Raw genomic sequence first — 57,671 nt, 5'->3', positions numbered from 1 at the left:
CTGGTGAAAAGTTCTCCATTACAGCAGCAGATACTTTGGTCATGCCCAAACTTCCGATTTGTAACAATTCCAAGCATTGCTTTTCCGAACCCAACTGACTACTGGGGTAAATTTCAACTTTAAGTTTGCCTTCTGATTTTTTTTCTACCAAATCGGCCATATGCACCATTGCCTCGTGTACAGGATGGTTTACACTTAGACTGTGCGCCAGTTTAATGGAATTGACATCCTTGTTCTCCGATCGGCACGAAAGAAAAAAGACAAAAATTATGGGCAACCACCACGATTTCATACTTTTTTAATTTCTTGTATGATGGCAAGTACTTCTTTCACCTTTTGGGTGATGAGGCTGAAATTCCCTGTTATCAATGCTTGCTTGTCTATGAGCTTGGAGCCCATACCCACACAGGTAGCACCCGCATCGAACCAACCGGTCAAATTTTCTTTGGTGGTGTCCACCCCACCCGTGGGCATAATATTGGTCCAAGGTTGTGGCCCTTTAACCGCTTTGATGAACTGTGGGCCATAGACTTCCGCAGGGAATAGCTTTACCACTTCGCATCCCAGTTCCTCCGCTCTTGTAATTTCGGTAAGGGTACCGCACCCGGGAGACCAGAAAATCTTTTTTCGATTACAGATAATGGCAATGTCCTCGCGCAATACAGGGGTAACCACAAATGAAGCTCCCATATTGATGAAATTGGACGCCGTAGCGGCATCGGTAACGGAACCTACTCCCAAGATCATGTCCGGGCATTCCTTATTACAGAAGTCCACCAATTGGGAAAATACCCGCTCTGCATTCTCACCACGATGGGTGAATTCAAATAATCTTGCACCGCCATCATAACAAGCTTTTACCACCTGTTGCACCATTTTGGAGTCGGAATTATAGTATAGTGGGACGAATCCGGTATCGCCCATAGTTTTAAAAACCTCGTTTCGGGTATATTTTTTCATGTATCTACTAATGTTTGTTAAGTCAAAATTTTTTTATGTAACACTATGATTTTTAGCTATTTTTTATCGTGCTGGGAAATTGAAAAAATGTTTTGGCATTGTTGTAGGTTATGTCCTCCACGATTTTTCCGATCCATTCAATGTCATTGGGTAGAAGACCCTCCTTAAGATCATTGCCCAGCATGTTGCAGAGCACCCTTCTAAAATATTCGTGCCTAGGAAAGGACAGTAAGCTTCGGCTATCGGTGAGCATACCTACCGAGCAGCTTAGCAATCCTATATTGGACAATGTGTTCAACTGGTTTTCAATACCTTGCTTTTGGTCCAAAAACCACCAAGCGGCACCAAATTGAACCTTCGATTTGATTCCCTCTCTCGTAAAATTCCCTGCCATAGTCGCAAAAACTTCATTGTCCGATGGGTTGGAATTGTATAGAATGGTCTTGGGTAGACTATCTTTCATGTTCAATTGGTTCAGAAAACTGGCCAGTTGTTCGGCATGTTGATAGTCCCCGATGCTGTCTACTCCGGCATCGATACCGACTTTGTTCAGGATTGCTTCGTTGGTATTCCTTATTGGGCCCAAATGCAATTGCATAACCCAATTTTTCTCATGGTATAATTGCCCAAGGGTATTCAGTATTGCCGTTTTGTAAATGGCAACTTCCTTCTTGGAAATTGATTTTTCCTCAAAGCGAAGGGATAAAATGGTATTCACTTGATCTTCGGTATATTCAAATCCATACGCATGGGATAAACCATGATCGGAGAGTCTACATCCATTTTTATGAAAGTAATCGACTCTTTTTCGAATCGCTTCTTTCAAGGAATCAAAATCGGTGATCTTGATACTTGTGATTCTGGACAGGGCATTTAGGTAGTCAATAAAACCAACATTGTCAATATCGATCAATCCATCGGGTCTAAACGTGGGCAGTACGTTAACGGGATAGTCAGATTCAGCTAGTTGGGAATGATAACGTAAATCGTCCAATGGGTCGTCCGTTGTGCAGACCACCTCGACATTCATACGCTGAATTAGATTTTGTGGTGAAAAATCCGGATTTTCAAGTTGTTTGTTGCAGTCACGATAAATATCGGAGGCGCTTTTGGCATCCAATAGCTCATCAATGCCGAAATACCTGCTCAATTCCAAGTGTGTCCAGTGGTACAATGGGTTTCTAAGTGAATAGGGTACCGTCTCGGCCCACTTTTGGAATTTTTCTGCGTCGGAGGCATTGCCCGTAATATATTTTTCTTCGATACCCAAGGCCCGCATGGCCCTCCATTTATAGTGATCCCCCTGGATCCAAATTTTGGTCAGGTTGGCAAAATTTCTGTTCTCCGCAATTTCATTGACGGGAAGATGACTGTGGAAATCTATGATGGGTTGATTTTTTGCGAAGTTGTGATATAACTCCTTTGCGTAATCTGTTTGGAGCAAAAAATCTTCCTGTATAAATTTTTTCATGCTTTGATTTAAAATAGATTTAATTAAGGGTGATGGTTCCAGTGCTCATTTGTGGAGCTCCCAGTTCAAAGCTCCGTTGCATGGGACTGCTACCACCTACATACACCTTAAAATTTCCCGGCTCAAAAACTCTTTCACCCTCGTTGTTGACCATTTGGAAAGCTGAAGGGTCTAAAGTGAAAGTAATAGCTTTAGAGCTTTTAGGCTCCAGCCTTACCCTTTGTACCCCGAACAATTGAAAATTTGGAACCGCCACAGAAGCCTCGGTATCCGATATATAGAGTTGTACTACGTCATCAGCCATAACCTCGCTTTCATTCGAAACATCAAGGGATACAGATACTTGGTCATTCTTGGTTATGGATGTTTTTGAAATACTGAGGTCGCCATACGAGAATTCCCCATAGCTAAGGCCATAACCGAAAGGGTAAAGTGGCTCTTGGTCCATATATTTATAGGTTCTTCCTTGCATGGTATAATCTTCATAATCGGGGAGTTGATCCAAGGATTTTGGAAAGGTAATGGGCAATCTTCCGGAAGGGGAAACATTGCCAAAAATAATATCGGCTATGGCATTACCACCTTCTTCCCCGGGATACCAAACCAAAAGTACGGCATCGACCAGTTCGTGTACCTCTGCCAAGTTCATAGGACTACCACCTGTAACAACAGCAATAATAGGACGCTCTCCCGCGGCCTCGCGCAACTTTCTTAAATAGGCAATTTGATTTTGTGGAAGGTTATAGTCGAGTCGATCACCTGCAGTGGCAGATGCCAGAGCGGCTCCTTCTTCACCTTCCAAAAGATTGGAAATGCCCAATACGGCAATGGTGGCATCGCTTGTGCCCGCATTCGGAGAAGCCCAATCCTGTGGATTAAGGGATTCCCTGTCCAATAAGGCTCCCTTTCTATACTGTAGTTGGCTTCCTGGATGAATGGCACCGGCCACTCCTTCCAAAACGGTCACCATTTTTGGGTTTACACCATAGTAGTTGCCTAAAAGAACTTCGGTATTGGAAGCGTTGGGACCTGTCACAAAATATCTTGAAAGGTCGTTCTTTAAGGGAAGTACACCATTGTTCTTTAGCATAACGATACTTTTCTGCGCTACTTCCCGTGCTAGGTTTCGATGCTCGTCGCTGTCAATCACATCGGTCGGAATATCGTCATAGGGATTGCTTCCTTTTGGGTCAAAAAGTCCCAATTTAAAACGGGTGCGAAGCAAAATTGCGAGTTGCTCATCAATCTCATCCTCGGTAATGAGTCCTTGTTTTACGGCTTCCGGTAATCCTTTTAAATAGGTACTGCCACAATTAAGGCTCACACCGCTTTTAACCGCAAGGGCTGCTGCTTCGGCCGGAGTATCCACGACCCCATGTCCGCCATTTTCCGGAGAATTATAGAAGTCTTCCAGTGCCCAGCAATCGCTTAGCACATGGCCTTCAAAGTTCCAAGTATCCCGGAGTACGTCCGTGATCAAATAATTGTTGGAACAGCAAGGCTCTCCGTTGGTGCTGTTATAGGCACACATTACTGCTTCGACATCGGCGTCCACTAAAGATTTGAAAGCTGGCAAATAGGTTTCCCAAAGATCTTTTGGGCTAGCTGTGGCATTGAACTCGTGGCGCAGTTTCTCAGGTCCACTATGTACGGCATAATGTTTGGCACATGCGGCGGTCTTTAAATATTTTGGATTGTCCCCTTGGAGCCCTTTAACGAACGATGTACCCAAAATAGAAGTAAGAAAAGGATCCTCGCCATAGGTTTCCTGGCCGCGGCCCCAACGTGGATCCCTAAAAATATTAATGTTCGGTGTCCAAAATGTAAGTCCGCTATACCTAAGATGGTAGCCTTTGTCCTTTGCTGCATTGTGCATCGCCCGTGCCTCATCGGAAATGGCAGAACTCACCCTGAATGCAAGGTCGCTGTCAAAAGTGGCACCAAGTCCAATGGCCTGTGGAAAAACAGTGGCGGTACCAGACCGTCCTACTCCGTGCAATGCTTCGTTCCACCAGCCATATGGAGGTATTCCCAAACGTTCTATTGCAGAGGTGTTGTGCATCATCTGATCCGCTTTTTCTTCCAATGATAATCTCGAAATCAAGTCCGCTACACGATCATCTATGGATAATGAGGTGTCGTAAAAGGGGAATTCATACTGTGTATTCCCCTCGCCGGTTTCTATATTGTTGTTGGTTGAATTATCCGCTTTTTGGTTGCAGGATGGAAATAATAGGGGAACCGCAGCACACAAGAAGAGTATCTTAAAATGTTTCATTGGTTGGCATTTTTAAATCTTTTTCTTCAAATAAATTTCAAATTTCGTAAAAATATCGATTTTTGCAATCGATTGCACTGTACATTTTGTTAATCTATGAATTTTTTAGTTATTTTACTCAACGCAATTGATTGATTTAATAATAAATCAATTTTTTTTTGTGCATTTCCAAAATCATGAGACATATTCTTAAAGAAATAAAGCTTTTCCTTTTTTGTGCTACCATTCTATTGAGCACCAGCGTGTTTTCCTTTTCCAGTGGATACGATCTATGGCTCAAATACGATAAAATTTCTGATGTTGAACTACTTGAAAACTACCGAAAAAACCTTGAAAGTGTTTATTTGGAAGATGGAGGGGAGACCTTGGACATTATTCGAAAAGAACTGTCCATGGGACTTGGAGGTCTATTGGATGAAACGGTTGGTTTCAAAGCTTTTGATACGGCTGAAAACCAACTGATTGTTTCCAAGTTTGGAAGCCTCCCGGAAGTTTTTAAGAGTACGGTCAAAATGGATGCTTTAAAAAAGGAAGGATACATCATCAAATCGATAAAACAGGGAGGTCAATCTTATGTTTTGGTTACCGCAAATAGCGATATAGGGCTTCTTTATGGCACCTTTCATTTACTTCGTGCCCTGCAAATGCATGAATCTTTGGATGGGATTGATATAAAAGAGTCTCCAAAGGTCGATGTACGGATGTTGAACCATTGGGACAATTTGGATAGGACTATCGAAAGGGGTTATGCTGGATTTTCCATATGGAATTGGCAAACTTTACCCGATTATATCGATCAACGATATATTGATTACGCCCGTGCAAATGCATCTATCGGAATCAATGGTACGGCCTTGACCAATGTCAATGCCAATGCGCTTATCTTAACCCCGCAATACCTAGAAAAGGTTAAAGCTTTGGCCGATGTTTTCAGGCCTTATGGTATTAAGGTATACCTCACGGCCAGATTTTCCGCTCCCATGGAAATAGGTGGATTGAGTACTGCGGACCCCCTGGATCCCAAAGTGATTCAATGGTGGAAGGATAAGGCAAAGGAAATCTATAAAAGTATACCGGATTTTGGAGGATTTTTGGTGAAGGCCAACTCTGAAGGCCAGCCAGGTCCTCAAAATTATGGGCGAACACATTTGGATGGAGCCAACTTGTTGGCTGATGCCGTGGCACCTTATGATGGAGTGGTCATGTGGCGGGCTTTTGTTTATTCAGAGCACGATGCCGAAGATAGGGCCAAACAAGCTTACACTGAATTTGTTCCGGACGATGGAAAATATAAGGAAAATGTATTGATCCAGGTAAAAAATGGGCCCATAGATTTTCAGCCAAGAGAACCGTTTCATCCATTATTCGGGGCTATGCCCAATACCCCACTGATGATGGAGTTTCAGATAACAAAGGAGTACTTGGGTTTTGCCACACATTTGGTGTATCTCCCCAAACTATTTGAGGAAGTGCTGCAGAGCGACACCTATCAAAAAGGGAAAGGATCCCTTGTCGCCAAGGTGGTGGACGGTTCCCTGAACAATAAAAAACTAACAGGAATGGCTGGTGTAGCCAATATTGGAACCGATTTCAATTGGACAGGCCATCCGTTCGGACAGGCAGATTGGTACGGATTCGGAAGGTTGGCATGGGACCCTTACATGGACTCCAAAGAGATAGCCGATGAATGGCTGCGCTGTACTTTTGGCAATGAAGAAGAATTTTTGGAACCCATCAAAAAAATGATGATGGAATCTAGGGAAGCGGTAGTCAATTATATGAATCCGCTTGGCCTGCACCATATTTTTGATACCGGCCACCATTATGGACCGGGTCCTTGGGTGGGCAATCTATCACGTCCGGAATGGAATCCGGTATATTACCACAAAGCAGATGAGGAAGGTATTGGTTTTGATAGAACAAAAACAGGTAGCGATGCATTGTCGCAATACGCTCCAGAGTTGGAAAAAATGTACTCCGACCTGGATACCTGCCCAGAAGAATACCTGTTGTGGTTCCACCATTTGCCTTGGGATTATAAGCTCAAAAGTGGAAGAACTTTATGGGATGGTCTTGGAATAAAATATCAAGAGGGAGTGGACCAAGTACGCGAGATGATCACAACTTGGGACAATATGAAGCCTTATGTTGATAATGACACCCACCACCAGGTAAGCATGTTGTTGGATATACAGCTCAAGGAAGCCAAATGGTGGCGAGATGCTTGCATGCTATATTTTCAGACATTTTCAAAAATGGATTTTCCGAAGGAAATGGAAACCCCGGAAAACAACTTGGAATATTATAAATCTTTGAAATTCCCCTATGCGCCAGGTATACGTCCGCGCTGGGATTAAATTAACAATACATAATGGATAAAAAAACAGCCATAGTAACCGGAGGCAACTCTGGACTTGGATATGCAACTGCCAAAAAATTTTGTGACCTAGGCATCAAAACCTATGTGATAGGGCGCACCAAGGAACGTACCGAAGAGGCTTGCGCAGAAATGGGACCAAATGCAGTCGCATTGATCTTTGATTTGACAAAATTGGATGAGATTCCGCAAATTATTCAAAAAATATACGATGATGAGGGACATATTGATATACTCGTAAACAATGCGGGAATCAATATGAAAAAACCATTCACAGAGGTAACCGATGAAGAATTCGAACAAATAGTGCATACCAATCTCTTCAGCGTTTTTGCCATCAGTAGGGAAGTGGTCAAAAAAATGAAAGAAACCGGTGGCGGAAGCATAGTCAATATCAGCTCTATGGCCGCACAATACGGTCTACCTCAAGTAATCGCGTACTCGTCCAGTAAAACGGCCATTGAGGGTATGACGCGTGCCATGGCAGTGGAACTTGCCCAGTTTGGCATAAGGGTTAATTGTATAGCCCCAGGTTTCATCAAAACAAAAATGACCGCGAAGGCATTGGACTCCGATACAGATCGTAAAAATAAAGTGTTTTCAAGGACACCAATGGGTAAAATGGGGCTGCCGGAAGATATTGCGGATGCCGTTTACTTTATGTGTTCAGAGGAATCCAAGTTCGTGACAGGGACCGTTTTGCCCATAGATGGTGGGAACAGTATTGGTTTTTAAAATATGGGAGAGAGACAGATGATCACCATGCAGCAAAATATGCGTTGGTATGGCCCCAATGATGGTATACATCTTCGTGATATCAGACAATGTGGGGTGACGGGAATAGTTACCGCATTGCACCAAATTCCCGTAGGTGAAGTTTGGAGTGTGCACGATATTCAGGAAAGACAACGCATGATTGCTGAGGAGGGCATGGAGTGGACCGTAGTGGAAAGTCTACCGGTCCATGAGGATATCAAAAGAAAGGGAGGTGATTTCCAGCAATATATTTCCAATTACAAAAAAAGCCTTGAGCATTTGGCCGAATGTGGCCTAAAAGTGGTGGCATATAATTTTATGCCCATTTTGGATTGGGTTCGCACCGATCACGCATTTGTTAACCCCGACGGAACCAAAGCCCTCCTTTTTGATGAGATAGCCTTTATATTTTTTGATGTCTTTTTGTTGAAAAGACCCGGAGCGGAAAGCGATTATTCCACAGATAAGGTGGAAGAGGCTTCGGAATATGGAAAAACTTTGAGTCAGGATCAAAAGCACCAACTGTTTAACAATGTTTTATTGGGATTGCCCGGAAGCGATGAAAGTTTTACACCAGAGAAGATTTTGACCCTACTGGATGCCTACAAAGGGATTGATGACCGAACACTGCGGAGCAATTTGGTTCACTTTCTTTCCGAAGTTGCTCCCGTCGCTGAAAAAGTGGGCATAAAGTTGGCGATACACCCGGACGACCCTCCTTTTTCGGTTTTGGGCTTGCCAAGGGTGGTATCCACAGAAGAGGATTTGGCGCAAATTTTGTCGGGAGTTCCTGTAAATGCCAATGGACTGTGTTACTGCACAGGTTCTTTGGGTGCACATCCCAAAAACAATCTTTCAAGAATTATAGATACACATGGTGACCGCATTTATTTTTTGCATTTAAGGAACGTCAAAAGAGAAGATGGAAAACGCTTTAGGGAGTCCGAACACCTTTATGGTGACAATCCCATGGAAGAAATTATTGAGAAGCTACTGTTGTTGATGAACAAGAACGGAGCAGCACTTCCCATGAGGCCCGATCATGGGTTCCTGCATTCAATGGAGGGTAAGGAAAAGTACCCTGGATATTCTTTAATTGGAAGGCTTAAAGGATTGGCGGAAATAAGGGGAGTGGAGCTGGGCTTGGCCCATAAACTAAAAACATAACACAGGTTTCATGGTGCATATCTAGGTAATGATGGTTGCCAGCGAAGTCTTCATGGGACACTTAACAATATTGTGTTCCCAATAATAAAGCATTTACAACTATTTCTTGTTATTTTAAAGTTCATATTGCCCAAAAATAGAAGCAAAGGGTATGAAAATTCTTGGTATTTCGGCTTACTATCACGATTCCGCAGCGGCTATTATTGTTGACGGTAAAGTGCTGTTCGCCGCCCAAGAAGAAAGATTTACGAGGATAAAGAACGATGCATCCTTTCCTGAAAATGCCATACAATTTTGCCTTTCCGAATCAGGATTGGCCTATGAAGATATTGATGTAATTGCTTTTTATGATAAACCGTTCCTGAAATTTGAACGGTTGCTGGAAACCTATTACGCTTTTGCGCCCAAAGGTTTTAAATCCTTCGCCAAGGCAATGCCATTGTGGTTAAAGGAAAAGCTCTTCATCAAACAGTTTATTAGAAAAAAGCTCAAAAAATTGGGGGCTAAAAATTCGGGAAAGATCGCTATCAATTTTCCAGAACATCACTTGTCACATATTGCCAGTGCATTTTATACCTCCCCATACGCCCAATGTGCATTTTTAACGGTGGACGGGGTAGGGGAATGGACGACCACTTCGTATGGGGTTGCCAGCGGGGAAAATGGAATTCAAGTATTGGGGGAACTCTATTTTCCGGATTCATTGGGTCTCTTTTACTCGTCATTCACTTATTTTTTGGGGTTTGAGGTGAACTCGGGAGAATATAAAATGATGGGGTTGGCTTCGTATGGCAATGAAGCATCCGAGCAGGTGGCAAATTTCAAGGAGATCATCAAAAGGCATCTTGTGGATATCAAGCCCGATGGCTCGATAAAACTCGATATGGATTTTTTTGAATATCCATATGGGTTACAAATGGTCAATCCAAAGCGGTGGGAGCAGCTGTTCGGAATCAAAAAACGTCAGCCTGGAGAAAAGTTGGAACAAAAACATGCCAATTTGGCCTTTGCAGCTCAAAAAGTTCTAGAGGAAGTTTTGTTGAGTTTAATAAGATTCATAAAAAAGGAAACAGGAGAAAAATTCTTGTGCTTTGCAGGTGGGGTGGCCTTGAACTGTGTGGCAAATTCGGTACTCTTCAACCAAAAGATTTTTGAGGATATTTATGTGCAGCCCGCAGCTGGAGATGCGGGTGGCAGTTTGGGAGCTGCTCTGGCCGTGGCCCATATTCAGGAAAAACACAATTTTGAAGGTGCCCAAAATCCCTTTAATGTGTATATGGGACCCAGATTTTCAAATCTGGATGTTGAACGGGTGTTGCGCAAGCACAAGTCCAGTTATCGGTATTTTGAAAATAAGGATGAGCTGATAAGAGCCATCGCCGGATATTTGGCAGAGAAAAAAGTGGTGGGCTGGTTTCAGGGCAGAACTGAGTTTGGTCCAAGGGCTCTGGGTAACCGCAGTATATTGGCCAACGCTTCGGACCCGGAAATGCAGCATACCCTGAACATGAAAATAAAGTTTAGGGAAGGTTTTAGACCTTTTGCACCAGCTGTCTGCAAAGAAGATTATAACGACTATTTTGAGGAAGGAAAGCAATCTCCGTACATGTTGTTTACAAGCAAGGTGAAGAAAAAACTTAGAAAGGAGCTTCCTTTTGACTTTGAAAATATGAATCTGGATGAAAAGCGCAAGGTTCCAAAGTCGGATTTACCGGCCATTACCCATATTGACCATTCGGCAAGGGTTCAGGTGGTCGACAAACAAATGAATCCGCTTTTTTGGAATTTGATTCAGGAATATAAAAAGATATCGGACGTAGGCGTGATTATCAATACGAGTTTTAACCTTAAGGATGAGCCAATCGTCAATAGCCCGGAGGATGCCTATATTTGTTTTATGAAATCCGAAATGGACATATTGGCCCTTGAAAATTATTTAATCGTAAAGTAAATGGAATTTATCAGTGAATTCTTCCTGTTTTTAAAAGAACGAAAAAAATGGTGGTTGATACCCCTGATCATCATATTCATAATTTTCGGTGTGCTGATATTTTTGACCAGTAGTTCGGCTCTTGCCCCTTTTATTTACACAATATTTTAAGGATGACAAGGGAAAAAGGACTGGAAACTATTCTGGTATTGGTGTTGGCATCATTGATTTTGTATTTAAAGTTTGATACTAAATGGCTATTGTATTTGAGCTTGTTTTTTTTGGTGGTATCAGTGATTTCTGCAAAGTTAACGATTATCATCGGTAAAATATGGTTCACGTTTTCCCATTATTTTGGAATGGTGATGAATGTGCTGATCATGTTTCTGATTTTTTATATCATCCTGACCCCATTATCCTTTTTACAGAAATTGGCTAAAAAGAATAAAATACTTCAAAAGCCGAATGGAGAAACGTATTTCCACCAGCGTAATCATATTTATACTGTAAGGGACGTCGAAAAACCTTGGTAAATATTACGATATTGAATCCCTTACCTTTAGGAGCTCTTGATGGATTTCTTCAAACCTGCTAACCTTAAGCCCGCCTTCTTGAGCACTGGAGAGTAAATCCTTGGCGAGCTTAGTTTTGCCGAGCATCATATAAGCTTTGGCGAGTCCTTCAATGGAAGCCCTATTTTTATCCAAATAATTGGATTTTGAAAAGTAGTATTCCGCCTTCTCAAAATCTTCCAGTTGCAGGCACATGTTTCCGGCCATTTGGTAGACCCTGCCTTGTTCGGGATATTCAAAAATCAGCGTTTCGGCAACGGTCAGTGCTTTTTTATATTTTTTGTCCGTTTTATATGAATTAAAAGCCAAAGCCATGGCATTGTCCCATTTTGCCTTCTTTTTATGAAGGTCTTGGGCCAAAAGCTCTTCAAAAGATCCTCCTTCGCTATAACTTGTAGCCGGTCGCTTGCCGGACATATCCATATCGTATGGCCATGATTTCTTGAGTTCGTCTACAACCAATTTTCCTTGAATGGAGTCAATTTGGGTTGTAGGTATGTCAACGAAAGCTTCAGCGTAACCGATGTAATTTTCCCAATTGTCCAAAACATTCAACGCTCTCATTTTGTTGTAAAAGGCATCCGCCATTAAAAACTGTCCTTTGATGTTCGGGTGTACATGTTCTGTCATCAATTCATTCCCAACTATGTTGTGGGGCGAGTGGGAGTTGAACACCTGTCTCATATCTACCAGTGCCGTATTGTACTTTTTGGATAGGTTCACAACGATATCGTTAATTTTCTCTGGTGCCCGAAACCTTAGCAAGTCCAGTTCCTTTGCCAATTTGAGATATTTTTGGGCCGAATCTTGGTTTTTTTCGAGATAATGGCGCCCCAACATAAATGCGGCCATGGCATTTTTACTTGCCATGGTGTGGGCTTCCGGGCTGTTTTTTTCCATTGCCGATTCAAAACCCTCCCTATTTTCGATGGTATCGCTGATAAAAGGTTCAATATCCTTTTCATTGCTGACAACGGTCGACAATATTACTGGAATATCGTTTTTTTTGTAGCTAGACAAAATTTTGTCCAGATTGCCCTCAAATTGCTTCAAGCCGTCATTGTAGACATCTGAATTATAGGGTATCCGTTGTTCTTTTACCATTACTTCCATTAAGGTGGTGCTTCTCTCCGAAGGCTTTTGCGAGTATGCTTCTGCTGTGTTTGACCCCAAAAGCGTGTAATAGCTGTTTTCAAAAAGTTGGAACGACCGCAGTTTTTTTAGGGTTAGATAGGTTCTGATCAAAAAAGGGTGGGAACCGTAAGAAATGGAGGAGCCCGTCCCGAGTGCCCCATAGTATTCATTATGACCCGCATAAATGATTACCAAATCAGGTTTTTCCACAATAATATCATCCGTTAAGTCCCAGAGGGTATAGGAATTCACAGCGGTAATCCCTGTATTTATCACTTCAATGTTTTTGTCGGGGAACGTTAGTGAAAGTCTGTGCTTCAACATTCTGGGGAATGACCCTCCCCTGTAAAACGGAAAGCCGACAACGGTAGATGCACCCTGTACAACAACACGAAAAGTGCTATCCGTCTTGGTTTCTAAAAATAAATCGGCTTGATTATCGGATCGCAGGCCATTATCCTTAAAATACTTGCCTGCGATTCGTTTGTTCATGACAAGATAATCTGGCTTGTTCTCAATAGGCACTTTATGAAAAAGTTGGTAGTCTTCACCATATCCAGAAACCCGAAGAATAACCTCCAACAGCAATAACAATATTAATGGAAGACAAACAGCAACTATCTTGAATATAATTTTTTTCATACTGTGAAAATAAGTTTATAGCCACCTTGATTGCATCAATTTTGTAGCGTTTAAGTGTTAAAACGGTATTTTGATTGCACAGAAAACAGTTTACGCAACCGATTTAGCATTTAAAATTAATAAATTCGAATTTTAAATATGCAGTTGGGGGAAAAGGATCTGATTTTCGATGAGGATATGGTCTAATTACAAGTCCTTAAAACCATTGTACAATCTTTGCCAACACGTACGGAATCAAACCAAAACATCTTTAAATCTTTAAAATGTTCCACTCTTTCAGAAAATCCTTTCATGTTGTTATAGGAGCCATTTGTGTGTTACAATTTTTTGCCTGTAAAGATGCAAAGAAGAGTGCGCCAAAACCAACTGTTGACTTTAATATTCCCACCAGGGCCGATGGTGAAGCAGATGCCCAAACAGTTGAGATGATCGGTAGGGTTCGGAATGCCGTGGGCAAGATCGATATTACCAATGTACCGTACATGCTCAACAGTAAAAAAGCAGCTTTTTATGAGGATCAATTAAAGCGTCTAACGGGTAAGAGCCGGATCAATGTGCTATTCAAATATGCTTTGGAATTACTCAACACAGGCAGAACCAATGAGTCGATTGATGCGATTCAAGAAGTCCTCACAGCTGCAACCGCCAGTACGGCCAATGTTCGGCCCGAAATCATCTTTGCCATTAAAAAGCAATTGGCCATTGCTTACATGCGAAAAGCGGAGCAGGATAACTGCATCATAAACCATAATGCAGAATCGTGTATTATTCCGTTGAGCCCAAGGGCACAACACATTTTGACCGAAGGTTCCGAGAAAGCCATTGCCCTCCTCAACGAGCTACTTGAAATGAACCCTAATGATCTGGAATGTCAATATTTGCTCAATATCGCGCATATGACCTTGGGTAGCTATCCTCAAGATGTTCCTGATCGGTTCAAGTTGCCCGAATCACACTTCGCCAATTCTTCAGCGTTTCCGCATTTTACCGATATCGCTATGAATTTAGGGGTAGATGAAAAGGAAATGGCGGGCGGTACCTGTATCGACGATTTCAACGGGGATGGGTATCTTGATATTTTAGCATCTTCATGGGGGTTTGAAGACCAAATCAAATATTTCGAAAATGATAGGGTTGGTGGATTTGTGGATAAAACCTTGGAAGCTGGATTAAAAGGTGTTACGGGAGGTCTTAACCTCAGACACGCCGATTATAATAATGACGGGCATTTGGATTTTGTGATTTTGAGAGGTGCTTGGTTGTCCATTAACGGTGGAATCCCCAATTCCCTAATGCGAAATAATGGCGACGGCACTTTTACCGATGTCACTTTGGAAGCTGGGGTGTATTCTTTGAATCCTACACAAACAGCGGTTTGGATGGACGTTGACCTTGATGGATGGTTGGATTTGTTCATTGCCAACGAGTGGAATGATAGGAACAAGAGCTACTGTGAGCTATACTTGAACCAGCAGGATGGGACTTTTAAAAATGTCGCCAAGGATGCAGGCATTACCGTGAAAGGATTTTTTAAAGGTGTGGCAACTGGCGATTTGAACAATGATTTATATCCAGATCTTTACCTTTCCAATTACATGGGATTGAACACTTTGTATATGAACACGACCAAGGAAAAAGGAGTCCCCTCTTTTGAAAAAACAGAGGAATCTGCTGGAGTTTCCAATCCGGTAGCGAGTTTTCCTACATGGATTTTTGATTATGACAACGACGGATTTGAGGATATTTTTGTCTCTGGATATTCGTCCGCGGACATTCTTCCTACGGAAATGATGCTTCGCAACTTAAGAAGCAATGCCACAGATTACAGACCTTTGCTGTATAAAAACAATGGTGATGATACTTTTACCGAAGTGTCCTTGGATGTAAATTTAAGTGAGCCTATTGCAACCATGGGATGTAATTTTGGTGACCTGGACAACGATGGCTTCCTTGATTTTTATCTGGCAACGGGAGACCCGAGTTACTTTTCCATTGTTCCCAACAGAATGTTCCACAATGTGCGAGGGGAAAAATTTGAGGACGTGACCTACAGTGCGGGGTTTGGCCATATTCAAAAAGGACATGCCATTGGATTTGGTGATTTGGATATGGATGGTGACCAAGATATTTATGCAGTAATGGGCGGTGCATTGGAAGGGGATACTTTTGGAAACCTGTTGTTTGAAAATCCTATGGGCAACAAAAACAATTGGATCAATATTGTACTGGAAGGCATCCAAAGTAATCGCTCCGCGATTGGGGCCAAAATCGTCGTTACCATTGTGGAAAATGGGAAAGAGCGAAAAATCTATCATTCGGTAGGAACTGACTCCAGTTTTGGGGGCAACAGTTTAATGGAAGAGATAGGGCTGGGCAATGCCAAGAAGATCAAGAAACTTGAGATCAAATGGCCTTATCGTTCCCAAAATACTTCCGTTTTTACCGATGTTCAAGTAAATCAGGTCATAAAGATCAAGGAAGACGGAAGCGTTCAACAACTGCGACTACCGAAGATCACTTTCAATAAAAAGGAGGCAATGCACCATCATGATATGGAATAGTCCGTTATTCCATTTTAAAAATGGTCAAAGGTCTATTGTTGTTCGCAATAAAGAGGTAAGGCTTTTGGTTCAAGGTCACCATTTTCATTTGTTTTGCATTCAACCCGTTGTAAAAGCTAACGTCTTTGTAAGTTTTCATATTTCCTTCCGAATCACCCAATAGAATGTAACCTATGTTGGAATCATATTTTACCGTTTCCACTTCGGATTCGTGGATGGCGCCGGAACCGATGACGTCCATATGTCCATCTTTGTTTACATCAGCAAAGACAAAGGACATGGTGGGCCCCAGTTGTGCACTGGTGGGCAAATGCTTTACGGTAAACGATCCGTTGCCCATGTTTTCCAAATAGACGGATTCAAACTCGGTAGCTTTTTTGTGAAATGAGTTTTCAATTTCTTCTTCGCCATAGATATCGATAAGACTGGAGTTGGCGAATTCCTCGTAGCTCTTTATTTTTTGGCTTACAAAAGCGTTTTGGCTTGTTGAGCATTCTTTTCCGCGAACGGGAACCAGCTTTCCCTTGTAGATTTTGCTCAATATCATATCATAGTGGCCATCACTATCAAAATTGTTCCCATATACGTGCAAGGGTTTTTCTTTGGAAGGATGAAATTTGTTGTTGGCGCCCAGATTACCAACAAAATAATCCATATCGCCATCATTGTCAAAGTCTATTTCGGAAACGGTGTTCCACCAACCTTCAGTTTCGCTCAATACATCTATGTCATGCTTCTGGAAAATTCCTTCCTGAATATCAAAAATGGTAATGGGCATCCATTCGCCCACGACAATCAGGTCTTTTTGGTTGTCACCATCATAATCCGACAATAAAATATCGTTCACGAGGCCTATTTCCTGAAAATCAGGGGCTACATTTTGCGTGACATCAACAAAGCTTCCGTTGGTGTTTCTTAAAACATAAGATCTTGGCGATAAGGGATATTTACCGGGTATGACACGCCCTCCAACGATCAAATCCAAATCACCATCATTATCATAGTCGTGCGAGGCGATGGCTTTGGTGCTGGTCAGCATTTTTGGTAAATTCTTGGATCGGGTAAAATTTGCCTTTCCATCATTTATATACAATCTATCTTGCAACAGCGGGCTGTCCTCATCCAGTTCGTAACCGCCACTTGCCACGTAGAGATCCATATCCCCATCTTTATCGGCATCAAAGAAATGCGCTCCATTATCCTCAAAACCCTTATCCCTATTGAATATTTCTTGTACTGCTTCCGTATATTTTCCATCTTTGGTCTGAAGGTAGATGTGCGCTGATTGACCCGGTCCGCCTCCGAGGAACATATCGGTAAGACCATCATTATTGACATCAGCAACAGCAAAAGCGGGGCCTTGCTGTGATTGTTTCTGAGGCAGCAATACTTGTTTAGAGAAATCATTAAAAGAATTTTCGTCATGCGCATAGGTAATGCCCAGTGCCTCTGGATTCATAGGCACAAAATTCTGGGGCCTTTTGTACCGGGTTTCCGAACCTGGGCCTGCTTCGCTCTTGTCAAAGGTCAAGGTCTGGTTTGCTTGGATGTTTTCCTTTATAGAAATATTACCATCTGCCCAGACTACTTCGACCTTTTTTATGGTTGCTTCGTCGCCTACGCCAAAATTCAATAAAGGAGAAACGGAAGATTGATACCCCCTTGACAAAAAGAGCTCCTGAAACTGTTGGATACTATCAGTGTACACCTTGACCTTGGAACCGATTGCATTTTTATTTTTGCTGTCGCCCACAAGTCTTATGTTCAAAAAATTCGCTGTGGAGTTATTTTCATAAACAAAGGCTTCATCATCAAGGTTGTTCACGACCAGGTCCAAATCGCCATCATTGTCCAGATCGCCATATGCAGCGCCGTTGGAATTGACAGCTTTTTCAAGTCCCCAATCTTCAATAACTTTTTGAAAGGATAAATCTTTTTTGTTCTTGAAGGCGTAATTCTGAAGTTTATCCGAGGGCATTTGGCTCAATATGTCCTCAATGGGCATGGCTTGCAGTGAATCTTCATGGGCATCCAGATAATTGCCGAAATCCTGATTGGCTATTTCGCGTTTAATGCCATTCGTAATAAAAATATCCTTGAAGCCATCCCCGTCAAAATCTGCGATGAGAGGCGCCCAGCTCCAATCGGTCTTGGAAACGCCCGAAACTTGGGCAATGTCGGTAAAATATCCATTGCCGTTGTTCAGATTCAAAACGTTGGACATATAGGGGTAGTGGAATCCTGCCTCTACGATCCACCAAAACCCTTCTGTGTTCATGCTGGCCATGTTTTGCTTGCCCCGGCTGTGATCTTCTGCGGACATGTCCAGTACCAAGAGGTCGGGCAAAAAATCGTTATTGATATCCGCAAAATCAGAACCCATGCTGCTGTAGGATATGTGTTTCATTTGAGTGTTAACCTGATTGGTAAACGTTCCATTTTTATTGTTGATGTATAATTTGTCAGGAGTTATAAAGTCGTTGGCCACAAAGACATCGAGCCATCCATCATTGTTATAATCACCAATGGATGCACTCAAACTGAATTCTTTGTTCACCAAACCACTTTCACGGGTAACATCGGTAAATTTTGCCCCATCATTTCGATAGAGATGGTCGGAGGTTTGCGGGTAGAACATTTTGTCCTCGACAATAGCCTTGAGGTTCACTGAATTTAAGAAATCGTCCCGGTGGTTGATCAAATACATATCCAGATCTCCGTCTTTGTCGTAGTCGAAAAAGTAAGCTTGTATGGAAAAGCCATCATCATCGATTCCCCATTTACGTGCCTCCTCCTTAAAAGTGCCATCTTTCTGGTTTACAAACAGTTTGTTCCTTCTCTGGGCATTATTTTTCAGGGAGGCTGATTTACAAACGTAAATATCCATCCATCCGTCGTTGTTGATGTCTATCATGGTTGCTCCCGTGGTCCAACCTTGGGAATCGTTCACTTTGGCTTTGTCCGTAATATCTTCGAAGGTAAGATTGCCTTTGTTCAGGTAAAGTTTGTTGGATTCCTGGTTGGAGGTAAAATAGATATCATCCAGACCGTCATTGTTGATATCAGCGAGTGCGACCCCCCCACCATTGTACATATCGTAGTAGTTGAGAATATTGAATTCCGCCGTTTCCTTGACCGAGTTTTTAAAGTGGATATTGGTCTTTTCGTTGGGAACCAAGGTGAAGAGTGTATCAGCGGTAGTCTCCTTTTTTTCAACTTTTTTGGGCCCACAAGATATTGCCAGCATCAAAAGCAAAGTAATACTGGTTAATTTTGATAAATGCATAGTTATATGTTTCAAAATATGGAATTCTATAATTAACGCAACCGTTTGCTTCAAATTTATAAAAAGATAAAGTGTTTATTGCAAAAAACTGAATTATTAAAATAAATCTGTGCTTTCCAGTAGATTATATTTCAATTGCTAAAACAAAGTCTAGTGGTCTGAACGGCAAAAAACTTATCTTTGATTTCCCAAAGAAGCTATAATGAAGGGCAAAAAGGAAGTTACCATATACGATATTGCGAAAAAGCTCAGTCTAGCAACATCGACCATTTCAAGAGGCCTCAAGGAACATCCAACCATAAGTAAAAAAACGGTTGAAAAAATAAAGAAAACTGCTGCCGAAATGGGTTACCGACCCAATAATTTAGCTGCCAGTCTCCGGGGCAATAAGATGAAGACCATTGGAGTGCTGCTACCCACAATAACGCAGCCTTTCCTTTCTTCATTGATCAGCGGTATAGAGGAAGTTGCCCAAAAGGCCGGCTATACGGTATTGATCATGCAGTCGCATGATTCCTACAAGGAAGAGGTTGAACTGACACAGTCCCTATACGATAACAGGGTTAGCGGGGTTATCTGTTCTTTGGCCATGGAAACGAAAAATACCGACCACTTTAAAAGATTTATTGAAAATGATACGGCTTTGGTTTTTGTGGACAGGGTTCCCAAGAGTTTTGACACTTATCATGTGGTGATAGATAATTTCGCTGCAGGGTACAAGGCTACCAAACATCTGATTTCACAGGGGTGCAAACGTATCGCTCATATAACTGCAGGGAATGAATTCAGTATTTATTATGAAAGAAAACAAGGGTACTTGGCAGCCTTGGAAGAACATAACCTGACCATCGATGATGAACTTATTGTACGGGTGGACAGAATCACCTATAAGGAAGCAAGAAAGGCAACCTTAAAATTGCTTGAGTTGCAAAAACCGCCCGATGGTATTTTTGCGCCCGGCGACATTTTAGGTGTCAGTGCAATACAGGTCGCAGAACAACAAGGGGTTAAGGTGCCTGAAAAATTGGCAATTATAGGATTTAACAACGACCCCATTTCCAGTATTATAGACCCCAATCTATCCACTGTATCGCATCCAGCCTTTAAAATGGGGCAAACCTCGGCAGAAATTATTTTCAATCGGTTAAGGAACACTAAGAATAAGAGTGATATCGTAAAACAAATAGCGTTTTTGAACACAGAGATCTTGGTTCGGGAATCCTCTAAAAAATCATAATTTTTCTTCGTATTTAATTAATCTTCAAAGATTATCCTGAAAGGTGATGCGGGTAACCCTTCCTTGTTGTACAAATTAGGATTTTCAGGATTGTCGGCCCATGCATAGCGCAAATATTTGGGGTCGGATATTTCATCGCTCCAAACCATAATTCGGTCATCTTTAATTTTGGCTTTTGCCCAAACAAACTTTTTATCTTCACCAGCAATGGCAAATTCACTTAACGGCTCCCCGTCATTACTGGTAAGGCCACTGCCTATATGGTCAAAAGAAAGGATAATCTTATTATCGTCGATGCTGTGATCGCTATATATGGGGCCGGAATACACAATATCTTGACCGTATGCCAATTTTAAGCCTGCCAAGGCCATGCGTTCGCCGACATCTTTTTTATTGTCAGGATGAATATCGTTCCATTCCCCCAAGTCTATATTAACCGTCATGGCAGAGTTGGGAATCGACAACGATTTTAATTGAGCCTCCCTTAGTTCGGCCCAGTTGCTTTCTGTAGGCAAGTAGGTTACGTCCATGAAATTGGGTAGCTGAGCATATATGAACGGAAGTTCCGGTTCATTAAAAACAGTTCTTAGGCCAGCTACAAGGGCATGCATATAGCCTTCGTATTTTTGAGGTTCCCCGGCATTACTTTCTCCTTGGTACCATAACACCCCCTTTATCGGATAATCTTTATATGGGGCAACCATGGCATTATACAGGGATGTGGGCTCGTTTTGTGGATTTATTCTCCGAGGTCTTGGAGCGTTTGAATCATTGTTTGCAAAGGCCGAAAAATCAAAAGGCTTGTACACCTCCCCAACTTTATAGTTCCAATAACCTTTTAGGTCGACCGTATCGTTTTCGGTAAAAATGTAATAAGGCTTGTCGGGTACAAAACCGCCTTTGCCGCGGGTGTTTTTAACTCGGACCACAAAGGTGTTTTTACCAGCTTTTAAAAGTGTGTCCGGTACGCTGTACCTTCGTTGTGGGTATTGGTAGGTCTTATTTCCGACCAAAACCCCATTAATGTAGAGTTCGTCCGCATCCACGATTCTGCCTAAAAATACCCGTGCCTTTTTGCCCACCATGGATTTTGGGATGTCAATTTCCCTGCGATACCACACAACACCGTTCAGATCTCTTGCTCCTTGGTCTTCCCAGTATCCTGGAATGTTTATTCTTCGCCAGTTTTTTGGTTCAAAATCCACGTCGTACCATTTGATGTCTCCGATGAGCCCTTTGTCCGTAATTTTTTTTGGTTCTGGGTTAAAATTGGGCTGGTTTCCCATGAGGCTGTTCACATATGCGGTATCCTTGTTCTGTTCGATAATTTTTAGAACCTCTGGAAAATCCGAATACCCTTCTTCCGGAATCCATGCTTCGATTGGGGTTCCGCCAACACTGGCATTGATCAAACCAATGGGAATACCATATTTGGCATGGATTTTTTTGGCAAAAAAGTAGGCTACCGCCGAGAAAGGGCGCACTTCTTCCCCCACGGCTTTTTGCCAACTACCGCCTTCCAAATCCTCTTTGGGGCCTGAGATGCTCGTTGTTGTCGGAATTTTAAAATGTCGGATTTTAGGATTGTTGGCCGTGGCAATTTCATCGGCATAAAGCACATCATGGATGTCCAACTGGTGCACCATATTGGATTGTCCGCTGCACAACCATACGTCCCCGATCAATATATCGTTGACCGTAACCGTATTTTTTCCAGAAACCTTCATGGTAAATGGTCCGCCGGCTTTCATTTTTGGCAGGGTAATTCTCCATTCACCTGAAGATGAGGTAATGGTCTTATAAACTTTACCTTTAAAGGAAACTGTAACTTTTTCGTTGGCATCCGCCCATCCCCAAATGGGTATTTCCGCATTCCGTTGCATTACCAGACCATCACTGATCAATTGAGGTAGTTTGATTTCCGCTTTTATCGCTACGCTAGAGAAAAAAAGGCACACGGAAATAATAAGGACTTGAAGTTGGTTCATCTTTATTGATACATTTTTATGGCATAAAGTTAAGCATTATCATTTTTACACAATCGGTTGTAATTAATGGTTTTTTATTATCTTCACAATTTTTAGAGGTATAAATTCATAGATTTTCATTTAAAGAGTTAAAGCATGCGTATTTCGGACTGGTACTGGGAGTGCTTGGAACACATCATGGAAACGCGCCTTCTGAACTTGGTGATTATCTGTTAACGAAATGCTCATGGATACAAAATAAAGTATGCTACTACAATTTCTTCAAACAAAACATATATGCGGGAACCGTAGATTATAACAAACGAATCAGTCCAAAAAAACAAATCAACTATAAAGCTTATCACAGTTACATTACCTATGACCTTTTTAAAGAAAATTACAAACACGACCTTAAAAATTGTATTATTATTCTGTGCGGCCCATGGCCTGTATGCCCAAACTAATGATGGGTATGTTGTCCCTACGGCCACAAAAAAAACTTTTCCGTTGGCCTCCCAGGGTAAAGTCGCCGCTGTTTTAGTAAGTGACAACGATTTTGAGGGTGTGAAGCGTGTGGTGCGGCACCTTCAAAAGGATATTCTCAATGTTACCGATATCAGCCCAGAAGTTTTCATGGAGTCGGCTTCTTTGGAGGGCAATGTGATTATTATTGGTACTTTAGGTAAAAGCCCAATTGTGGATGAATTGGCAAAAAAAGGCAAAATAAACGCTAAACAGCTTGAGGGCAGATGGGAAAAATTCACTACCCAAATTGTGCAAAACCCGATGCCAGGGGTCAAACAGGGATTGGTAATTGCAGGTTCGGACAAAAGGGGTACCATTTATGGCACTTATGATCTTTCCAATGAAATTGGAGTGCATCCATGGCATTTTTGGGCCGATGTCCCTGCCGAGAAGCAAACCGAATTACATGTTTTGCCCGGGGTTCATACCAAAGGCGAGCCGAAGGTTAAATACCGAGGGTTTTTTATTAATGACGAAGCCCCGGCACTAACAGGGTGGGTAGGCGAAAACTATGGAAAATTCAATTCCGAATTTTATGATAAGGTCTTTGAACTTATCTTAAGGATGAAGGGCAATTACATTTGGCCCTCCATGTGGCAGCCACGTATGTTTTATGAGGACGACCCCAAGAACGGGGAACTTGCGGATGAATACGGGATTGTGATGGGTACATCGCACCATGAGCCTTTGACACGTGCCCACGAAGAATGGTCCCATTTCGGGGGCAATGAGTGGAATTTTGAAACCAATGCAGCTCAATTAAAAGAATTCTGGAAGGGAGGCATTGAACGCATGGGTGACAAAGAAACCCTTGTTACGATAGGAATGCGGGGAGATGGGGATGAATCCATGAGCGAAGGGACCGCTATTGATCTCTTGGAGGGCGTTGTGGAGGCCCAAAGGGAAATTATTGAAGATGTTACGGGTAAACCTGCAGCAGAAACACCTCAAATATGGGCGCTTTATAAGGAAGTGCAGGATTATTATGATCAGGGCATGGAAGTTCCCGAGGATGTGACCCTTTTGCTGTGTGACGACAACTGGGGAAATATTAGAAAGCTTCCAAGTTTGGAGGCCAAACCACGTAAAGGAGGGTATGGCATTTACTACCATTTTGATTATGTGGGAGGTCCTAGAAACTATAAATGGTTGAATACCAATCAAATTGAACGTACTTGGGAACAAATGCACCTGGCCTATGAACATGGAGTAAACAAGGTTTGGATAGTAAATGTCGGGGACATTAAGCCGATGGAGTTCCCCTTGCAATTTTTTATGGACTATGCATGGAATCCAGATGCCTGGAACGCCGATAATTTGGACAACTATTATTCGCACTGGACAAACGAAGTATTTGATGGTATCGAGACCGAAGCTATTGCCGATATCATGAAAAAATACACCAAATACAATGCACGAAGAAAGCATGAACTTATAGACCCTTCCACCTTTAGCCTTACCAATTATAACGAAGCTGATAAGGTCGTAAACACCTATAATGAACTATCCGAAAAAGCTCAAGGTATTTATGATAATCTCCCTGAACAGTACAAAGATGCCTATTATCAGCTAGTATTGTTTCCGGTATTGGCCAGTGCCAATTTAAATGAGCTCTATGTAAGTGCTGCAAAAAATAATTTTTATGCAAAACAGGGTAGGGCCTCAGCAAATGCATATGCGGATAAGGTAAGGGAGCTCTTTATGAAAGACAGGGAGCTTACCGATTATTACCATAATAAAATGGCCGATGGCAAATGGAACCATATGATGTCACAGAACCATATCGGGTATATGAGTTGGCAGGAACCTCGATTCAATAGAATTCCGGAAACTTTTAAAATTGATATCGCCGACGATGCCGAAATCGGGGTTGCAATTCAAAATTCGGAGGAATGGTGGTCCGGCGATAACAATGATGCCTTGCTTCCTATGTTTGACCCAGTAAATGATCAAAAATATAGTGTTGAAATTTTTAATCGGGGCAAGCAAAGTTTTGATTATTCCATCCAGAGCAAAGCGGATTGGATTCAACTTACAGAAGCAACAGGTACGGTCGAGGAAGAAAAAACCATATCTATTTCCATTGACTGGTCCAAAGCGCCTTCAGGTCAAAATGAATCCGTCATCACAATCTCTGGAGCAGGAAAAAGTATTCCTGTTCAAATCAAAATAAACAATTACAATACCCGCAAGGTGGAAGGTTTTGTCGAAAACAATGGCTTTATTGCCATGGATGCCTCGCATTTCTCCGAGGCAAAGGCACCAAAACCTTTTGAGTGGAAAGTGGTGGATAATCTTGGAAAAACAGGCTCCGCTGTAATTTCGTTGCCAATAAAGCAAGGTCGTGTTGAACTATCGAAAAAATCCCCAAAGCTCTCCTATAATGTGAATTTTCAAAATGCGGGAGAGGTTAAGGTACACATGTATTTTTCCCCTACTATTAATTATGCGACTCGAGAAGGGATGTACTATGGATTATCATTTGACGACCAATTGCCGACCAAGGTAAATTATGATGCAGACCCCAATATTTTTAATTACAATGGCAAAGTGCCGAGTAACTGGCACAACAACGTGGGTGACAATATAAAAATAATCACAACTACATTTGAAATTGACCGGCCCGGAAACCACACCTTAAATTACTATCGTGTGGATGAAGGTCTTGTGCTGCAAAGAATTGTTATCGAAACAGCAAACAGTCAGTTGAAGGATACCTATTTAGGGCCACCGGAAAGTCCAAAAGTGAGCCAGTAATAAAAGGAAAACCTTAAAAGAAATTATTTCAACATAGAGTAGCAAACAAGAACCTATATTTTGAACGAACTAGACGAATAACCCAATAATAAGACACATGAAAACACTAAAACTATTTCTATCCACCGCCGTTCTTGGAACTTTGGCCATGGGCTGTACACAGGAGGCCGAGAAGCCTTCGGAACCTAAAACGCTTAGGCAGGCATATCAAGATGCTTTTTACATTGGAACAGCTCTGAACAGATTTCAAATTGAGGAGTCGGATTCTGTAATGGCGGAGATTGTGGGCAAGGAGTTCAGTAGCATCACTGCTGAAAATATGATGAAGTCCATGCACATTCACCCGAAGCGTGACACTTTTAATTTTGAAATGGCCGACAAATTCGTGGCCTTGGGCGAAAAATATGATATGTTCGTACACGGGCACACATTGGTTTGGCACAGCCAATTGTCGCCATGGTTTGGCACTATCGAAGACAGCCTGGAGTTTGCGGACGCCACCGAAAAGCACATAAAGGATATTGCCTCCAAGTATAAGGGCAAAATTGACTCTTGGGATGTGGTCAACGAGGCACTCAATGAGGACGGTTCTTTGAGAAATTCCATTTTTCTTCAAAAAATGGGCGAGGATTATTTAGCCTCTGCATTTAAATGGGCTGCCGAAGCAGACAATGGAGCCGATCTCTATTACAATGACTACAACATGACGAATCCTGAAAAACGCCAAGGAGCCATTGCCATGGTAAAGAATATATTGGATCAGGGTGTTAAAGTGGATGGAATAGGCATGCAGGGACATTGGCACTTGAATTCACCATCTTTGGAGGAAATTGAGCAAAGCATACTCGATTATTCCGCACTTGGGGTAAAGGTTGCGATTACCGAATTGGATGTCAGTGTGCTGCCAAATCCATGGGATCTCGAAGGAGCCGAAATCAGTCAAAACTTTGAAAACAGTGAGGGCATGAATCCTTATAAGGATGGTCTGCCCGATTCCATTCAGGTGAAACTGGCAAACAGGTACAAGGATATTTTCAGCCTCTTTTTAAAACACAAGGATAAGATAAGCAGGGTTACATTTTGGGGGGTCAGCGATGGACAATCTTGGTTGAACGGTTTTCCTATTCGAGGCAGGACCAACTACCCATTATTGTTTGACCGGGATTTAAAGCCAAAAGCTGCTTACGATAGCATTATGGCCCTTAAAGAGCGTTTTGATGAACAGCAACTTGCTAATTGATCATAGATGAATCTGGATTCGCAAAAATTATCCGTAAAGGAAAAAATTGGATACAGTCTAGGGGACCTGGCTGCCAATTTGGTATTTCAAACACTGGTTACCTATTTAGCATATTTCTACACAGATATTTATGGGCTCAAAGCCAATGATGCATCTGCAGTGACCCTGGTGGTAGGGCTGATTGCTGCATTTGCATTCAATCCTTTGATGGGGGTCATCGCCGATAGGACGGTAAGCCGTTGGGGAAAGTTCAGGCCGTGGATTTTGTGGACTGCGATTCCTCTCGGTGTTGCGGCCATGTTGGCGTTTAGTACACCGGACTTTTCGTATAAGGGAAAAGTAGTTTATGCGGCGGTCACCTATACGCTACTTCTTTTATTGTATGCCGCGAACAATTTACCGTATTCTGCACTAAGTGGTGTGATCACAGGTAACATGAAGGAGCGCAATAGCCTTTCCGCCTATCGTTTTATCGCTGTGATGGGAGCCCAGTTTTTTGTGCAGGTCTTTATGTACGATTTGATCTTAAAGGCCGGTGATGGAAACAAAGCGGCCGGGATGGAAACGGTGATGACTTGGCTTGCCGTTATAGGAACTGTAATGCTGCTCATTACATTTTTCACCACAAAAGAGCGCGTGGTCCCAAAACCGGAACAGAAGTCAAGCATTAAAGAAGATTTGGGCGATTTGTTTCAGAACAAGCCTTGGATAATCATGTTGTCGCTAACCACTTTGGTGTTTATTACTTTGGCCATGAAGGGTGGGTCTTATGTGTATTATTTTGAAAATTACGTGGACCAAAGCAGCTTAAATACATTTTTAAATCCATTGAAACCCTATTTGCCAAACTTTGAGAACGATACTTCCTTAGGCTTGGGGGTTTTTAATGGAGGGGGTATTCTAATAGGCCTCATAGGGATAGGTCTATCCAAGACCCTTGCGGATAAATACGGTAAGCGGAATGTTTTTGGTGGATCACTGTTTATTTCCACCCTTTTCATCATCTCATTTTACTTTTTCCCGCCAAAAGCGGTAGGAGTTATTTACGGGGCGCAGATTCTCCATATGTTTTTCTATGGCATCAGTACGCCCATTTTGTGGACGATGATCGCCGATGTTGCCGATTATTCAGAGTGGAAAACTAATCGGCGCGCCACCGCTATTATTTTTTCTGCCATGATGGTGGGCCTAAAAGGAGGCCTAAGCATAGGTAGTGCATTGGTAGCCTGGATATTGGGGCTATATGACTACATTACCAAAGAAGCTGCCGTTGCCGGTGTGGAAACGGTACAGCCCCAGAGTGCCATAGAAGGGACCAGATTATTGGTAAGTATTTATCCAGCAATACCATTTTTAATTGGTGTAGGTCTATTGTTTTTCTATGAAATCAATAAAAAGATGGAGTTGCAAATTGAAAACGATTTAAAAGAAAGAAGATAATTAAAGTACAAAAAATGCCAGAAGAAAAAATAGACCATATTGATTTTGACCTTTTAAACGAGAAAGCTATTTCCAAACCGATTGTATCGCACATTTACACGGCAGACCCGTCTGCCCATTATTTTAACGGTAAAATTTATATCTATCCCTCCCACGATATCGATGGAGGCGAAGCTTTCGATGATTTAGGAAGCCATTTTGCCATGGAAGATTATCATGTAATATCCATGGAAAATATTGAAAGCGAAGGTGTGGACCATGGTGTGGCTTTGCATGTGGACGATGTGCCTTGGGCAGCAAAACAAATGTGGGCACCGGACGCCGCACACAAGAACGGAAAGTATTATTTGTTCTTTCCGGCAAAGGGCCATGATGATATTTTTAGGATTGGGGTGGCAGTTAGCGATTCTCCAGTGGGACCCTTTACGCCTCGACCAAAAGCCATAAAGGGGAGTTTTTCCATAGACCCAGCCGTTTTTGAAGACGAGGATGGAAGCTATTACATGTATTTTGGAGGCTTATGGGGCGGTCAATTACAGCGCTGGCGAACTGGGACCTATGACTCGTCACAACCCAAAAGTCCAACCGCCCACTTACCAAAAGACGATGAAACGGCACTAATGCCCAAAATCGCAAAAATGACGGATGACCTGTTGGAGTTCGCCGAAGAGCCCAAAGACGTCCTGCTCATTGATGAAAAAGGCAATCCATTATTGGCTGGGGATAATAAGAGGAGGTTTTTTGAAGCTGCTTGGCTGCACAAACATAATGGCAAATATTATTTTTCATATTCCACTGGTGATACACACTTTATATGTTATGGGATAGGAGATAGCCCTTATGGGCCATTTACGTACAAGGGAAAAATTTTGGAACCTGTGATAGGGTGGACATCGCACCATTCCATTTGCAAGGTGGAAGATAAATGGTATTTGTTTTACCATGATTCCAGTTTATCCAAGGGTGTTACCCATCTTAGATCCATTAAGGTAATTGAACTGGTTCATGATCAAAACGGACTCATAAATGCAATAGAGCCCTATAAGCTCTAAACGTTCAGATTCTTTTGTTTTGTGATGGTATCCTATACTATTGAAAATCTGGGACTAACCTCTTGGCTTTAACGCTTTTTAAGTATTATTAAGTTTTTTTTAAAAAAATGCACAATCGGTTGTTTAATATAAATGTATTTTTTACATTTGTTAATATAGAACATAATTATGGTAATATAGCATATGTCGATACCATATTTAGTTGACCTTTTGAGACCAGTATTAATAGTCACTATTAAGCTACCATTATGATTTTAAAAAGGTTTGTTCAACAGGAGATTAGAGATATTTTTTTCAAGCTTGGGATGTTCCAAGAACTTTAATAAACATCTGATATGATAATTCAATCTTAAACTAAATTTTATGACAAACTTTTTATTAACTCAAGGAAGAAACTTAAAGTGGCTTGGATTCATTCTTCTTACAGTGCTGTTCTGCTCTGGGATGAACGCCCAGACTACTGTTTCGGGTACGGTGTCTGATGAAGGTGGTCCGATTCCAGGGGTAAATGTTATCCTTAAAGGAACTACCAATGGTACTGCAACCGATTTCGATGGAAATTATACGATCAATGTTCCATCCAATGGGGTTTTGTTATTTAGCTATGTGGGTTTTAAAGCTCAGGAAGTGCCCGTAAATGGAAGATCACAAATCAATGTTACAATGGAGGAAGATTTGCAGTCTTTGAGCGAAGTTGTAATTATTGGCTATGGTACTCAGAACAAAGAATCGGTAACAGGTTCCGTAGTTTCCATTAAAGGGGATGAGCTTGCCGAAGTTCAGGCAGCAAACTTTCAAGAAGCTTTGCAGGGACGCGCCCCAGGTGTAAACATATCAACCACCAGTACAAGGCCTGGAGCCAACAATACCGAAATTAGAATTCGTGGCGTGCGCTCACTTACAGGTAGCAATAGTCCGTTGATAGTTTTGAACGGTATACCTTTCTCGGGAGGCCTTAACGACATCAATTTAAATGATATAGAAAGCTTGGAAATATTGAAGGATGCCTCTGCTACCGCAATTTATGGTTCGAGAGGTGCGAACGGTGTTATTTTGATTACCACCAAAACTGGTAAAAAGGGGCAAAAAGCACAATTCACGTATAATACATATTACGCTACCAAAGAGGTCTTTGCCAAATTCCCGATGATGAATTCGCAGCAGTTCAATGCTTTGAGAGAAGCCACGGGACTATTCAACAATGGAGACCCTCTTTACGCTACCGGAGTTGACGAAGACCCTTCGGTAAACACGGATTGGCAAGATTTGATATATGGTTCAGGACTTCAAACTTCTCATGACATTGGGGTGACCGGTGGAAGTGAGACGGGAAGCTACAGTATTGGTATCGGATACTTTAAAGAAACATCTGTGTTGCCGGTGGAATCCTTCCAAAGATATTCATTGCGTGCACAGGTTGACCAGCAAATAGGGGCTTTTAGGTTTGGATTAAATTCTGTAATGAACTATAGCTTGACCAATGCAGCGGGCCAAGGTCTTTACGGAAGCCTCAGTGCTACGCCTATTTTAGATCCATATAATGAAGATGGTAGTTTAAAAAGAGTAGCAAGCATGCCTTTGGATGACTTTTGGGTGACCACAAGGAGTACGCTTGGCGATATCGGTAAAGGACGTGTAAACCTTCAAAAAGATTTTGGTACCTATAACAATATTTACGGAGAAGTTGCAATTCCAGGAGTGGAAGGTTTAAAATACCGTTTGAACGTAGGTCTTAACCTAAGAATGAGCCGGGACGGTAATTTTACCGGTGAGGGTGTTGCCAACGTAAATCCATTGGCACCAAACGGTGCAGGTGTAAGTAGTAGTCTTACCACCGATTATGTTATTGAGAATTTATTGACATATGATAGAACGTTTGCCAATAAGCATCAAGTTAATGTGGTTGGGTTGTTCTCTTCCCAAAACACAAAATATGATGACACCAATTTAAGTGCGCAGAACCTTCCAAACGAGCAATTCTTATTTTATGATTTGGGACCTGCTCTTGTCGAAGATCTTACAGGCTATGGAGGCCAGTATCAAGAAAACAGTCTGTTGTCCTACATGGGTAGGGCCATGTACCAATATGATAGCCGTTACCTAATCACCGCCACCATAAGGGCGGATGGATCATCAAGATTGGCGCCTGGAAAAAAATGGGTTACCTATCCTGCGGTTTCGGTAGGTTGGAATCTTGGTAACGAACCGTTTATGGACAACGTCGAGTGGGTGAACCTTCTTAAATTTCGAGCAGGCTACGGGGAAACATCCAACCAAGCCGTAAACAATTATGCTACTTTAGGAAACTTGGGCGTTAGAAACTATAACTTCGGAGAAACCTTTGCAACAGGTTACTTCGTACAAGAACTTCCTAACAATACATTGGGTTGGGAGTTCTCTGAAACCTATAACTATGGTTTGGACTTTGGCCTCTTCAACAATAGATTGTCAGGTACCGTGGAATATTATACCACCGATACCAATGATATCTTGTATCGAGTAGGATTGCCCTCATCCTCTGGTGTTGGTTCCTTTGTAGGAAATATTGGATCTACTACCAACAAAGGTGTGGAAGTTGCATTGAATGCCACTATTTTGGACAATCCTGATGGGCTAAGTTGGGATTTTGGAGTCAACGTCTATACCAACAGAAACGAGATTACTTCCTTGGCAAGTGGGGAAGAACAAAATGTTGGCCAATTATGGTTTGTTGGTTCTCCGATCAATGTAATTTTTGATTATAAGAAAGTTGGATTGTGGAATGAGACAGACGCAGACTACGAATACCTTCAGACACTGGAGCCAGGAGGAAACGTAGGTATGATCAAGGTGGAATATACAGGGGAATACAATCCAGATGGCTCTCCTGTAAGGCAAATCAATGCAGATGATAGACAAGTGCTTGATCCAACCCCCGATTTTCAGGGTGGTTTTAATACACGATTAGCGTATAAAAATTTCGATTTAAATGTTGTGGGTGTATTTAAAAGTGGAGGTATAGCTGTGAGTACGCTATACTCTTCCAATGGTTACCTTAACTTATTGACTGGTAGAAGAAACAATATAAATGTAGATTACTGGACACCGCAAAACACGGATGCCAAATATCCTGCTCCAGGAGGAATTCAGGCTGGTGACGGTCCAAAGTATGGAACCACCATGGGATATTTTGACGGTTCTTATCTAAAAATAAGGGCGATGACTTTGGGATATAATTTTGACCAAGACCTAATAAGTGATTTGGGAATGTCAAATCTTAGGTTATATGCAACCGTTCAAAACCCATTCGTACTGTTTTCACCATTCCATAGGGAATCCGGTATGGATCCTGAAACAAACTCGGGAGTGGATGCTAATGGAAATGCGCAAAACTCAGCCACCGGTACCAACGGATTTATTTCTAGAGGTATCGCTACAATAGGGGCAAACGTACCTACCACACGTAATTTCATGCTTGGATTAAACTTAACATTTTAAAAAAAAGGGATTATGAAAAAACTTAAAATAAAAATGATGTTTACGGCTATGTTGGCTGTAACATTATTTATAGGTTCTTGTACAGAGGACATCCTTGAAGAAGAGCCAAGGAGTGTCTTTACTCCTGATTTCTTCCAGACTGAGACAGGGGTGGAAGGTGGAGTTACCTCCTTGTACGTACATCTTAGATTTCTCTATGGTGCATGGAACTATTATAACTCAACCGAAACTGGTACAGACGAATATACATGGGCACAAAGTGCAGATGGGAACTTTAGGGACATGGATTTGTCCGGAGTGGGATCCATTATATCCACAAGCGCACCTCCAGCAGGACCTTGGTTCAGCTGTTTCGAGGCCATCAATACAGCAAGTGGTATAATTGAAAATGCCGAATCTGTTGGAATTGATGAATCACTCGTCTCGGAAGCAAGGTTTTTCCGAGCGTTCGATTACTTCCTATTGGTGCAAACCTATGGTGGTGTGCCCTTGGATTTGGGGGCCGGAGAATTAAAGTTCAACACTTCCACGAACAGAGGTTCTGTGCGTAATACAGTTCCCGAAGTCTACACCAAGGCAATCTTTCCGGATTTGCTGACTGCGATCGAAAATTTGCCGGAATTCCCACGTTTAACAGGTACAGTTACTAAAAATGTAGCTCGTTTATATTTGTCCAAAGCGTACTTGACGTATGCATGGTGGTTGGAAAACCCAAACAACATACCTACCTATCCGGAGGCTCCAAGAACCGACCCGGATGGACGTGACGCAGCTTGGTATTATCAACAAGCATATAACATTGCAGCTACGGCGATCGATAACCCCGGGCCATATGGGTTGTTGGATTATTTCTACGATGTACATTGGGCACCTAACGATCGTCACAACGAAATGATGTTGTATGCCGATCACACCCAAGAAAGCGCCATATATAATGGGGCTGACTTGAACTGGGGTATTTCCGGTGCACAGGACAATGCATCCGTTTGGATGGCCACATGGAACTATACCGTTATAAGAAGTTCCGGTGCAAGTACCGTTCAGCGTGAAGCCGCACAGAGCTACGGTCGTCCATGGACAAGGATGGCACCACCAGTAGATGTTTTCGAGGAAACTTTCGAAGAAAAAGACTTGGATTCACGATATGATGGTACTTTCGTTACCTCATACCGGGGTAACTGGGACAAAGGTGGCGATGCAACGGAGAGTTATCCAAATGCCAACGGATTGCCAGTGGAACCAGGGGATGCAATTTTGACTTTCCTTGATGAGAACAACCCAAATGTTGTATATCCTGATGGACAAGGTGAAAGTAACGTAGGTGCCGGAGTATTGCCAGGGCGCGCCGATTTTGTTATCGAACCTGGAGCCATCAGCAGGATCGTATATCCCGGACTATGGAAACTCGGAACTTATAGAACAGATAACAGCGGAGGGCTTGGTGCTCCAAACGCTGGATTGACACGTCCTTTCCCGATAGCCAAATTCTCGGAGTTTTACTTCATTGCTGCCGAAGCTGCCGTTCAAGGTGCAGTTCCACAAGGCGGTAAAACCGCAAGGGATTTGATCAATGTGATTCGCGCCAGAGCTGGTAGGTGGCGTTTTGATAATGGGGAACAAATGGAAAGAATCGAGGATAACAGTGCGGCGCTGACCGCTGAAACACCTGCTGTAATCGATATTGATTATATATTGGCAGAACGTTCCAGAGAATATTTTGGAGAAGGGTATAGATGGTATGATTTGGTTCGTACCCAAAAATGGGAAGAAATTGCAGGTAGCTATCGAATTGCAGGGCCCAATTATGGAGATCATACGCCTGAAACTTTTAACCGAACTATAGAGGATTATCATTATTTACGTCCAATACCACAGGGGCAATTGGACGCAATGGAAGCCACGGAGGCTGAGAAAAGTGCATATCAAAACCCTGGTTACTAAGAATAATAGATAGTTATTTGAGTTAGTTAGTTTTACCAAGCACTGCTTAAGTCTTTTAAAGAAGATTTAGGCAGTGTTTTTTTTAAAATCAACAAGGTCACATTAACGGTCATTCAGCTAAATTATGAGTTTGGCCGACTGTAAAAGCACCGTTTCAACACCAATAAGTTTGCCTATAGAAAATTTGAAGAATATGAAAAGAATGCTATATTTCATTGGCTTCCTCTTACCTTACCTTATTCATGGGCAACAAGTTGGCGATTTAAAAATTTGGTATGATGAACCTTCCGGAAATACTTGGGAGAATGCATTGCCCATAGGAAACGGTCGTATCGGCGCGATGGTCTTCGGCAACGTGGACAAGGACATCTTTCAACTTAATGAGCACACGGTTTGGAGCGGAAGTCCCAACCGAAACGATAATCCCAATGCCTTGGAAGCCCTTCCAAAAGTTCGAAAACTTATATTCAATGGGGAATATAAAGCCGCAGAACAACTTGCCAATGAAAAAATAATCACAAAAAAATCCCATGGACAAATGTTTCAGCCCGTCGGGAACTTGGAATTATCCTTTCCTGAACACACGGAATATAAAGACTATTATCGTGAGCTCAACATTGGCAATGCAATCAGCAAAACATCTTATAAGGTCAATGGTGTAACATTTACAAGGGAAGCGTTCGTTTCTTTAGCCGATAGGTTATTGGTCATTAAAATAACTTCGGACCATCCCGGACAAGTTTCCTTTACCTCGAATCTAACTTCCCCTCATACTAGTGCCAAAATTGAAGCACAGGATAACGACCGGATTTCACTCTGGGGGAAAACCAGTGACCATGAAGGCGTTGAAGGAAAAGTAGAGTTCAATGCCTTGGCCCGCATAAAGACAGAGAAGGGAAAACTAAAAAGAACTTCCAACTCTATTAAGGTAGAAAATGCAGATGCAGCCATTATCATGGTGTCCATAGCCTCCAATTTTAATTCCTATAAAGATTTGGCAGGTGATGAAGGGCAACGAGCCGCTTCGTTTTTAAATACTGGATTTGATAAATCATATAAGAAGTTGAAGTCCGATCACATTAAAAAATACCAAGAACTTTTTAATAGAGTTGTTTTGGACTTCGGTAGTACCCAAGCATCCAAATTGCCGACCGACGAGCGATTGGCGAATTTCCGAAATACCCAAGATCCCTCTTTTGTCGCTTTATATTTTCAATTTGGAAGATATTTATTGATATCCTCTTCCCAACCGGGAGGTCAGCCGGCAAATTTACAGGGGATATGGAATGGGAGCATGAAGCCGGCGTGGGACAGTAAGTACACTATCAACATCAACGCAGAGATGAACTATTGGCCGGCGGAACGAACCAATCTTTCAGAGCTTCATGAACCTTTTTTGCAAATGGTACAAGAACTGTCCCAGACGGGCAGGGAAACCGCGGAGGTCATGTATGGCGCCAAGGGGTGGATGGCGCATCACAATACTGATATTTGGCGGATGACCGGACCTGTAGATGGAGCATTTTGGGGCATATGGAACGGAGGTGGCGCTTGGACGAGCCAGCACCTGTGGGAACATTACCTATACACCGGTGATGTTGATTTTTTAAAGTCCATTATGCCCGTTTTAAAAGGAGCCGCCCAGTTTTATGCGGACTTTTTGGTAAAGCACCCCAAATATCCCTATTTGGTAATTGCCCCGGGGAATTCCCCGGAAAATGCCCCGAAAGAGCATCAAGGTTCCTCCATTACAGCAGGTTCCACTATGGACAACCAATTGGTCTTTGATGTCTTTACTACGTATATCCAAGCATCCAAAGTTTTGGGGAACAATAACGATTTTATAGATTCACTCAAAACGCTTAGAAGTAAACTGCCTCCCATGCAAATTGGGAAACATAATCAATTGCAGGAATGGTTGGATGATGTTGATTCACCAGAGGACCACCATCGTCACATATCCCATTTATATGGCCTTTTTCCATCCAATCAAATTTCACCTTACCGAACACCAAAGCTTTTTGCAGCTGCCAAAAATACGTTGTTACAACGCGGCGATGTCTCTACAGGTTGGAGCATGGGCTGGAAGGTAAATTGGTGGGCTAAAATGCAGGATGGGAACCACGCGTACAAATTGATAAAGGACCAGTTGACCCCTGTAGGTGTAAACCAAGGAGGGGGCGGCACCTATAACAATCTATTCGATGCGCACCCGCCATTTCAAATTGATGGGAATTTTGGCTGTACCTCCGGTATCGCCGAAATGTTGTTGCAAAGTTCGGATGGAGCACTTCATTTGCTCCCGGCTGTTCCCGATGCTCTTGATTCGGGCTATGTTGGCGGTTTAAAAGCACGGGGCGGTTTTGAAATAGTTGCCATGGAATGGAAAGATGGGGATCTTTTGGTGGCTACCATAAAATCCAATTTAGGAGGTAACCTACGCATAAGGGTTCCCAACGAGATTGAGCTTACGGGAACCGGTAAATTGGTAAAAGCAAAAGGGAAAAACCCTAACAACTTCTTTTTTACGGCAGAAACGATGACTCCAATCATTTCAAAGAATTCTGATATTGAAGAACTTACATTGCCCAAAACTTTTCTTTATGATATCATGACGAAAAAAGGAAGGGCCTATACCTTTAAAATAAAAAATTGACCATGAGAAAAGCACATCTTTTTGTTCAAATAACGATTTTGCTGTTTTTTGGTTTTTCGGGACAGTCCCAAATGAAGAAGGCCACCAACCCCATTATTTTTGCCGATGTACCCGATGCCTCTATGGTCCGAGTGGGCGACAATTACTACATGAGCAGCACCACAATGCATATGAGCCCGGGAGTGCCCATCATGAAATCAACGGACCTGGTCAATTGGAAGATTGTCAATTATGCCTATGACCGATTGGGCGAAGTGGATGCCCTTAATTTGGAAAATGGCAAAAATGCCTATGGCAGGGGGTCATGGGCCAGTTGTATTCGTTATCACAACGGAACATTCTATGTATTTACATTTGCCGCGACCACTGGAAAAACATATGTCTATTCCACAAACGATATTGAAAATGGAACGTGGAAGGTACAGACCTTTGAGCCATCTTACCATGACCTGACCGTTTTTTTTGATGACGATGGAAAAATTTATATGATTTGGGGCAATGGTAAATTAATGATGGCCGAACTCAAAGCTGATTTTTCGGGTATCAAGGAAGAAACCAAAAAGGTATTGTTGGAAAATGCCAGCGCCCCGGCAGGAGAGAATATCATGTTGGGAGCAGAAGGATCACAACTTTTTAAGGTCAACGGCAAATATTACCTTTTCAACATCACATGGCCCCAAGGTGGGATGCGAACCGTACTTATTTACCGTTCCGATAAGATCACAGGACCCTACGAAGGTAAAGTAGCATTGCAAGATAGGGGCATCGCCCAGGGAGGACTCATTGATACACCTGACGGAAGATGGTTCTCCTATTTGTTCAGGGATTATGGATCTGTTGGAAGAATCCCCTACCTACTGCCCGTTGCCTGGGAAGATGGCTGGCCCGTTTTAGGAGTTGATGGAAAAGTGCCCGATACGTTGGACCTTCCATCTGGTAAAGGTTGGATCCCTGGAATTGTAAACTCCGATGAGTTCAAAAGAAAAAAGACAGATAGGGAGCTGCCACTGGTCTGGCAGTGGAACCACAATCCGGTAGACAGTCTATGGTCACTTTCCCACCGAAAAGGGTTTCTTAGGTTGATTACAGGGCGTACGGACAACTCATTGGTTGAAACCAGGAACACCCTTACGCAGCGTACCATTGGTCCTGTATGCGAAGGGACTATTGCTATGGACATTTCCAATATGAATGAGGGAGACAAAGCTGGTTTGGCTCTTTTACAAAAAAACTATGGCTGGGCAGGTGTTGCCAATGTAAAAGGGAACAAGAAAATCGTAATGGTTTTAGGGAACAACGAAGGTGAAAAAATCATGGAGGAATTACCGATAGATCAAAAAACAGTCTACTTAAAGGCCGCTTGTGATTTTACGGACCTGAAGGACGTGGCTTCGTTCTATTATAGTCTGGACAATAAGGAGTGGAAGAAAATAGGATCGGAATTGCAAATGTCCTATACCCTGCCGCATTTTATGGGTTATCGTTTTGGGCTTTTCAATTATGCGACCAAAAATCCAGGAGGGTATGTAGATTTTGATTTCTTCAGAATAAAAGATGAACTGACGGTAAGTTTGGACTAGGATACAAATTTAATTGGGCCATATGAAGAAGACCATTAAATAAAATAGCATGAAAATGAAGCAAATTATAATCACGGTAATAATGGCATCGATAGTTTTTGCCTGTAGTGAGAAAAAGGAAGACGACACTCCGGGAGTGGTCAATACCAAATACGGAAAGGTACAGGGGACCGTTGAAGATGGACTTACGGTTTTTAAAGGTGTTCCTTTTGCAGCACCTCCCGTAGGCGATTTGAGATGGAAGGCACCACAGCCCCCAACATCTTGGGACGGTGTAAAAGAAACTACAAAATTTGCTCCCGCTCCCGTTCAAGGGAATGATCAGAAGGGCAATAGCGAAGACTGTCTTTACCTTAACATATGGACACCAGCTACTTCCTCAGGGGAAAAAATCCCGGTTCTGGTCTGGATCTATGGGGGTGGCTTCAGTTTTGGAGCCACATCAGAACCTGTTTACGATGGTGCGGCCTTGGCCAAAAAAGGAGTTGTGTTGGTCAGTATTGCCTACCGTGTAGGGCAGCTGGGCTTTTTGGCACATCCAGAGCTCAGTAAGGAGAGTCCCGACAAGGTATCGGGAAACTATGGAATACAAGACCAGATCGCAGGCCTAAAATGGGTCAAAGAAAATATTGCTGCCTTTGGTGGTGACCCAGATAAGATTACCATTTTCGGAGAATCAGCAGGAGGTATTTCGGTAAGCATGCTCTGTGCTTCCCCATTGGCCAATGGTCTTTTTCAAGGGGCGATTTCCCAAAGTGGCGGTTCCTTTGGGCCTTCTCGACCGGTTACGTTTCCTGGGGAGAATATGAAAACACTCTCCATGGCCGAAAAAGAAGGGGTTGCCTATGCTGAAAATGCCGGAGCATCATCTTTGCAGGAACTTAGAAAATTACCTGCGGACAAACTCCCTCTCGGTATGGGCATGGGCGGTGCTTGGCCCATCATCGATGGATATGTCATCCCAGATGATCAGTTCAAACTATATGAAAAAGGGGATTACAACGATGTACCCGTTCTTATAGGCTACAACTCCGACGAAGGAGCAAGTTTTACTCGGGAAAAGGACGTTCAAAGTTTTGTTTCAAACGTAGAGAAGCGCTATGGAAAGTATGCAAAGGATTTATTGGAAGCCTATCCTGTCGGTGAAAATACCATTCCTAAAACAGCCCGTGATTTGGCCCGCGATGCCGCTTTTGGATGGCATACCTGGAGTTGGGCACGCCTTCAATCCAGGACAGGGGACTCAAAGGTGTACCTGTATTATTTTGATCAACATCCTGAATATCCGGAAGATTCACCCAAATATGGATACGGCTCCCCACATGCACAAGAAGTCCCTTATGTCTTTCAAAACCTAGATCAAAACAATCCAGATTTGTCCACATCTGACAGTGCTATATCCGAAGCTATGGGCACCTATTGGACAAATTTTGCCAAATATGGAGACCCGAACGGAGAGAATGTACCTGAGTGGCCTGCCTTTTCTGAGGAAAATCCCAAAGTGATGTATTTTGAACAAAGCCCCCATTTGGGTCCAGTTCCGAGTGAGGCATCATTAAAGGTGCTTGACAATTATTTTGAATGGCGTAGAAGTCCCGAAGGGAAAGAGTGGGTAAATGAGATGGAATAAAAAGTTCGGCGAACAATGCAAAACCACATAAATGAGTAAGACAATGAAAGCCAAAATACCCGTATTGCTAGTTTGCACAGTTGTTTGTCTACAATTTGGACAGGCCCAGGAAAAACTGTATCCAAATGAGTTTTCACTTGGCGATGTTGAACTGCTGGATGGTCCGTTCAAAGATGCCCGAGATTTGAACATTGAAGTACTCCTTAAATATGACCCGGACAGATTGTTGGCCCCCTATCGTAAAGAGGCCGGATTGGAACCCAAAGCCCCTGCTTATCCCAACTGGGAAGGATTGGATGGTCACGTTGGTGGACATTACCTGTCCGCTATGGCCATGAACTATGCATCCACAGGAAATATGGAGTGTAAACGACGCATGGATCATATAGTCGCCGAATTGAAAAAATGTCAAGATGCGAATACCAAGAACAATCAAGAATGGGGAAAAGGCTATGCGGGAGGATTTCCGAACAGTGCAAAACTTTGGTCATCCTTTAAAAAGGGAGATTTCAAAGTGTATTTTTCCTCATGGGCACCCTGGTATAACCTACATAAAATGTATGCAGGCCTTAGAGATGCCTACATATACGGGGACAATGTTATGGCCAAGGAAATTTTCCTGAAATTTTGTGATTGGGGGATAGAACTGACCGATGGACTCAATGAGGAACAGATGCAACGCATGCTGGACATGGAGCATGGGGGCATTAATGAGAGTTATGCCGATGCCTATCAAATTTCGGGAGATGAGAAATATTTGAAAGCTGCCAAACGATTTTCCCACAAACAGGTTTTGGACCCGCTCTCACAAGGAATAGACAACCTCGACAATAAGCATGCAAACACCCAAATTCCCAAATTCATTGGTTTTGACCGAATCGCGGAATTGGACGATGCCGATAAGTTCGAAGCCGCCAGCACCTATTTTTGGGAGACAGTGGTGAACAATAGGAGTTTGGCCTTTGGGGGAAACAGCAGAAAGGAGCACTTTCCGAGCGTGGCATCCAGTATAGATTATGTGACCGAGGATGATGGGCCTGAATCCTGCAACTCCTACAACATGCTCAAGTTGACCGAAGGATTGTTCCGTAAGTTTCCCAACGCGAAATACGCGGATTATTACGAGAAAACGCTGTATAATCATATTTTATCAACACAACATCCAGAGCATGGAGGTTACGTGTATTTTACCTCGGCTCGACCAAGACATTACCGAGTATATTCGGCGCCCAACGAAGCGATGTGGTGCTGTGTGGGCACAGGAATGGAAAACCACGGCAAATACAACCAGTTTATTTATTCCCACAATCAAGATGCACTATATGTCAATTTGTTTATCTCGTCTGAATTGGATTGGAAGGAAAAAGGAATCAAGCTAAAACAGGAAACGGATTTTCCAAACGGTGAGACGACGAGATTGACTTTTACCGAAGGGGATGCAAACTTCGAACTGTTGATTCGTTACCCCGGTTGGGTCGCCAAAGAAGCTTTCAAAATAAGAATTAATGGGGAGGAGTACGAGCATGCCGCCATACCATCTTCCTATATTCCGATAGCAAGAACATGGAAAAAGGGTGATGAGGTCGAAATTTCGCTTCCCATGAAAAACCATATCGAACGTTTGCCCAATATTCCCCAATACGTGGCATTTTTTCATGGCCCCATTTTATTGGGTGCCAAAACAGGAACCGAAGACCTAAAGGGTCTTATTGCAGATGATAGCCGTTTTGGACAATATGCCGGAGGAGAACGCTTGCCATTGGATCAAGCTCCCATTCTTATTGAAGATGATTTAAGAACCATTGCGGACAAACTAATTCCTGTACAAGGAAAGCCCCTTCACCATAAGCTGGATGTAAAAATGGTCAATCTCCAAGAACTTGAATTGGAGCCTTTTTATCAAATTCATGATGCCCGATATATGATGTATTGGCTGACGCTATCTGAATCTGGATACAAGGGATATTTAGATTCATTGTCCAATATGGAGAAGAAGAAAATTGAATTGGAGAGAAGGACGGTCGACCATGTGGCCACAGGAGAGCAACAGCCAGAATCCGATCACTATATGGAAGAGGCCAAATCCAATTCAGGTAATTCGCATGATGATTTTTGGCGCGAGGCAAGGGACGAAGGATACTTCAGTTATAAAATGGCCACAGGTTCAGAATCCAATCTGAATCTGTTGGTACGCTACTGGGGATTTGAATGGGGCCAACGCAAGTTCGACATCTATGTTGATGATGAAAAGTTGGCAACGGTGGACAATACCAAAAAATACAACATCAGTCAATTCAAGCAAGAGATGTACCCCGTGCCTGAGTCACTTTTAGAAGGAAAAGAATTTGTCCGTGTGAAATTTATAGCACACCCCAACAGTACGGTCAGCGCAGTGTACGACGTACGTTTGGTAAGACCCAATTAAGTAGAAATAGCATGAAAATGAATGTAAAGATTCTAGATTACCGAACCTTTGTTATACTGGCATTTGTCCTCATTTCAACAGGTTGTTTTGTACATGCCCAAGTACCAAAAGGGGGCAAAGAGATCAGTGATGAATTATTGGGTCTCTTTTTTGAGGACATCAACTATGCCGCAGATGGTGGCATATATGCCGAAATGGTTCAAAATAGATCCTTTGAATATGATCCCACCGAACAACAGGGATGGAATCCGTTTTCGTTTTGGGAATACATGGAACCCGGATATTCCTATGGAAAAATCAGTGTGGAGACCTCAAACCCCGTTCATAAAAACAACCCACATTATGTTGTCGTTGATGCTGAATTTATCGGCAATTATGAAGAACACGAAGGAAAGTCTGGTGTAGGGGTCAAAAATTTGGGCTTCGATGGAATGGTGGTCAAGGAAGGCGATACCTATAATTTCTCTGTGTTTCTAAAACAATTGAGTGAAAGCCCTATAACCTTGGACATTGGTTTGCAAGGCACAGATGGTACTGTTTTGGCGGAAAACAAAATACAGAGCACAGCCAAAAATTGGGAAAAATACACTACAACTTTGGTGCCTTCACAAAGCAGGGACACCACCCACCTGGTCATCTTGGCCACGACCAAAGGCAAATTTGCCATGGATGTGGTTTCACTTTTCCCTGAGAAAACCTTTAAGAACCGTCCCAACGGATTAAGGGCGGATATGGCCCAGCTTTTAGCGGATATGGAGCCCAAGTTCGTTCGTTTTCCGGGCGGGTGTCTGGTGCACGGAGACGGTTTGCACAATATGTACCGGTGGAAAAATACCATTGGGCCCATTGAACAGCGCGTGGAACAGCGCAATATCTGGGGGTATCACCAAACGGCAGGTTTGGGATATTTTGAATATTTCCAGTTCTGTGAGGATATCGGGGCAAAACCTGTACCCGTGGTACCCGCTGGGGTGAGTTGCCAGAATTCGGGAGGTACGTGGAGAATTGGAGGAAAAGGGCAACGGGCACTTCCCATGGACGAGATGGATGAATATATTCAGGAAGTATTGGATTTGATTGAATGGGCCAATGGGCCCGCTACATCAAAATGGGGCAGTAAAAGAGCGGCCGCAGGTCACCCGGAACCCTTCAACCTGGAATATGTGGGCATTGGAAATGAAGACAAAATGACCCCAGAATTTAAGGAACGGTTTACCATGCTCTACGAAGCGGTAAAAGAAAAACATCCAGAAATCACGGTCATTGGGACCGTTGGCCCATTTTTGGAAGGGGAGGATTTTGACAAGGGATGGGAACTAAGCAACAAATTAAGGCTTCCCATGGTGGATGAACACTATTATATTGAGCCGGATTGGTATTTGGGCAACCAAGAACGGTATGATGCATACGATCGAAAAAAAGCCCAAGTGTATTTGGGGGAATATGCCTCATGGGGCAACAAACTCTATAATGCCATAGCAGAAGCGGTCCATTTAACAGCCATTGAAAGAAATGGGGATGTGGTCAGAATGGCCTCCTACGCGCCGTTACTGGCCAAAAAAGGACATACCCAATGGTCAACCGATATGGTGTTTTTTGATAATACCACGTTGTGCCCAACCCCAAATTTTTATGTACAAAAGCTTTTCATGAAAAATAGCGGTGATCACTACTATGAAAATGTGGTCAAATTTTCTAAGAAGGATACCACATTGGCGGCTTCTACGGTGATGGATAGCAAGACAGGAGATGTGATACTAAAAATGGTCAATGCGGGAAAAGTGCCAAAAAACATGGAGGTAAACCTTTCCAAATTTAAAAATAGGGGAGGCAATGCAAAATTGACTGTGCTTACAGGAGACCCTGAGGCTGAAAACACTATTGAAGATCCTGGCAATGTTGTTCCGGTCACTAAGGCGTACAGTGTGGACAAGAATTTTACATATTCAGCACCTGCAATGTCATTGAGCGTCATCAGAATAAGGACAAAGACATAAACTTAAAAAAACTCACAACAGCAATACTAAATCAACATGGAAAAAATCAAACAAAACCTCAAAAGAATCACGGCCATTTTGCTATTGGCCGCAGTAGCGGGATTGTACTCCTTTTCGGTGGACGATGAAATTACAGGCCCAAAACCCAAGAAAGCAAACAACATCCCTGTATTCACCAAAGTGGTGTATGAGGGTAACGACCAAGTTTACTTGGACAACCCTTTACAGGATAACGAGTTCTATACTCCAATTTTACAGGGATGTTACCCGGACCCTGCCATTACAAGAAAGGGAGATGACTACTATTTGGTATGTTCCTCCTTTGCCATGTTTCCCGGGGTTCCGATTTTCCATTCCAACGATTTGGTCAATTGGACTCAGTTGGGGCATGTTCTTGATAGAACCTCTCAATTGGACGTTCACGATACAGGAATAAGTCAGGGCGTTTATGCACCGGGAATCACTTACAACCCAAATAACGATACTTTTTACATGATCGTTACCGCCTTTGCAGGTGGACTGGGCAATATTGTGGTGAAGACCAAAGACCCAAAACAGGGCTGGAGCGATCCGATTAAACTGAATTTTGGGGGCATTGACCCGTCCATATTTTTTGATGAAGACGGCAAAGGGTACATTGTTCACAACGACGCCCCGGATAAGGGCAAGGAACTGTACAGCGGACATAGGGTCATCAAAATTTGGGAGTACGATGTAGAAAAAGACCAAGTTGTTGAAGGGACCGACAAGATTATTGTGGATGGAGGCGTTGATATTTCCGAAAAGCCTATCTGGATTGAAGCACCGCACATTTATAAAAAGAATGGCAGTTACTACCTTATGTGTGCTGAAGGCGGTACCGGGGGATGGCATAGTGAGGTTGTATTTAAGAGCGATAGCCCAAAAGGTCCCTATGTTCCTGCACCCAGTAATCCAATATTGACACAGCGGTATTTTCCTAAGGACAGAAAGAACAAAGTGGATTGGGCAGGTCATGCCGACTTGGTCCAAGGACCGGACGATGAATATTATGGAGTGTTTTTGGCTGTACGACCCAATGAAGAAAATAGAGTGAATACGGGTCGTGAAACCTTTATTTTACCTGTGGATTGGTCCGGGGAATATCCTGTTTTTGAAAATGGTCTGGTTCCCTTGGAACCTAAACTTGAAATGCCCGAAGGTGTGACCAACAGAACTGGGAAGAACGGTTATCTGCCGAATGGAAATTTCACCTATACGGAAGATTTCAGTGAAGAAAATCTGGACTACCGATGGATAGGACTTCGGGGACCGCGGGAAGCCTTTATGGAGCAGACCAAAAAAGGTGTGGAAATTACCCCTTTCGAAACCAATATTAAGGAAGTAAAGCCCACCTCTACTTTGTTCTACAGACAACAGCATAATACTTTTTCTTTTACCACTACGATGGAATACAGACCCAAATCGGAAAACGATTTGGCCGGTGTGGTCGCCCTTCAGAACGAAGGTTCAAACTATGTTTTCGGAATCACCAAGAAAGGTAAGGACTATTATATGGTTCTGGAAAAGAACAAGTGGCCTAACAGGAGGGGAGAAATCATATCCGAAGTATTGGCTAGTGAAAAAATAGATTACGATGGCGAACTGGAACTTCAAATAAAAGCCAATGGAGATAAGTATGAATTTGCATATTCCAATGACGGTTCCACATTTAAGACAGTGGGAGGAGTGGTCTCTGGAGATATTCTATCAACTGATGTGGCAGGAGGTTTTACAGGATGTCTTTTGGGATTATATGCCACCTCGGCTAACGATATCGTTCCTGAATAAGGAAAAATCATCTTTGAAGAGTATCTGAAAGAAATAAAAGCAAAAATGAGAAAAACAATAGGTCTTTTGGTATGGTCCATTTTCTTCTTGACAGGAGCAAATACCTTCGCCCAAGATGATGATTTCCATATATATCTTTGTTTTGGACAATCCAATATGCAGGGTGCGACCAAGGCAGAACCCATGGATACAATTCCTGTGGCCGGATTTGAGATGATGAGTCCCATGGATTGTCCTGACCTGAATCGTAAAATGGGCGAATGGTATCCCGCCAAACCACCTTTGGCCAATTGCAACGCAGGGCTATCGCCCGCTGATTATTTTGGGCGCACCATGGCCGAAAATGCCAAAGAAGGAGTGAAGATCGGGGTAATCAATGTAGCCGTAGGAGGTTGTAAAATAGAACTTTACGACAAGGATAATTACAAAAGTTATGTAAAGACCGCCCCGGACTGGATGTTGAATTGGATCAATGAATATGGGGGAAATCCATATGGCAGATTGGTCGAACTGGCTAAAAAGGCCCAAAAAGATGGTGTTATCAAAGGCATTTTATTGCATCAAGGGGAATCGAACACTGGAGATACCTTATGGCCCCAAAAAGTAAAGGAAGTCTACAACAACTTGTTGAAAGATCTGGATTTAGATCCTGCCCAAACACCCCTGCTTGCCGGGGAACTTTTGAGCGAGGACGAAAATGGGGCCTGTGCCAGTATGAACAGCATCATAAATACATTGCCGCAGGTTATCCCAAATGCATATGTGGTACCTTCTGATGGTTGTGAAGGAACTCAAGATCGACTTCATTTTTCAGCCGCTGGATATAGAAAGTTGGGAAAACGCTATGCGCATCGAATGTTACAGGTTTTAGGGCAGGAAAGTAAGGATGTGGCATTGACTGCCAAAGGTCCCGATAGTATGCTTCAGGTTACGGTTGGCACCAGAAACGGAATGCCTTTTTATAATGTGATTTATGGTGACAAGCCCGTGGTGGTCGATGCTCCCTTAGGATTGGATACCAACTTGGGAGATTTCACCAAAAACCTTGTTCTTAAGGATAGTTTGATCATCGCCCCGATGAGCGAGACCTATTACATGAACAAAATAAAGAAGGAAAAGGTTGAATATAAGGCCAATGAAGCGGTTTTTTCATTTTTGAAGGATGGGTTAAATGCATTTGATTTAATTTTTAGTATTGGAAACAACGATATCGCTTTTAGATATAAGATGTATCCCCAGAACGAACATCTCAGCACTGTGGTCAAATCCGAGGCAACGGGATTCAAATTTCCGGAGGATACCAAGAGTTTTTTATCCCCAATGATGACCCCAATGACCGGATTTGCCCGAACTGCACCCAGTTATGAGAGTGGTTATGAGGTGGAAAAGCCCATGGTGGAAAATAAGTCACCTGAAGGTTATGTTTTCCCGGGACTCTTCCGTACAGAAAGCGGGTTTTGGGTTTTGGTTTCCGAGACAGGAGTACATGGTCAATACCCAGCATCCCATTTAGGAAATTTCAACAACGGCGGCTACAGTTTGGAATTTCCGAATCCTCGTCAAAACAACGGGTATGGGAGCAGTGCTGCCCAAATAGGGCTGCCAGGTCTATCCCCTTGGAGAACGATAACAGTGGGGAAGACCTTAAAGCCGATAGTGGAGACCACAATTGCTTTTGATGTGGTGCACCCATTATATGAGCCGTCCAAGCAATATGAGTACGGGCGAGGTACATGGAGCTGGATCATTTGGCAGGATGTGAGCATGAACTATGACGATCAAATAAAATATGTTGATCTCGCTGCCGAACTGGGATATGAATTTATTCTGATAGATGCTTGGTGGGACAGCCGGATTGGGTATGAACGCATGGAGGAGCTCATCAATTATGCAAAAGGTAAGGGTGTAGATGTGTTTTTGTGGTACAATTCCAATGGAAGTTGGAACGATGCTTTTCAGACCCCTATCAACAAAATGAGTACTTCCGTTGCCCGCAAAAAAGAAATGAAATGGTTGAACAAAGTAAGGGTAAAGGGAATTAAGGTCGATTTTTTTGGAGGTGACAAACAAACCACAATGCAATTGTATGAAGATATACTCTCAGATGCCAATGATTATGGTTTAATGGTAGTTTTTCATGGAGCGACCCTGCCCCGGGGATGGGAACGAATGTTTCCCAACTTTGTGGGAAGCGAAGCAGTTTTGGCTTCGGAAATGTTGGTTTTCTCCCAAGATGTGCGTGAAAAAGAAGCGCTTTACGCCACCCTTCATCCATTTATCAGAAATACCGTGGCCAGTATGGAGTTTGGCGGTACCGTACTGAACAAGTTTTTTAACAAGGGCAACAAGGATGGTCAAAAAAGATTGACCAGCGATATTTTTCAATTGGCAACAGCGATACTTTATCAAAATCCCGTGCAGTTTTTTGCCATTACCCCAAATAATTTGACAGATGCCCCGGAGTGGGCTTTGGATTTCATGAGAACCGTGCCCACTACGTGGGACGAGACAGTTTTTTTGGATGGATATCCCGGTAAATATGTAATTCTAGCAAGAAGGCACGGAAATCAATGGTATATCGCAGGAGTAAATGCACAGCAGGAAACTCTGGAAATAGATGTGAGATTACCCATGTTGGACAGCGGCGAAAAATTGACGATTTACAGGGACAACAAAGAACTTATGGGCAGTGCGACTACCGTAAAATTGAAAAAAAACAAACAAGTTTCGATCGAGATTCCAAATAAAGGGGGAATCCTAATTAAAAATGAATGATTGGACTGGTACAAAATGGAATATGACACATCAAAAACAATCTTCAAGCAACGGTATAGGCGGAGCTTTTTAGGTTTTTCAAAATAAAGATTTGACTTAATATTAAGGCTTTTACTTAATATGTATGAGTGCCAGTTGGCATCTAGGAAATTAAAATAATGATATAAAATGAATACGAAACTTAAACTGAAATATATTGGAATTGCTTTTTCCACCCTGATTCTTTTTGGTTGTAAGGGAGATAAGGCCCAAAAAGGAACAGAGGAAATGGAACAAACAGTGTCCAAGCAACCTTTGGGAGAGAACAATATTGCCCATAAATGGAGCGAGATAGCTTTGTTGGCAACGGCTAATGATACTGAAAAATTCAATCCAAGACCAACAATAACCTCACGATTTTTGGGATTGACCTTCGTGGCTATTTTTGATGCATGGAGCCGTTATGATGGGAAAGCGATACCGGTTTATTTGGAAGGTGTTGATAGGAGACCACAAAGTGAACATACGTTGGAAAATAAACAAATAGCCATAAGTTACGCGGCTTTTAGGGCTTTAAACGAATATTATTATTCGGACAAAGAACTTTTCAACGATTTTATGGTGGAGCTTGGGCTAGATCCAAATAACGAATCGTTGGACCCCAATACGCCCGAAGGAATCGGAAATTTGGCCGCAAAGGCAGTCATAGAGGCTAGAAAAGGGGACGGTGCCAATCAATATGGAGAAGAAGAAGGTTCCAACGGAAAACCGTATTTCAATTATACAGGGTACGAACCGGTAAATTCGGCGAATTCCAATGTCGACCCAAATCGCTGGCAGCCAAAATATTTTTCAGATGGCAAGGGGGGAAAGTTTGCTCCTGCCTGCCTAACTCCTTTTTGGGATAGGGTAGCACCGGTTTCCCTCAAGTCAGGGGATCAATTTCGTCCAGGACCGCCTCCAAAGATCGGTTCAGAGCAATTGCAAAAAGAAGTGCAAGAAGTTGTGGAGCTTCAGGCAAACCTTTCGGATTATCAAAAAGCGTTGGTGGAGTTCATGAGGGACGGCCCACAATCTGTCCAGCAGGCTGGCCACTGGTTGAATTTTGCCCAAGAAGTATCCAAACGGGATAATCACACCTTGGATCAAGATGTAAAAATGTTATTTTATAACCAAGTTGTTGCCATGGATGCATTTATTGCATCGTGGGACAGTAAAATGTATTATGACTTTGCCAGGCCGTTCGCTTTGGTTCATGAATATTATTCCGGGAAAACAATAAAAGGTTGGGGCGGGGTAGGTAAAGGTATGATTGAAATGGATGGTGGACAGTGGAGGCCCTATTCTCCGGATACATTTTTATGTCCTCCATTTCCGAGCTACACTTCTGGTCACAGTACCATTAGCGGCGGATGTGCCGAAGCACTAAAGCTTTGGACAGGTAGTGATAAATTCGGGTACGAGACCCAACTGGTTGCCGGGGCATTGACAGAGCCTGATAATTTAGGAGACACCATAACGCTGAAGTTCCCCACATTCACGGAAACAGCCCAAATGGCCGGTATTTCCCGTGTTTTAGGAGGGTATCACATTCAATCCGAGAATATTGCCGGATTGGAATTGGGCATAGATGTGGCAAGGGAAGCGTGGACATTTTATAAAAAACATATTGGTGAGGAATAACTCCAATTTTTTATAAAAGTATTGCTTGCCAACCCAATGATGACGTATTTCGATAAGCAAAATTGTGGGATAATGCCATTACATAGAAAAATTGGTCGAAGGTTTTTTTGTTTTTAGCCCTGACCAAGGACTATATTCTTTCTTCAAACTGTAAAGCACTGGTTTATTCCTTAAATTTACGGAACACGGTACAATGGATGTTTTCGTTTGTTGTAGGTAAAACAATTCTCTTCGACAAGGTGCAATAACAAGGTTTTTAAATGACAAGTCAACGGTTTGATGTGATTATTGTAGGAGGCGGTTTGGCGGGTTTAACCAGTGCCATTCACTTGGCAAAACATCAATTTCAAGTTCTTATCATCGAAAAAAACAGTTATCCAAAGCATAAGGTCTGTGGGGAATACGTCTCAAACGAAGTATTGCCTTATCTCAACTATCTTGGTTTTGACCCTTTCGAATTTGGGGCCCAACGCATTTCTGATTTTGAGCTCACCACCCACAACAACAAAACCATGAAAGCCAAATTACCGTTGGGTGGATTTGGCATTAGTAGATACGAAATGGACTTTAGGCTGTATCGACTGGCACTAAAGCATAGTGTTTCGGTAGTTGAGGATACTGTGGTCGATGTCCTTTTTACGGATGATATGTTTCAGGTTCAAACCAAAAAAGGTCAAAGTTTTACCTCTAAAATCACTATTGGTGCCTTTGGAAAACGATCTAATCTGGACCTGAAGTTCCAGCGTAACTTCATCAGCAAAAAATCACCATACTTAGGGGTGAAAATTCATGTATCAGGAGATTTTCCCAAAAATAAGGTAGCACTTCATAATTTTAAAGGGGGATATTGTGGTGTTTCCAAGGTGGAGAAGGAACATATCAATCTATGCTATATCACCAGTTACGCAGCATTCAAAACGTACAAGGATATTGATGACTTCCAAGATAAGGTCTTATTTAAAAACAGGGCGCTCAAGGAGGTGTTTCAGCATTCAAATCCCGAATTTGAACAACCATTGACCATCAGTCAAATTTCCTTTGCGACCAAAAAGCCTATCGAAAATCATATGATCATGTGTGGGGATTCAGCCGGAATGATTCACCCATTGTGCGGAAATGGCATGGCCATGGCGATTCGAAGCGCACATTTGGCATCGAACCTTATTATTGACTATCTTCAAAACAAAAAACAAACGCGAGCAGAATTGGAGCGAAAATATGCTACGGCTTGGAAAAGAACATTCAGTTTTAGGTTAAAAGTGGGACATGGCATTGCCTATTTATTCCGACAAGATTGGTTGGCACCAAAATTACTGCTAGTTTTAAGGGGAATGCCTTTTTTAATACCGTCGATCATACGGATAACCCATGGTAAACCCATACAAGTTTAATGAGCTTTTTTTTAAACACCACATACAGAAGTGATGCCACAGAATTAATGGACGATTTTTCCATGAAGGGCGAATTGCTTCGCGATACTTTGGACAAGCTTGGAAAAATAAACAAGTGGCTGGGTGGCAACCATGTAACCTTGAATGGCCTTCGCCAACTCTTGAAAAATCAACCTAAGGACAAGGTATTGACCATCGTGGATTTGGGTTGTGGACATGGTGATATTTTGAGATTGATTGCAGATTTTGGACGAAAGCACAACTACTCCTTCGAACTTATTGGCATTGATGCGAACCAAGATGCTATCGAGTACGCCGATGAATTATCCGTGGCCTACGAAGAGCTATCATTTAGGAGTGTGGATGTTTTTTCAGAAGAGTTCCGAGCTATGGAGTACGATATTGTGCTTTCAACCTTGTTTTTGCATCATTTGAATGAAGATGAAATCCATGCCCTATTAAAGGAGGTGACCACAAAAGCCAAGCTGGGGGTGGTCATCAATGACCTACATCGCAGCAGCACGGCTTATGGATTGTTCAGATTATTGGGCCTTGTCATTTCCAACCACATGATTGTGCAGGACGGATTGACATCCATTTTAAGAGCCTTCAAGCGAAAGGAAATCGAACAAATATCAAGTCAACTTAACCTTAACTCTAAAATTAGTTGGAAATGGGCTTTCCGCTACCAATGGCTAATTAAACCTTAAATGGCAGTAAAAATCACCTCGGTTGCAAAGCAACTACCAAAATATAGCAGGGAAACCAAGGATATTTTACCTTACGTAGAGCTTTGGCTCCAAGGGCAAGAGGAACGCTTTAGGCGAAAAGTCCTTAAGATTTTTGAGAACGCCGCGGTGGATAAGCGCTATTCCATCATGGCGCCAGAAGAAGTGTTTTTAAAGACCTCATTTGAGGAAAAAAATGACATTTACACCCAAGAATCCATAAAATTGGCGGAAAAGAGCCTTTTGAAAGCTTTGCAAAAGGGGAATCTTGAACCAACGGATTTGGACTACATTATCACGGTGAGTTGCACCGGCATTATGATTCCTTCCTTGGATGCCTATTTGATCAACCGGTTAAAGCTGAAACAGGACATTGTGCGGTTGCCGGTAACCGAGATGGGGTGTGCTGCAGGAGTATCGGGGATTTTGTACGCTAAGAATTTTTTAAAGGCGAACCCCAACAAGCGGGCTGCCGTTATTGCGGTGGAATCGCCCACGGCAACGTTTCAGCTCGATGATTATTCGATGGTCAATATCGTGAGTGCAGCCATATTTGGTGATGGTTGTGCCAGTGTCATTTTATCATCTTACGAAGATGAGGTTGGTCCAGAAATCAAGGATGAAGCCATGTACCATTTCTATGATGCAGAGCATATGATGGGGTTTAGATTGAGGAATAGCGGTCTACAAATGGTCTTGGACCAGTCCGTTCCGCAGACCATTGCAGATCACTTCCCGGATATCATTCATCCTTTTTTGGAGCGTAATGGCCTAACCATTGCCAACGTGGATCATTTGGTGTTTCATCCAGGGGGCAAGAAAATTGTCCAAACGGTTGAGGATCTTTTCGGTGCCTTGGGGAAAAATATAGATGACACCAAAGAGGTTTTGAGATTGTACGGGAATATGAGCAGTGCTACGGTACTTTATGTGTTGGAACGATTTATGGACCGAAAATTACCAAAAGGAGATACGGGCATTATGCTCAGTTTTGGACCTGGGTTTTCTGCTCAGCGAATATTATTGGAGTGGTGATATGAAAGAATTTACAGATAAAAATTATTGGGCCTTAATACTCGGCGGCAGTAGTGGACTGGGTCTGGCAACGGCAAAAAAATTGGCCAAACACGGCATGAACATTTGTGTGGTATATCGCAGTCCCCGAATGCAGGAAGAAGCAATTCTCGAAGAGTTTAAAGTGATGGAGCAAGAGGGCGTTCAGTGTAAAGCATTCAACACAGATGCTTTCAATCCCCAGAAAAGGGAGGCGCTGATCCAAGAATTGAAATCAATTCTGGGGAATAACCACAAGATACGCGCCATGGTGCACAGTGTTGCCAAGGGCAACCTAAAACCCATGGTATCGGATGGGGAATCGGAGCTAAAGCATGATGATTTTACCTTGACCATTCAAGCAATGGGCATTAGTTTGTACGATTGGACCAAAGAAATATTTGAAGCAAAGCTTTTCGCATCCGACGCTCGAATAGTCAGTTTTACCAGTGAAGGCAATTCCAAGGCATGGCGCAGCTACGCAGCTGTTTCTGCGGCGAAAGTGACCCTTGAGGCCATTACCAGAAATATAGCCTTTGAGTTTGCGCCCTACGGAATCAGGGCCAACTGTATCCAGGCAGGGGTAACGGATACGACATCTTTGCGCATGATTCCCGGAAGTGAAAAAATTATACAATATACCTTAAAACGAAATCCCAATAAACGTTTGACTACTCCTGAGGATGTGGCCAACGTTGTTTATTTGCTAACAAAGGACGAAGCCGCTTGGATTACGGGAACGGTGATTCCTGTGGATGGTGGCGAACACTTGGTGTAACATGGAGGCAGAGGAAATCATAGCATTATTGCCCTATCAATCCCCATTTTTATTCGTGGACGGGATTGAGACCATTTCTGAACACCACATAACAGGGCACTATACCTTTAAAGAGGATGAATTCTTTTACGAAGGTCATTTTAAGGGCAACCCTATCACCCCGGGTGTAATTCTGACGGAATGTATGGCGCAGATCGGTTTGGTTTGTTTGGGTATGTATTTGGTTAAGGATGAGTTGAGGAACAGCCAAAAACCACAGATTGCCTTGACCTCCCATCAAATGGATTTTTATTTGCCCGTCTTGCCGGGCCAAAAAGTCATTGTACATTCCGAAAAGGAGGTATTTCGATTCAATAAATTGAAATGTAAGGTAAAAATGCTGAACGAAAAGGAGGAACTTGTGGCGAGAGGGATAATTTCGGGAATGTTGAAAGTATGAAGCATCGCGTCGTCATCACAGGAATCGGAGTAGTTGCACCAAACGGTGTGGGTATTCCACAATTCACGGAGGCTTTGAAAGATGGAACTTCCGGTATCTCGTTCCATCCACAATTAAAAGAACTCAATTTTTCGTGCCAAATAGGAGGTGTCCCAAACATCACGGAGGAATTGAAATCCCACTATTTTACAGAATTGCAGTTGCGGGGATTTAATAGTTCCGGCATTTTGTACGGTTGCATTGCCGGTATTGATGCATGGAAAGATGCTGGATTTGATAAGCATCCGGAGAGCGAGCTGGATTACGACTCAGGGCTTATTTTTGGGACAGGCACATCAGGCGTCGATAAATTCCGGGAAGCCATTTATCAACTGGATGACGGTAACGTAAGGCGTTTGGGCAGCACAGTTGTTTTGCAGACCATGGGCAGTGGTGTTAGCGCTTATTTGGGCGGTATGCTTGGGCTGGGCAATCAGGTGACTACAAATTCATCGGCCTGCACAACAGGTACGGAAGCTGTTTTAATGGGATACGACCGTATTGCGAGCGGAAAGGCGAAAAGAATGCTAGTAGGTAGTTGCAGCGATTATGGGCCCTACGTTTGGGGCGGGTTTGACGCCATGCGGGTGATGACTTACAAACATAACGACGAACCGGAAAAAGGCTCTAGGCCCATGAGTGCCACGGCATCCGGTTTTGTGCCAGGGAGTGGTGCGGGAGCTTTGGTGTTGGAATCCTTGGAATCTGCAATGGAACGTGGTGCGACGATTTATGCTGAGGTTTTGGGCGGAGAAGTCAACTCTGGAGGGCAGCGCCAAGGCGGCACCTTGACCGCACCAAATCCGGAGGCCGTGCAACGATGTATAAAAAATGCCTTGAAAAATTCAGGAATAAATCCGAATGAAATAGATGCTATCAACGGCCATCTGACCGCCACGTCCAAGGATGCCCTGGAAATTGAAAATTGGACCAAGGGATTGGGGAGAAACGGTGATGATTTTCCCTTTATCAATTCGACCAAATCATTGATTGGGCATTGCTTGGCCGCGGCGGGCGCTATTGAATGTGTGGCCAGCATTGTTCAAATTAAGGAACAGTTTATAGCGCCGAACATCAATTGTGAAGATCTCCACGACGAGATCAAGGCCATGATTGCTGCAGCGAAGGTGCCGACCAAATCCATGAATCACCAAATTGATGTGGTCGCCAAGGCCAGTTTTGGTTTCGGGGATGTGAATGCCTGTGTTTTATTTAAGCGATTTAAACCGTAACTTACCTTTCAAAAAAATATGAAGAAAGAAGAATTGATCGCCAAATTAAAACCCATCATCGAACCTTATGTTCAAGATGAAGAAGCTTTCAAAAACCTCTCCGAAGACACAGATTTTGTAAATGACCTCAAGATAAACTCAGCGAATTTGGTGGACATTATTTTGGATATTGAGGACGAATTTGATATCCGCTTGGAAAATGAGGATATGGAGCAAATGCTTGATGTAAAGTCGGCCATGGGCATAGTCACCACCAAAATGGGCAAGTAATGGTCGGAAACGACATTGTTGATCTTGCTGAAGCGAGGTATGCTTCAAATTGGCAACGACCACGGTTCTTGGATAAACTTTTTTCAGAATCGGAACAAACATATATCCAAAATACAGCAAACCCATTTCGAATGGTCTGGCGATTATGGAGTATAAAAGAGGCATCCTACAAACTTTACACGCAACTACATCCTGTTCGTTTTTATAATCCCAAGGCGTTCGAATGTGAAACCAACCATAATTCATGGGTTGTGGGATTCAAGGATTTCCAATGTTATATTGAAACAACGGAGACAGCCAATTACATACTGTCAGAAGCAAGGTTGAATCGACAAAACTTGGGTTCTAACATCATCAAATTTGAAAGTACGGGGCAAAAGCAGCAGAGCAATGAGTTGAAGGAAAGGCTGCTCAGTTGCGTTGCTGATTCCTATCAG

At 42.7% G+C, this 57,671-nt stretch carries 37 protein-coding genes (2 of these 37 cut by a window edge); 30 read left to right on the top strand and 7 right to left on the bottom strand.

Going from position 1 to position 57,671, the window contains the following annotated elements; translation table 11 throughout:
- The 4 genes in view from GVT53_RS14090 to GVT53_RS14075 are tightly spaced (at most 52 nt apart) and all read right to left on the bottom strand, a layout consistent with a single transcriptional unit that may run on beyond the window.
- On the bottom strand, positions 1-292 hold the 5' end (the start) of the coding sequence (locus GVT53_RS14090) for a TRAP transporter substrate-binding protein (protein WP_166249148.1). The gene continues 683 nt to the left of window position 1, outside the view; the window shows 292 of its 975 coding nt (coding positions 1-292); it begins with the start codon at positions 290-292; the stop codon falls past the left edge of the window.
- Positions 289-960: a bifunctional 4-hydroxy-2-oxoglutarate aldolase/2-dehydro-3-deoxy-phosphogluconate aldolase gene (locus GVT53_RS14085; protein WP_166249147.1), complete on the bottom strand. Its 672-nt coding sequence runs from the start codon at positions 958-960 to the stop codon at positions 289-291. The genes GVT53_RS14090 and GVT53_RS14085 overlap by 4 nt, the downstream gene beginning before the upstream one ends.
- Before the next feature lie 52 nt (positions 961-1,012).
- A complete protein-coding gene (gene uxaC / locus GVT53_RS14080) occupies positions 1,013-2,431 on the bottom strand; it encodes a glucuronate isomerase (RefSeq protein ID WP_166249146.1) in 1,419 nt (472 codons plus the stop codon).
- Between the two features lie 19 nt (positions 2,432-2,450).
- Positions 2,451-4,709: a glycoside hydrolase family 3 C-terminal domain-containing protein gene (locus GVT53_RS14075; protein WP_166249145.1), complete on the bottom strand. Its 2,259-nt coding sequence runs from the start codon at positions 4,707-4,709 to the stop codon at positions 2,451-2,453.
- A gap of 176 nt (positions 4,710-4,885) precedes the next feature.
- On the opposite strand from GVT53_RS14075, the gene GVT53_RS14070 reads away from it, so the two are divergent.
- The 6 genes from GVT53_RS14070 to GVT53_RS14050 all read left to right on the top strand — a co-directional run bounded on the left by GVT53_RS14070 (position 4,886) and on the right by GVT53_RS14050 (position 11,472).
- Positions 4,886-7,066: an alpha-glucuronidase family glycosyl hydrolase gene (locus GVT53_RS14070; protein WP_166249144.1), complete on the top strand. Its 2,181-nt coding sequence runs from the start codon at positions 4,886-4,888 to the stop codon at positions 7,064-7,066.
- Positions 7,067-7,080: 14 nt separating this feature from the next.
- Complete coding sequence (locus tag GVT53_RS14065) at positions 7,081-7,821, top strand: SDR family NAD(P)-dependent oxidoreductase (RefSeq protein WP_166249143.1); 741 nt, start codon at positions 7,081-7,083, stop codon at positions 7,819-7,821.
- Between the two features lie 27 nt (positions 7,822-7,848).
- On the top strand, positions 7,849-9,009 hold the full coding sequence (gene uxuA / locus GVT53_RS14060; protein ID WP_205791958.1) for a mannonate dehydratase: 1,161 nt from the start codon (positions 7,849-7,851) through the stop codon (positions 9,007-9,009).
- Between the two features lie 151 nt (positions 9,010-9,160).
- On the top strand, positions 9,161-10,960 hold the full coding sequence (locus tag GVT53_RS14055) for a carbamoyltransferase family protein (protein ID WP_166249142.1): 1,800 nt from the start codon (positions 9,161-9,163) through the stop codon (positions 10,958-10,960).
- The gene (locus GVT53_RS21080; protein ID WP_220123541.1) at positions 10,961-11,110 is read left to right on the top strand and encodes a DUF5989 family protein; all 150 of its coding nucleotides are present in this window, start codon (positions 10,961-10,963) and stop codon (positions 11,108-11,110) included.
- A 2-nt stretch (positions 11,111-11,112) separates the two neighbouring features.
- Entirely contained in the window at positions 11,113-11,472 is a 360-nt protein-coding gene (locus GVT53_RS14050) for a hypothetical protein (RefSeq protein ID WP_166249141.1), read from the top strand.
- Positions 11,473-11,475: 3 nt separating this feature from the next.
- Here GVT53_RS14050 and GVT53_RS14045 read toward each other — a convergent pair whose 3' ends face one another.
- On the bottom strand, positions 11,476-13,287 hold the full coding sequence (locus tag GVT53_RS14045) for an SGNH/GDSL hydrolase family protein (RefSeq protein ID WP_166249140.1): 1,812 nt from the start codon (positions 13,285-13,287) through the stop codon (positions 11,476-11,478).
- 263 nt (positions 13,288-13,550) lie between these two features.
- On the opposite strand from GVT53_RS14045, the gene GVT53_RS14040 reads away from it, so the two are divergent.
- Entirely contained in the window at positions 13,551-15,848 is a 2,298-nt protein-coding gene (locus GVT53_RS14040) for a CRTAC1 family protein (protein WP_166249139.1), read from the top strand.
- A 4-nt stretch (positions 15,849-15,852) separates the two neighbouring features.
- Here the strand turns inward: GVT53_RS14040 and GVT53_RS14035 are convergent, their stop codons facing one another.
- The gene (locus GVT53_RS14035) at positions 15,853-19,095 is read right to left on the bottom strand and encodes a VCBS repeat-containing protein (RefSeq protein ID WP_240905025.1); all 3,243 of its coding nucleotides are present in this window, start codon (positions 19,093-19,095) and stop codon (positions 15,853-15,855) included.
- Positions 19,096-19,336: 241 nt separating this feature from the next.
- Here GVT53_RS14035 and GVT53_RS14030 point away from each other — a divergent pair, with 241 nt between their 5' ends.
- Positions 19,337-20,371: a LacI family DNA-binding transcriptional regulator gene (locus tag GVT53_RS14030; RefSeq protein WP_166249137.1), complete on the top strand. Its 1,035-nt coding sequence runs from the start codon at positions 19,337-19,339 to the stop codon at positions 20,369-20,371.
- A 17-nt stretch (positions 20,372-20,388) separates the two neighbouring features.
- On the opposite strand, the gene GVT53_RS14025 is transcribed toward GVT53_RS14030, so the two are convergent.
- On the bottom strand, positions 20,389-22,359 hold the full coding sequence (locus GVT53_RS14025; RefSeq protein WP_166249136.1) for a sialate O-acetylesterase: 1,971 nt from the start codon (positions 22,357-22,359) through the stop codon (positions 20,389-20,391).
- Between the two features lie 357 nt (positions 22,360-22,716).
- Between GVT53_RS14025 and GVT53_RS14020 the strand changes: the two genes are divergently transcribed.
- The 22 genes from GVT53_RS14020 to GVT53_RS13915 all read left to right on the top strand — a co-directional run.
- Positions 22,717-25,620 (top strand): glycosyl hydrolase 115 family protein, encoded by a 2,904-nt coding sequence (locus GVT53_RS14020; RefSeq protein ID WP_166249135.1) that lies wholly within the window; start codon positions 22,717-22,719, stop codon positions 25,618-25,620.
- Between the two features lie 97 nt (positions 25,621-25,717).
- Positions 25,718-26,860, top strand: coding sequence for an endo-1,4-beta-xylanase (locus GVT53_RS14015; protein WP_166249134.1), 1,143 nt, complete (start codon positions 25,718-25,720; stop codon positions 26,858-26,860).
- 6 nt (positions 26,861-26,866) lie between these two features.
- Complete coding sequence (locus tag GVT53_RS14010; RefSeq protein WP_166249133.1) at positions 26,867-28,300, top strand: MFS transporter; 1,434 nt, start codon at positions 26,867-26,869, stop codon at positions 28,298-28,300.
- Between the two features lie 14 nt (positions 28,301-28,314).
- Positions 28,315-29,352 carry a glycoside hydrolase family 43 protein gene (locus tag GVT53_RS14005; protein ID WP_166249132.1) on the top strand — a complete coding sequence of 346 codons (1,038 nt, stop codon included), beginning with the start codon at positions 28,315-28,317 and terminating at the stop codon, positions 29,350-29,352.
- A 363-nt stretch (positions 29,353-29,715) separates the two neighbouring features.
- Complete coding sequence (locus GVT53_RS14000) at positions 29,716-32,829, top strand: SusC/RagA family TonB-linked outer membrane protein (protein ID WP_166249131.1); 3,114 nt, start codon at positions 29,716-29,718, stop codon at positions 32,827-32,829.
- Between the two features lie 12 nt (positions 32,830-32,841).
- Positions 32,842-34,770 carry a RagB/SusD family nutrient uptake outer membrane protein gene (locus tag GVT53_RS13995; protein WP_166249130.1) on the top strand — a complete coding sequence of 643 codons (1,929 nt, stop codon included), beginning with the start codon at positions 32,842-32,844 and terminating at the stop codon, positions 34,768-34,770.
- 193 nt (positions 34,771-34,963) lie between these two features.
- On the top strand, positions 34,964-37,426 hold the full coding sequence (locus tag GVT53_RS13990) for a glycoside hydrolase family 95 protein (protein ID WP_166249129.1): 2,463 nt from the start codon (positions 34,964-34,966) through the stop codon (positions 37,424-37,426).
- A gap of 2 nt (positions 37,427-37,428) precedes the next feature.
- The gene (locus tag GVT53_RS13985) at positions 37,429-39,006 is read left to right on the top strand and encodes a glycoside hydrolase family 43 protein (protein ID WP_166249128.1); all 1,578 of its coding nucleotides are present in this window, start codon (positions 37,429-37,431) and stop codon (positions 39,004-39,006) included.
- A 55-nt stretch (positions 39,007-39,061) separates the two neighbouring features.
- Positions 39,062-40,636 (top strand): carboxylesterase/lipase family protein, encoded by a 1,575-nt coding sequence (locus GVT53_RS13980; protein ID WP_240905023.1) that lies wholly within the window; start codon positions 39,062-39,064, stop codon positions 40,634-40,636.
- Between the two features lie 31 nt (positions 40,637-40,667).
- Positions 40,668-43,061, top strand: a complete 2,394-nt coding sequence (locus tag GVT53_RS13975; protein ID WP_205791706.1) for a glycoside hydrolase family 127 protein — start codon at positions 40,668-40,670, stop codon at positions 43,059-43,061.
- A gap of 17 nt (positions 43,062-43,078) precedes the next feature.
- Positions 43,079-45,058 carry an alpha-L-arabinofuranosidase C-terminal domain-containing protein gene (locus GVT53_RS13970; protein ID WP_166249126.1) on the top strand — a complete coding sequence of 660 codons (1,980 nt, stop codon included), beginning with the start codon at positions 43,079-43,081 and terminating at the stop codon, positions 45,056-45,058.
- Between the two features lie 36 nt (positions 45,059-45,094).
- Positions 45,095-46,867 (top strand): glycoside hydrolase family 43 protein, encoded by a 1,773-nt coding sequence (locus tag GVT53_RS13965; RefSeq protein WP_166249125.1) that lies wholly within the window; start codon positions 45,095-45,097, stop codon positions 46,865-46,867.
- A 45-nt stretch (positions 46,868-46,912) separates the two neighbouring features.
- The gene (locus GVT53_RS13960; protein WP_166249124.1) at positions 46,913-49,642 is read left to right on the top strand and encodes a glycoside hydrolase family 97 N-terminal domain-containing protein; all 2,730 of its coding nucleotides are present in this window, start codon (positions 46,913-46,915) and stop codon (positions 49,640-49,642) included.
- Positions 49,643-49,810: 168 nt separating this feature from the next.
- Entirely contained in the window at positions 49,811-51,304 is a 1,494-nt protein-coding gene (locus GVT53_RS13955) for a vanadium-dependent haloperoxidase (protein WP_166249123.1), read from the top strand.
- A 260-nt stretch (positions 51,305-51,564) separates the two neighbouring features.
- Positions 51,565-52,695, top strand: coding sequence for an NAD(P)/FAD-dependent oxidoreductase (locus GVT53_RS13950; protein ID WP_166249122.1), 1,131 nt, complete (start codon positions 51,565-51,567; stop codon positions 52,693-52,695).
- Positions 52,695-53,405, top strand: a complete 711-nt coding sequence (locus GVT53_RS13945) for a methyltransferase domain-containing protein (protein WP_166249121.1) — start codon at positions 52,695-52,697, stop codon at positions 53,403-53,405. The genes GVT53_RS13950 and GVT53_RS13945 overlap by 1 nt, the downstream gene beginning before the upstream one ends.
- Entirely contained in the window at positions 53,406-54,458 is a 1,053-nt protein-coding gene (locus GVT53_RS13940) for a type III polyketide synthase (RefSeq protein ID WP_166249120.1), read from the top strand.
- 1 nt (position 54,459) lies between these two features.
- Positions 54,460-55,254: an enoyl-ACP reductase FabI gene (locus tag GVT53_RS13935; protein ID WP_166249119.1), complete on the top strand. Its 795-nt coding sequence runs from the start codon at positions 54,460-54,462 to the stop codon at positions 55,252-55,254.
- 1 nt (position 55,255) lies between these two features.
- Positions 55,256-55,693 carry a 3-hydroxyacyl-ACP dehydratase FabZ family protein gene (locus tag GVT53_RS13930; protein WP_166249118.1) on the top strand — a complete coding sequence of 146 codons (438 nt, stop codon included), beginning with the start codon at positions 55,256-55,258 and terminating at the stop codon, positions 55,691-55,693.
- Complete coding sequence (locus GVT53_RS13925; RefSeq protein WP_166249117.1) at positions 55,690-56,964, top strand: beta-ketoacyl-[acyl-carrier-protein] synthase family protein; 1,275 nt, start codon at positions 55,690-55,692, stop codon at positions 56,962-56,964. Before GVT53_RS13930 ends, GVT53_RS13925 begins: the two co-directional genes overlap by 4 nt.
- A gap of 18 nt (positions 56,965-56,982) precedes the next feature.
- Positions 56,983-57,234: an acyl carrier protein gene (locus GVT53_RS13920; RefSeq protein ID WP_166249116.1), complete on the top strand. Its 252-nt coding sequence runs from the start codon at positions 56,983-56,985 to the stop codon at positions 57,232-57,234.
- Positions 57,234-57,671 carry the 5' portion of a 4'-phosphopantetheinyl transferase family protein gene (locus GVT53_RS13915; protein ID WP_166249115.1) on the top strand. It continues 105 nt past the right edge of the window, so only the first 438 of its 543 coding nucleotides appear in the window; the start codon lies at positions 57,234-57,236; its stop codon lies off the right edge, out of view. Before GVT53_RS13920 ends, GVT53_RS13915 begins: the two co-directional genes overlap by 1 nt.

Source organism: Flagellimonas oceani (assembly GCF_011068285.1).
GTDB lineage: Bacteria > Bacteroidota > Bacteroidia > Flavobacteriales > Flavobacteriaceae > Flagellimonas > Flagellimonas oceani.
Note: the sequence above shows the minus strand (reverse complement) of the source record. Positions and strands in the feature narration are given on the sequence as shown.

Coding starts and splice junctions, on each gene's coding strand:
- GVT53_RS14085 (WP_166249147.1), bottom strand. CDS start 960: ATGAAAAAATATACCCGAAACGAGGTTTTTAAAACTATGGGCGATACC.
- uxaC (WP_166249146.1), bottom strand. CDS start 2,431: ATGAAAAAATTTATACAGGAAGATTTTTTGCTCCAAACAGATTACGCA.
- GVT53_RS14075 (WP_166249145.1), bottom strand. CDS start 4,709: ATGAAACATTTTAAGATACTCTTCTTGTGTGCTGCGGTTCCCCTATTA.
- GVT53_RS14070 (WP_166249144.1), top strand. CDS start 4,886: ATGAGACATATTCTTAAAGAAATAAAGCTTTTCCTTTTTTGTGCTACC.
- GVT53_RS14065 (WP_166249143.1), top strand. CDS start 7,081: ATGGATAAAAAAACAGCCATAGTAACCGGAGGCAACTCTGGACTTGGA.
- uxuA (WP_205791958.1), top strand. CDS start 7,849: ATGCAGCAAAATATGCGTTGGTATGGCCCCAATGATGGTATACATCTT.
- GVT53_RS14055 (WP_166249142.1), top strand. CDS start 9,161: ATGAAAATTCTTGGTATTTCGGCTTACTATCACGATTCCGCAGCGGCT.
- GVT53_RS21080 (WP_220123541.1), top strand. CDS start 10,961: ATGGAATTTATCAGTGAATTCTTCCTGTTTTTAAAAGAACGAAAAAAA.
- GVT53_RS14050 (WP_166249141.1), top strand. CDS start 11,113: ATGACAAGGGAAAAAGGACTGGAAACTATTCTGGTATTGGTGTTGGCA.
- GVT53_RS14045 (WP_166249140.1), bottom strand. CDS start 13,287: ATGAAAAAAATTATATTCAAGATAGTTGCTGTTTGTCTTCCATTAATA.
- GVT53_RS14040 (WP_166249139.1), top strand. CDS start 13,551: ATGTTCCACTCTTTCAGAAAATCCTTTCATGTTGTTATAGGAGCCATT.
- GVT53_RS14035 (WP_240905025.1), bottom strand. CDS start 19,095: ATGCTGGCAATATCTTGTGGGCCCAAAAAAGTTGAAAAAAAGGAGACT.
- GVT53_RS14030 (WP_166249137.1), top strand. CDS start 19,337: ATGAAGGGCAAAAAGGAAGTTACCATATACGATATTGCGAAAAAGCTC.
- GVT53_RS14025 (WP_166249136.1), bottom strand. CDS start 22,359: ATGAACCAACTTCAAGTCCTTATTATTTCCGTGTGCCTTTTTTTCTCT.
- GVT53_RS14020 (WP_166249135.1), top strand. CDS start 22,717: ATGACCTTTTTAAAGAAAATTACAAACACGACCTTAAAAATTGTATTA.
- GVT53_RS14015 (WP_166249134.1), top strand. CDS start 25,718: ATGAAAACACTAAAACTATTTCTATCCACCGCCGTTCTTGGAACTTTG.
- GVT53_RS14010 (WP_166249133.1), top strand. CDS start 26,867: ATGAATCTGGATTCGCAAAAATTATCCGTAAAGGAAAAAATTGGATAC.
- GVT53_RS14005 (WP_166249132.1), top strand. CDS start 28,315: ATGCCAGAAGAAAAAATAGACCATATTGATTTTGACCTTTTAAACGAG.
- GVT53_RS14000 (WP_166249131.1), top strand. CDS start 29,716: ATGACAAACTTTTTATTAACTCAAGGAAGAAACTTAAAGTGGCTTGGA.
- GVT53_RS13995 (WP_166249130.1), top strand. CDS start 32,842: ATGAAAAAACTTAAAATAAAAATGATGTTTACGGCTATGTTGGCTGTA.
- GVT53_RS13990 (WP_166249129.1), top strand. CDS start 34,964: ATGAAAAGAATGCTATATTTCATTGGCTTCCTCTTACCTTACCTTATT.
- GVT53_RS13985 (WP_166249128.1), top strand. CDS start 37,429: ATGAGAAAAGCACATCTTTTTGTTCAAATAACGATTTTGCTGTTTTTT.
- GVT53_RS13980 (WP_240905023.1), top strand. CDS start 39,062: ATGAAGCAAATTATAATCACGGTAATAATGGCATCGATAGTTTTTGCC.
- GVT53_RS13975 (WP_205791706.1), top strand. CDS start 40,668: ATGAGTAAGACAATGAAAGCCAAAATACCCGTATTGCTAGTTTGCACA.
- GVT53_RS13970 (WP_166249126.1), top strand. CDS start 43,079: ATGAATGTAAAGATTCTAGATTACCGAACCTTTGTTATACTGGCATTT.
- GVT53_RS13965 (WP_166249125.1), top strand. CDS start 45,095: ATGGAAAAAATCAAACAAAACCTCAAAAGAATCACGGCCATTTTGCTA.
- GVT53_RS13960 (WP_166249124.1), top strand. CDS start 46,913: ATGAGAAAAACAATAGGTCTTTTGGTATGGTCCATTTTCTTCTTGACA.
- GVT53_RS13955 (WP_166249123.1), top strand. CDS start 49,811: ATGAATACGAAACTTAAACTGAAATATATTGGAATTGCTTTTTCCACC.
- GVT53_RS13950 (WP_166249122.1), top strand. CDS start 51,565: ATGACAAGTCAACGGTTTGATGTGATTATTGTAGGAGGCGGTTTGGCG.
- GVT53_RS13945 (WP_166249121.1), top strand. CDS start 52,695: ATGAGCTTTTTTTTAAACACCACATACAGAAGTGATGCCACAGAATTA.
- GVT53_RS13940 (WP_166249120.1), top strand. CDS start 53,406: ATGGCAGTAAAAATCACCTCGGTTGCAAAGCAACTACCAAAATATAGC.
- GVT53_RS13935 (WP_166249119.1), top strand. CDS start 54,460: ATGAAAGAATTTACAGATAAAAATTATTGGGCCTTAATACTCGGCGGC.
- GVT53_RS13930 (WP_166249118.1), top strand. CDS start 55,256: ATGGAGGCAGAGGAAATCATAGCATTATTGCCCTATCAATCCCCATTT.
- GVT53_RS13925 (WP_166249117.1), top strand. CDS start 55,690: ATGAAGCATCGCGTCGTCATCACAGGAATCGGAGTAGTTGCACCAAAC.
- GVT53_RS13920 (WP_166249116.1), top strand. CDS start 56,983: ATGAAGAAAGAAGAATTGATCGCCAAATTAAAACCCATCATCGAACCT.